Source organism: Klebsiella sp. D5A (assembly GCF_001620885.1).
GTDB classification, from domain to species: Bacteria; Pseudomonadota; Gammaproteobacteria; order Enterobacterales; family Enterobacteriaceae; genus Klebsiella; species Klebsiella variicola.
In genome coordinates this window covers 229,644-285,156 of sequence record NZ_LOAR01000005.1, presented here as the reverse complement: position 1 = coordinate 285,156, position 55,513 = coordinate 229,644, and the positions used below count along the sequence as shown (strand labels likewise).

Annotated in this window: 55 protein-coding genes, 1 pseudogene and 1 riboswitch (2 of these 57 only partly in view); of the genes and pseudogenes, 21 read left to right on the top strand and 35 right to left on the bottom strand. The window is 58.8% G+C overall.

Annotated elements, in window-relative coordinates:
- Positions 1-1,546 carry the 5' portion of a gamma-glutamyltransferase gene (ggt, locus tag AS136_RS09255; RefSeq protein WP_023323351.1) on the bottom strand. 197 nt of this gene lie to the left of the window's left edge, so 1,546 of the gene's 1,743 nt are visible here — the first part of the coding sequence; its start codon is at positions 1,544-1,546; its stop codon lies beyond the left edge, outside the window.
- Positions 1,547-1,669: 123 nt separating this feature from the next.
- On the opposite strand from ggt, the gene AS136_RS09250 reads away from it, so the two are divergent.
- The gene (locus AS136_RS09250) at positions 1,670-1,990 is read left to right on the top strand and encodes a DUF2756 family protein (protein ID WP_008806979.1); all 321 of its coding nucleotides are present in this window, start codon (positions 1,670-1,672) and stop codon (positions 1,988-1,990) included.
- Between the two features lie 21 nt (positions 1,991-2,011).
- Here the strand turns inward: AS136_RS09250 and ugpQ are convergent, their stop codons facing one another.
- The 12 genes from ugpQ to livK all read right to left on the bottom strand — a co-directional run bounded on the left by ugpQ (position 2,012) and on the right by livK (position 12,865).
- Entirely contained in the window at positions 2,012-2,752 is a 741-nt protein-coding gene (gene ugpQ, locus AS136_RS09245) for a glycerophosphodiester phosphodiesterase (protein WP_023323352.1), read from the bottom strand.
- Entirely contained in the window at positions 2,749-3,819 is a 1,071-nt protein-coding gene (locus tag AS136_RS09240; RefSeq protein WP_023323353.1) for a sn-glycerol-3-phosphate import ATP-binding protein UgpC, read from the bottom strand. Before AS136_RS09240 ends, ugpQ begins: the two co-directional genes overlap by 4 nt.
- 1 nt (position 3,820) lies before the next feature.
- The gene (gene ugpE / locus AS136_RS09235; RefSeq protein ID WP_008806976.1) at positions 3,821-4,666 is read right to left on the bottom strand and encodes a sn-glycerol-3-phosphate ABC transporter permease UgpE; all 846 of its coding nucleotides are present in this window, start codon (positions 4,664-4,666) and stop codon (positions 3,821-3,823) included.
- Positions 4,663-5,550, bottom strand: coding sequence for a sn-glycerol-3-phosphate ABC transporter permease UgpA (ugpA, locus tag AS136_RS09230; protein WP_012967120.1), 888 nt, complete (start codon positions 5,548-5,550; stop codon positions 4,663-4,665). Before ugpA ends, ugpE begins: the two co-directional genes overlap by 4 nt.
- A 106-nt stretch (positions 5,551-5,656) precedes the next feature.
- Positions 5,657-6,973 carry a sn-glycerol-3-phosphate ABC transporter substrate-binding protein UgpB gene (ugpB, locus tag AS136_RS09225; protein WP_022066271.1) on the bottom strand — a complete coding sequence of 439 codons (1,317 nt, stop codon included), beginning with the start codon at positions 6,971-6,973 and terminating at the stop codon, positions 5,657-5,659.
- Between the two features lie 291 nt (positions 6,974-7,264).
- On the bottom strand, positions 7,265-7,633 hold the full coding sequence (locus tag AS136_RS09220) for a type II toxin-antitoxin system death-on-curing family toxin (protein WP_008806973.1): 369 nt from the start codon (positions 7,631-7,633) through the stop codon (positions 7,265-7,267).
- Positions 7,630-7,851, bottom strand: a complete 222-nt coding sequence (locus tag AS136_RS09215) for a type II toxin-antitoxin system Phd/YefM family antitoxin (protein WP_004174006.1) — start codon at positions 7,849-7,851, stop codon at positions 7,630-7,632. Before AS136_RS09215 ends, AS136_RS09220 begins: the two co-directional genes overlap by 4 nt.
- A gap of 163 nt (positions 7,852-8,014) precedes the next feature.
- Entirely contained in the window at positions 8,015-8,728 is a 714-nt protein-coding gene (gene livF, locus AS136_RS09210; RefSeq protein WP_004145133.1) for a high-affinity branched-chain amino acid ABC transporter ATP-binding protein LivF, read from the bottom strand.
- Between the two features lies 1 nt (position 8,729).
- Positions 8,730-9,497, bottom strand: a complete 768-nt coding sequence (gene livG, locus AS136_RS09205) for a high-affinity branched-chain amino acid ABC transporter ATP-binding protein LivG (RefSeq protein WP_008806972.1) — start codon at positions 9,495-9,497, stop codon at positions 8,730-8,732.
- On the bottom strand, positions 9,494-10,771 hold the full coding sequence (gene livM, locus AS136_RS09200; protein WP_008806971.1) for a branched chain amino acid ABC transporter permease LivM: 1,278 nt from the start codon (positions 10,769-10,771) through the stop codon (positions 9,494-9,496). The genes livG and livM overlap by 4 nt, the downstream gene beginning before the upstream one ends.
- On the bottom strand, positions 10,768-11,694 hold the full coding sequence (gene livH / locus AS136_RS09195; protein WP_012540389.1) for a high-affinity branched-chain amino acid ABC transporter permease LivH: 927 nt from the start codon (positions 11,692-11,694) through the stop codon (positions 10,768-10,770). Before livH ends, livM begins: the two co-directional genes overlap by 4 nt.
- Positions 11,695-11,755: 61 nt before the next feature.
- Positions 11,756-12,865, bottom strand: a complete 1,110-nt coding sequence (livK, locus tag AS136_RS09190) for a high-affinity branched-chain amino acid ABC transporter substrate-binding protein LivK (RefSeq protein ID WP_023323354.1) — start codon at positions 12,863-12,865, stop codon at positions 11,756-11,758.
- Between the two features lie 423 nt (positions 12,866-13,288).
- On the opposite strand from livK, the gene panM reads away from it, so the two are divergent.
- A complete protein-coding gene (gene panM, locus AS136_RS09185) occupies positions 13,289-13,672 on the top strand; it encodes an aspartate 1-decarboxylase autocleavage activator PanM (protein ID WP_012540387.1) in 384 nt (127 codons plus the stop codon).
- Positions 13,673-14,322: 650 nt separating this feature from the next.
- Here the strand turns inward: panM and livJ are convergent.
- From livJ to AS136_RS09170, 3 genes are all read right to left on the bottom strand, one after another.
- The gene (gene livJ / locus AS136_RS09180) at positions 14,323-15,426 is read right to left on the bottom strand and encodes a branched chain amino acid ABC transporter substrate-binding protein LivJ (RefSeq protein WP_002920812.1); all 1,104 of its coding nucleotides are present in this window, start codon (positions 15,424-15,426) and stop codon (positions 14,323-14,325) included.
- 257 nt (positions 15,427-15,683) lie between these two features.
- Complete coding sequence (locus AS136_RS09175) at positions 15,684-16,928, bottom strand: aromatic amino acid transport family protein (protein ID WP_008806968.1); 1,245 nt, start codon at positions 16,926-16,928, stop codon at positions 15,684-15,686.
- 147 nt (positions 16,929-17,075) lie between these two features.
- Positions 17,076-18,341: a 4-aminobutyrate--2-oxoglutarate transaminase gene (locus AS136_RS09170; RefSeq protein ID WP_012540384.1), complete on the bottom strand. Its 1,266-nt coding sequence runs from the start codon at positions 18,339-18,341 to the stop codon at positions 17,076-17,078.
- A gap of 118 nt (positions 18,342-18,459) precedes the next feature.
- Here AS136_RS09170 and pdxR point away from each other — a divergent pair, with 118 nt between their 5' ends.
- Positions 18,460-19,983: a MocR-like pyridoxine biosynthesis transcription factor PdxR gene (gene pdxR / locus AS136_RS09165; protein ID WP_023323355.1), complete on the top strand. Its 1,524-nt coding sequence runs from the start codon at positions 18,460-18,462 to the stop codon at positions 19,981-19,983.
- A 52-nt stretch (positions 19,984-20,035) separates the two neighbouring features.
- On the opposite strand, the gene rpoH is transcribed toward pdxR, so the two are convergent.
- From rpoH to ftsY, 4 genes are all read right to left on the bottom strand, one after another.
- Entirely contained in the window at positions 20,036-20,890 is an 855-nt protein-coding gene (gene rpoH, locus AS136_RS09160; RefSeq protein WP_002920815.1) for an RNA polymerase sigma factor RpoH, read from the bottom strand.
- Positions 20,891-21,159: 269 nt separating this feature from the next.
- A complete protein-coding gene (gene ftsX, locus AS136_RS09155) occupies positions 21,160-22,215 on the bottom strand; it encodes a permease-like cell division protein FtsX (protein WP_008806965.1) in 1,056 nt (351 codons plus the stop codon).
- Positions 22,208-22,876, bottom strand: coding sequence for a cell division ATP-binding protein FtsE (gene ftsE / locus AS136_RS09150; RefSeq protein WP_008806964.1), 669 nt, complete (start codon positions 22,874-22,876; stop codon positions 22,208-22,210). Before ftsE ends, ftsX begins: the two co-directional genes overlap by 8 nt.
- 2 nt (positions 22,877-22,878) lie before the next feature.
- Positions 22,879-24,402 carry a signal recognition particle-docking protein FtsY gene (gene ftsY / locus AS136_RS09145; RefSeq protein WP_023323356.1) on the bottom strand — a complete coding sequence of 508 codons (1,524 nt, stop codon included), beginning with the start codon at positions 24,400-24,402 and terminating at the stop codon, positions 22,879-22,881.
- Between the two features lie 183 nt (positions 24,403-24,585).
- Between ftsY and rsmD the strand changes: the two genes are divergently transcribed.
- Positions 24,586-25,182, top strand: a complete 597-nt coding sequence (gene rsmD / locus AS136_RS09140; RefSeq protein WP_002920820.1) for a 16S rRNA (guanine(966)-N(2))-methyltransferase — start codon at positions 24,586-24,588, stop codon at positions 25,180-25,182.
- Complete coding sequence (locus AS136_RS09135) at positions 25,172-25,447, top strand: DUF1145 family protein (protein ID WP_002920822.1); 276 nt, start codon at positions 25,172-25,174, stop codon at positions 25,445-25,447. Before rsmD ends, AS136_RS09135 begins: the two co-directional genes overlap by 11 nt.
- Positions 25,448-25,460: 13 nt before the next feature.
- Here the strand turns inward: AS136_RS09135 and AS136_RS09130 are convergent, their stop codons facing one another.
- Complete coding sequence (locus tag AS136_RS09130; RefSeq protein ID WP_004173989.1) at positions 25,461-25,811, bottom strand: DUF2500 domain-containing protein; 351 nt, start codon at positions 25,809-25,811, stop codon at positions 25,461-25,463.
- A gap of 150 nt (positions 25,812-25,961) precedes the next feature.
- Between AS136_RS09130 and AS136_RS09125 the strand changes: the two genes are divergently transcribed.
- Positions 25,962-26,588, top strand: a complete 627-nt coding sequence (locus AS136_RS09125) for a lysoplasmalogenase (RefSeq protein WP_004173987.1) — start codon at positions 25,962-25,964, stop codon at positions 26,586-26,588.
- A 78-nt stretch (positions 26,589-26,666) separates the two neighbouring features.
- Positions 26,667-28,877 carry a Zn(II)/Cd(II)/Pb(II) translocating P-type ATPase ZntA gene (gene zntA, locus AS136_RS09120; protein WP_023323357.1) on the top strand — a complete coding sequence of 737 codons (2,211 nt, stop codon included), beginning with the start codon at positions 26,667-26,669 and terminating at the stop codon, positions 28,875-28,877.
- A 364-nt stretch (positions 28,878-29,241) separates the two neighbouring features.
- On the opposite strand, the gene tusA is transcribed toward zntA, so the two are convergent.
- Positions 29,242-29,487, bottom strand: coding sequence for a sulfurtransferase TusA (gene tusA / locus AS136_RS09115; protein ID WP_002920858.1), 246 nt, complete (start codon positions 29,485-29,487; stop codon positions 29,242-29,244).
- Positions 29,488-29,693: 206 nt separating this feature from the next.
- Between tusA and AS136_RS09110 the strand changes: the two genes are divergently transcribed.
- Complete coding sequence (locus AS136_RS09110) at positions 29,694-30,359, top strand: 7-cyano-7-deazaguanine/7-aminomethyl-7-deazaguanine transporter (protein ID WP_008806961.1); 666 nt, start codon at positions 29,694-29,696, stop codon at positions 30,357-30,359.
- Positions 30,360-30,432: 73 nt separating this feature from the next.
- Positions 30,433-30,990: a DcrB family lipoprotein gene (locus tag AS136_RS09105; RefSeq protein ID WP_012540380.1), complete on the top strand. Its 558-nt coding sequence runs from the start codon at positions 30,433-30,435 to the stop codon at positions 30,988-30,990.
- Here AS136_RS09105 and AS136_RS09100 read toward each other — a convergent pair whose 3' ends face one another.
- Complete coding sequence (locus AS136_RS09100) at positions 30,991-32,211, bottom strand: MFS transporter (protein ID WP_063266754.1); 1,221 nt, start codon at positions 32,209-32,211, stop codon at positions 30,991-30,993.
- Positions 32,212-32,344: 133 nt separating this feature from the next.
- On the opposite strand from AS136_RS09100, the gene AS136_RS09095 reads away from it, so the two are divergent.
- Positions 32,345-33,394 (top strand): AI-2E family transporter, encoded by a 1,050-nt coding sequence (locus tag AS136_RS09095; RefSeq protein ID WP_008806958.1) that lies wholly within the window; start codon positions 32,345-32,347, stop codon positions 33,392-33,394.
- On the opposite strand, the gene arnF is transcribed toward AS136_RS09095, so the two are convergent.
- From arnF to AS136_RS09055, 8 genes are all read right to left on the bottom strand, one after another.
- Positions 33,391-33,771 (bottom strand): 4-amino-4-deoxy-L-arabinose-phosphoundecaprenol flippase subunit ArnF, encoded by a 381-nt coding sequence (gene arnF / locus AS136_RS09090; protein ID WP_008806957.1) that lies wholly within the window; start codon positions 33,769-33,771, stop codon positions 33,391-33,393. The two genes, AS136_RS09095 and arnF, sit on opposite strands and share 4 nt — an antisense overlap.
- Entirely contained in the window at positions 33,771-34,109 is a 339-nt protein-coding gene (gene arnE / locus AS136_RS09085) for a 4-amino-4-deoxy-L-arabinose-phosphoundecaprenol flippase subunit ArnE (protein WP_008806956.1), read from the bottom strand. Before arnE ends, arnF begins: the two co-directional genes overlap by 1 nt.
- Positions 34,106-35,761, bottom strand: a complete 1,656-nt coding sequence (arnT, locus tag AS136_RS09080) for a lipid IV(A) 4-amino-4-deoxy-L-arabinosyltransferase (RefSeq protein WP_008806955.1) — start codon at positions 35,759-35,761, stop codon at positions 34,106-34,108. Before arnT ends, arnE begins: the two co-directional genes overlap by 4 nt.
- A complete protein-coding gene (gene arnD / locus AS136_RS09075; RefSeq protein WP_008806954.1) occupies positions 35,761-36,663 on the bottom strand; it encodes a 4-deoxy-4-formamido-L-arabinose-phosphoundecaprenol deformylase in 903 nt (300 codons plus the stop codon). Before arnD ends, arnT begins: the two co-directional genes overlap by 1 nt.
- Entirely contained in the window at positions 36,660-38,645 is a 1,986-nt protein-coding gene (arnA, locus tag AS136_RS09070) for a bifunctional UDP-4-amino-4-deoxy-L-arabinose formyltransferase/UDP-glucuronic acid oxidase ArnA (protein WP_008806953.1), read from the bottom strand. Before arnA ends, arnD begins: the two co-directional genes overlap by 4 nt.
- Positions 38,642-39,625 carry an undecaprenyl-phosphate 4-deoxy-4-formamido-L-arabinose transferase gene (gene arnC / locus AS136_RS09065; protein WP_008806952.1) on the bottom strand — a complete coding sequence of 328 codons (984 nt, stop codon included), beginning with the start codon at positions 39,623-39,625 and terminating at the stop codon, positions 38,642-38,644. The genes arnA and arnC overlap by 4 nt, the downstream gene beginning before the upstream one ends.
- Position 39,626: 1 nt before the next feature.
- The gene (gene arnB / locus AS136_RS09060) at positions 39,627-40,766 is read right to left on the bottom strand and encodes a UDP-4-amino-4-deoxy-L-arabinose aminotransferase (RefSeq protein ID WP_012540377.1); all 1,140 of its coding nucleotides are present in this window, start codon (positions 40,764-40,766) and stop codon (positions 39,627-39,629) included.
- A gap of 396 nt (positions 40,767-41,162) precedes the next feature.
- The gene (locus AS136_RS09055; RefSeq protein ID WP_012540376.1) at positions 41,163-41,669 is read right to left on the bottom strand and encodes a phenolic acid decarboxylase; all 507 of its coding nucleotides are present in this window, start codon (positions 41,667-41,669) and stop codon (positions 41,163-41,165) included.
- 97 nt (positions 41,670-41,766) lie between these two features.
- Between AS136_RS09055 and AS136_RS09050 the strand changes: the two genes are divergently transcribed.
- The 7 genes and pseudogenes from AS136_RS09050 to nikR all read left to right on the top strand — a co-directional run bounded on the left by AS136_RS09050 (position 41,767) and on the right by nikR (position 48,057).
- A complete protein-coding gene (locus AS136_RS09050) occupies positions 41,767-42,627 on the top strand; it encodes a LysR family transcriptional regulator (RefSeq protein ID WP_008806950.1) in 861 nt (286 codons plus the stop codon).
- Positions 42,628-42,766: 139 nt separating this feature from the next.
- The gene (nikA, locus tag AS136_RS09045; protein WP_023323358.1) at positions 42,767-44,335 is read left to right on the top strand and encodes a nickel ABC transporter substrate-binding protein; all 1,569 of its coding nucleotides are present in this window, start codon (positions 42,767-42,769) and stop codon (positions 44,333-44,335) included.
- Positions 44,335-45,279 carry a nickel ABC transporter permease subunit NikB gene (nikB, locus tag AS136_RS09040; RefSeq protein ID WP_023323359.1) on the top strand — a complete coding sequence of 315 codons (945 nt, stop codon included), beginning with the start codon at positions 44,335-44,337 and terminating at the stop codon, positions 45,277-45,279. Before nikA ends, nikB begins: the two co-directional genes overlap by 1 nt.
- A pseudogene (nikC, locus tag AS136_RS09035) lies at positions 45,276-46,116 on the top strand (nickel ABC transporter permease subunit NikC). The gene nikB and the pseudogene nikC overlap by 4 nt, the downstream one beginning before the upstream one ends.
- Entirely contained in the window at positions 46,116-46,880 is a 765-nt protein-coding gene (locus tag AS136_RS09030; protein ID WP_023323360.1) for a nickel import ATP-binding protein NikD, read from the top strand. The pseudogene nikC and the gene AS136_RS09030 overlap by 1 nt, the downstream one beginning before the upstream one ends.
- Positions 46,877-47,668: a nickel import ATP-binding protein NikE gene (gene nikE, locus AS136_RS09025; RefSeq protein ID WP_008806945.1), complete on the top strand. Its 792-nt coding sequence runs from the start codon at positions 46,877-46,879 to the stop codon at positions 47,666-47,668. The genes AS136_RS09030 and nikE overlap by 4 nt, the downstream gene beginning before the upstream one ends.
- Positions 47,656-48,057, top strand: coding sequence for a nickel-responsive transcriptional regulator NikR (gene nikR, locus AS136_RS09020; RefSeq protein WP_023323361.1), 402 nt, complete (start codon positions 47,656-47,658; stop codon positions 48,055-48,057). Before nikE ends, nikR begins: the two co-directional genes overlap by 13 nt.
- A 27-nt stretch (positions 48,058-48,084) precedes the next feature.
- Here the strand turns inward: nikR and AS136_RS09015 are convergent, their stop codons facing one another.
- Together AS136_RS09015 and AS136_RS09010 are read right to left on the bottom strand one after the other, a co-directional pair.
- Positions 48,085-48,444, bottom strand: a complete 360-nt coding sequence (locus AS136_RS09015) for a type II toxin-antitoxin system HicB family antitoxin (RefSeq protein ID WP_004181489.1) — start codon at positions 48,442-48,444, stop codon at positions 48,085-48,087.
- Entirely contained in the window at positions 48,441-48,716 is a 276-nt protein-coding gene (locus tag AS136_RS09010; RefSeq protein ID WP_063266753.1) for a type II toxin-antitoxin system HicA family toxin, read from the bottom strand. The genes AS136_RS09015 and AS136_RS09010 overlap by 4 nt, the downstream gene beginning before the upstream one ends.
- Positions 48,717-48,874: 158 nt before the next feature.
- Positions 48,875-49,056, top strand: a riboswitch (M-box (ykoK) riboswitch).
- Between the two features lie 56 nt (positions 49,057-49,112).
- On the opposite strand from AS136_RS09010, the gene AS136_RS09005 reads away from it, so the two are divergent.
- Positions 49,113-50,126: a magnesium transporter gene (locus AS136_RS09005; RefSeq protein WP_023323363.1), complete on the top strand. Its 1,014-nt coding sequence runs from the start codon at positions 49,113-49,115 to the stop codon at positions 50,124-50,126.
- A gap of 39 nt (positions 50,127-50,165) precedes the next feature.
- Here AS136_RS09005 and AS136_RS09000 read toward each other — a convergent pair whose 3' ends face one another.
- Entirely contained in the window at positions 50,166-51,359 is a 1,194-nt protein-coding gene (locus AS136_RS09000; protein WP_012967106.1) for a BaiN/RdsA family NAD(P)/FAD-dependent oxidoreductase, read from the bottom strand.
- A 229-nt stretch (positions 51,360-51,588) separates the two neighbouring features.
- Here AS136_RS09000 and pitA point away from each other — a divergent pair, with 229 nt between their 5' ends.
- On the top strand, positions 51,589-53,085 hold the full coding sequence (gene pitA / locus AS136_RS08995) for an inorganic phosphate transporter PitA (protein WP_008806938.1): 1,497 nt from the start codon (positions 51,589-51,591) through the stop codon (positions 53,083-53,085).
- Between the two features lie 59 nt (positions 53,086-53,144).
- On the opposite strand, the gene uspB is transcribed toward pitA, so the two are convergent.
- Positions 53,145-53,480, bottom strand: a complete 336-nt coding sequence (uspB, locus tag AS136_RS08990) for a universal stress protein UspB (RefSeq protein WP_002921203.1) — start codon at positions 53,478-53,480, stop codon at positions 53,145-53,147.
- Between the two features lie 382 nt (positions 53,481-53,862).
- Here uspB and uspA point away from each other — a divergent pair, with 382 nt between their 5' ends.
- Both uspA and dtpB read left to right on the top strand, forming a co-directional pair.
- The gene (uspA, locus tag AS136_RS08985; protein ID WP_004145166.1) at positions 53,863-54,300 is read left to right on the top strand and encodes a universal stress protein UspA; all 438 of its coding nucleotides are present in this window, start codon (positions 53,863-53,865) and stop codon (positions 54,298-54,300) included.
- Positions 54,301-54,556: 256 nt separating this feature from the next.
- A protein-coding gene (gene dtpB / locus AS136_RS08980; RefSeq protein WP_023323364.1) for a dipeptide/tripeptide permease DtpB crosses the window boundary here: on the top strand, positions 54,557-55,513 show its 5' portion. The gene runs 516 nt beyond the window's last position; the window shows 957 of its 1,473 coding nt (coding positions 1-957); its start codon is at positions 54,557-54,559; the stop codon falls past the right edge of the window.

The window sequence follows — 55,513 nt, the reverse complement described above, 5'->3', positions numbered from 1 at the left end:
GGTGGAAACGCGGCGCATTGGTGGCTTCCGCGACGTTCATCCCGAAATCGATGGTATTGACCACCATCTGCAGTACGGTGGTGATGATCCGACTGCCGCCCGGGCTGCCTGTCACCAGCCAGGTTTTGCCGTCTTTCACCACAATGGTCGGCGACATCGACGACAGCGGGCGTTTTTTCGGCTCCACCGCATTGGCGTCGCCGCCCACCAGACCATAGACGTTAGGCACGCCGGGCTTCGCCGAGAAATCATCCATCTGGTTATTGAGTAAAATACCGGAATCGCCGGCCACAATGCCGGTACCGAAGGTGGTATTCAGCGTATAGGTCACCGCCACCGCATTACCCTCTTTATCGACCACCGAGAAGTGGGTGGTCTGGTTACTTTCATACGGCGCCAGCTTGCCCGGGCGGATCTGACTGGAAGGTTTGGCCTTGTTGACATCAATCTCGGCGGCAATTGCTTTGGCGTAAGCTTTGCTGGTCAGCGCCTGCCACGGCACTTTGACGAAGTCAGGGTCGCCGAGATATTCAGAACGGTCGGCATAGGCGTGTTTCTCCGCCTCCGCCATCACCTGCATAGCATCGGCACTGCCAAAGCCATATTTCTGCATATCGAAGTTTTCGAGGATATTGAGGATCTGCACGATGTGGATCCCGCCGGAAGACGGCGGCGGCATGGAATAAACCTCATACCCGCGATATTCGCCGCTAACCGGCGTACGCTCCACGGCCTTATAGCTGGCAAGATCGGCTTTGGTGATTAGCCCGCCGTGCTTTTTCATCTCGTCAGCGATCTGGTCGGCGATGGCCCCTTTATAGAAGGCCTCCGGGCCGTGCTCGGCAATCAGCTCCAGGCTCTTACCGAGATTCTTTTGCACCAGCCGGTCGCCCTTTTTCAGCGGCTCGCCGTTCTTCCAGAAGATCGCTTTACTGTTTTCATGCTGCGGGATCACTTCGCTGCCATAGGTCTTCAGATCGTCCGCCAGCGCATCGTTAACGATAAAGCCCTCTTCTGCCAGCTTAATCGCCGGGCGGATCACTTTGTTCAGCGGCATGGTGCCGTATTTTTCCAGGGCGAGAGAGAAACCGGCGACGCTGCCTGGCGTGCCGGAGGCCAGATGCGAAGTCAGTGATTTTTTACTGTCCGGGTTGCCCTGGTCGTCAAGGAACATGTCGCGGGTGGCCTGTTCCGGCGCCATTTCGCGGAAATCGATCGCCGTGGTCTTGCCGTCTTTAGTCCGCAGCATCATAAAACCGCCGCCGCCGATATTCCCGGCCTGCGGATGCGTGACCGCCAGCGCGTAGCCAACCGCCACCGCCGCATCGACAGCGTTGCCGCCCTGGCGCAGAATATCCACGCCGACGCGGGTCGCCAGCGCGTCCACCGACGCCACCATCCCCTGCCGGGCGCGTACCGGGTGGAACACATCTTCCTCTACGCCATAAGAGACCGGCGGCGGTGGCGGATTGGCGGCGACGGTGAAACTACCGCCCGCCAGCAACGCAGCGATGACCACCTGGCGCCATATTGTTGTTTTTATCATTGTCTTACTCCTGAAAGGTAGGTTTCATTCCCCGCTTAAGCCTGGTTGATAACTCCTAAAAAATCATTGTTATGGCGGATTCGAGGTACACTTAAGTGATCCCACGCACGGGAGGAGAAAACCATGAAAGCGATTCTGTTTCTGGCGGCGCTGATGCCGCTTGGCGTATTAGCCCAGCCGATCAATATTAATAACAACCCTAACCAGCCGGGTTACGTGGTGCCCAGCCAGCAGCGCATGCAAAATGAGATGAAGGTGCAGCAACAGCAGCAGCAGAGCATGCTGAAGCAGGATCTGAACAATCAGACCCGCTCGCAGCAGCAGCATTTGCAAAACCAGTTGCAGACGAATCAGCAGCGCGCGGCCCAGGGCGGCAATCTCAATCCGCCGCAGCAGGTGCTACCGAACAACAACGGTGGAATGCTGCGGCAGACCAACCCGTAAGTCAGCCGCCGCAAATCCGTCTTAAGGGTGGAAATTCGGCCCGATGACGTCAATGGCATCGGTGCAGATGCAATCTATACCCCAGCGCAGCAGCTCGGCGGCGCGCTGGGGTTTATTGACCGTGTACACCAGAATATGCAGGCCGGCCTGTTTCAGGCTCGCCACCCGCGCCGCATCCAACAGCTTGTGATTGAGGTGAATCGACACGCAGCCCAGCCGGGTGGTCAATTCGCGCCAGTCATCGCGCCACTCATCCAGCAGCAGCCCGCGTGGCAGCTCGGGCGCGGCTTCCTGCGCCGCCTCCAGAGCATCGATTTCAAAAGAGGAGAGCAGCGGCGCGGTCATGCCTTGCCACAGATCGCGCGCAGCCAGGGCCACCACGTTGCCGGTCTGCGGCCCCAGCCCGGTGGTCGGCTTAATTTCGATATTCGCCATCATACCGTGACGGCGGCAGCGCTCCGCCACCTGAGAGAGCAACGGCAGCGGCTCGCCCTTAAATTCACGGCTGAACCAGCTGCCGGCATCGACCTTCAGCAGATCGTCCCACGCCAGCTCGCCCGCCACGCCCCAGCCGTTGCTGGTGCGTTCGAGATTATCGTCATGCAGCAGAAAGATCTGCCCGTCCTTCGACAGCTTGGCGTCAAATTCAATCATCGTGTGCCCGTAGCGGGCGCCGACGTCGATAGCCGCCAGGGTGTTCTCCGGCGCCAGTTTACCGCCGCCGCGATGGGCGACGATGCGGGGATAAGGCCAGTTACTCATGCGCGTTGTCCTGTTTCACCATCAAAGAGATGCAGATGTTCCAGGGGCAGATGCAGCCATAGCGTACTGCCGCCCGCCGGGCGCTGCTGATGCGGCAGTCTGACCACCAGCTTCTGCTCGCCCCAGCGCCCGTGGGCGAGGTTATCGGCACCTAAAATTTCCAGGGTATCCATCAGCAGCGGGATGCCGCCTTGCGCCTGCGAGCTTAAAATAAAGTGCTCCGGGCGGATACCGAGCGTCATTTTACGCCCGGCGTAGCGCCGATGCTCGTGATTCATCGGCAACGCCATGCCACCGGCCAGCTCGAAGCGACCGCCGTCATCGCTGATGCGCCCTTCCAGCAGGTTCATGGCCGGGCTGCCGATAAAGCTTGCCACAAAGCGGCTGGCGGGCTTCTCATACACTTCCACCGGGGTGCCGATCTGCTCGGCAACGCCTTTATTCATCACCATCACCCGCTGGGCCAGGGTCATCGCTTCGACCTGATCGTGGGTGACGTACAGCGAAGTCGTTTTCAGGCGGCGATGCAGCTGCTGCAGTTCCAGACGCATCTGCACGCGCAGCTTGGCGTCGAGATTTGACAACGGTTCGTCGAACAGGAATACCGCCGGGTCACGCACGATAGCGCGGCCCATCGCCACGCGCTGGCGCTGACCGCCGGAGAGCTCCCGCGGGCGACGCTTGAGCAGACCATCCAGCTCCAGAATACGCGCCGCCTCCTGCACCCGCTCGGCAATCAATCCCTTACCCATGCCGCGGATCTTCAGCCCCCACGCCATGTTCTCTTCCACGCTCATATGCGGATAAAGTGCATAGTTCTGGAACACCATCGCGATGCCGCGATCTTTCGGTTCCATCTCAGTCACCCGTTTGCGATCGATCCAGATATCGCCGCTGGTCACCCGCTCCAGTCCGGCAACCATCCGTAGCAGCGTTGATTTCCCGCAGCCCGACGGGCCGACCATGACGATAAATTCCCCGTCCGCCACGTCCAGCGTCAGCGGTTGAATCACCTGGGTTTTGCCATCCCAGCTTTTGCTTACTGCCTGTAGTTTTAAACCAGCCATTTTATTTCTCACTATCGACCAGGCCACGCACAAAGGCGCGCTGCATGGCTAAAACGATGACGACCGGCGGGATCAGGGTCAGCAGCATCGCCGCCATCACCTGATTCCACTGGGTAGTACCTTCGCCGGTGGCGATCATGCCTTTAATACCGGCGACGGCGGTGCCAAGATTCACATCCTGAATAATCAGCAGCGGCCACAGATATTGGTTCCAGCCGTAGATAAAGGTGATGACGAACAGCGCCGCGAGATTGGTTTTCGACAGCGGCAGCACGATGTCGCGAAAGAAGCGCATCGGCGAAGCGCCATCGATACGCGCCGCTTCAATCAGCTCGTCCGGCAGGGTCATAAAGAACTGGCGGAACAGGAAGGTGGCGGTGGCCGAAGCCATCAACGGCAGCGTTAACCCGGCGTAGCTGTCGAGCATGTTGAGGTTAGCGATGACCTCCACCGTCGGGAAAATCCGCACCTCAACGGGCAGCATCAGGGTGATAAAGATCATCCAGAAGAACAGGTTACGCAGCGGAAAGCGGAACCAGACGATGGCGAACGCCGAAAGCATCGACACCACGATTTTGCCGACCGTAATGGCGAACGCCATGATGAAACTGTTGAGCATCATCAGCCAGAACGGCGCGCTGTTGACGCCGACGCCGTTCACCCAGATGGTCTTCATGTTCTCCAGCAGATGGCCGCCGGGGATCAGGGTCATCGGCGTTTCAAACACCGATTGGTTATCCAGCGTCGCCGCCACGAAGGCGACGTAGAGCGGGAATAAAATGACGGCAATACCCAGAATGAGCATGGTGTGGCTGAAAATCGTCAGCCCGCGACGGTTCTCAATCATTGGTAACGCACCTTACTTTCAACGTAACGGAACTGCACCACCGTCAGAATAATGACGAGGAACATCAGCACCACCGACTGTGCGGCGGAAGCGGAAAGATCGAGTCCGGCAAAACCTTCGCGATAGATTTTGTAGATCAAGGTGGTGGTGGCCTGCACCGGGCCGCCGGCGGTGGCGGCATCGATCACCGGGAAGGTGTCGAAGAAGGCGTAAACCAGGTTGACCACCAGCAGGAAGAAGCTCACCGGCGCAATCAATGGCAGCGCCAGCTTAAAGAAGCGACGAATCGGCCCGGCGCCGTCGATGGCGGCGGCCTCAACCAGCGAACGCGGGATCGACTGCAGCGCGGCGAAGAAGAACAGGAAGTTATAGCTTATCTGCTTCCATACCGAGGCGAAGACCACCAGGAACATCGCCTGGCCGCTGTTTTGCGCGTGGTTCCAGTCGTAGCCCAGCTCGCCGAGGAAATGGGTGATCAGCCCGCGCCCGGGGTTAAAAAGGAAGATCCACAGCACCGCCGCGACGGCGGGGGCCACGGCGTACGGCAGCAGCATCAGCGTTTGATAAAAGCGGCTGCCTCGCACCACATAGTCGACCAGCGCGGCAAAAAACAGCGAAACGAGCAGGCCGCTGACAGTCACCAGGGTGCTGAATTTTATAGTGGTCCAGAACGAGTCCAGATAGTACGGGTCGTGGAACAGCGCAACGAAGTTATCCAGGCCGACAAACTGGCTGGAGAGACCAAACGGATCGACACTCTGCAGCGAGTACCACAGCGCTTCGCCCGCGGGCCAGATAAAGAAAATCAGCGTGATAATCAGCTGCGGCGCGACCAGCACATAGGGCAGCCAGCGCGAGCGGAATACCGGACGGGATGATGACATTGAGATTGGGTTCCTGAACAATGCCGGGAGGCGGCTACGCCTTACCCGGCCTACATAGGGCACATCGTAGGCCCGGTAAGCGCAGCGCCACCGGGCAAGTTACAGATTACGATTTGGTCGCTTGCTCGAAGCGACGCAGCAGCTGATTCCCACGCTGAACAGCGGAATCCAGCGCCTGTTGCGGGGTTTTCTTGCCGGTCCACACGCTCTCCAGCTCTTCATCGACGATGGTGCGGATTTGCGGCATGTTGCCCAGACGCAGGCCTTTGGTGAACGGCAACGGCGGCTTGTTCAGCATCTGGCGGGTGGCGATATCGGCGCCCGGGTTCTTATCATAGAAGCCCTGCTGGCGCGTCAGATCGTAGGCCGCAGTGGTGATCGGCAGATAGCCGGTTTTCTGGTGCCATTCGGCGGCGATTTCCGGTTTGGTCAGGAAGTCGAGGAACTTCGCCACGCCGGTGTAAGTCTCTTTGTCTTTACCCTGCATCACCCACAGGCTGGCCCCGCCGATGATGGCGTTCTGCGGCGCGCCTTTCACGTCGGCATCGTATGGCATCATGCCGACGCCGTAGTTGAATTTGGCATACTGACGAATATCGGCCAGCGAGCCGGATGACGCGGTAGTAATCCCGCAGTCGCCGTTATAGAACTTCTCGGTGGATTCGTCTTTACGCCCGAAGTAGCTGAAATCGCCCTTCTTGTTCATCTCTTCGAGCAGGGCGATATGCTTCACCTGCTCCGGCTTGTTGAACTCCAGTACCGCGTCGGTGCCGTCAAAACCGTTATTTTTCGTGGCCACCGGCAGGCCGTGCCAGGCGCTGAAGTTTTCAATCTGGATCCAGCCCTGCCAACCGCTGGCGTAGCCGCACTTCATTCCGGCCGCTTTCAGTTTGGCGGTGTAAGCCGCCAGATCCTGCCAGGTCTTCGGCGGCTGCTCCGGATCTAAGCCGGCTTTTTTGAAGGCGTCTTTGTTGTAGTACAGCACCGGCGTAGAGCTGTTAAACGGCTGGGAGAGCAGATGGCCGGTTTTCGAATCGGTGTAGTACCCGGATACCGTCGGCACAAACTGCGATTCATCAAACTTGATGCCCGCCTCGCTAAACACCTGGTACACCGGCTTAATGGCTTTTGACGCCATCATGGTGGCGGTGCCGACTTCATACACCTGCAGGATCGCCGGGGCGTTGCCGGTACGGAAAGCGGCGATACCAGCACTCAGGCTCTGTTCATAGTTGCCTTTGTATACCGGAACGATTTTGTAATCAGGATTGGCCGCGTTAAAGCGTTGCGCCAGAGAATCCACTTCTTTACCCAGCTCGCCTTCCATTGAGTGCCAGAATGGGATGGTGGTAACCGCCAGGGCCTGACCGGCAAAAGCCAGGCTCAGCGCCAGTCCTAAAGCTGTATGTCGTAACGATATCATCGGTTATCTCTCTTGTTGTGCCGGATGCGCGATTTCACGCGTTTTATGCTCGCGGGGTAACATGACATGTTCGAATTACAGAAAAATAACTTTTTTATTACAAAAAAAAGATAGTAACGGGTCAGAGAGATGACAAGCCGATGAAAGGACAGGGGAAGTAAAGTGGGAGCTGAGACACGGATAATAGTTGTGCGATCGGCTCCCGGGGTCGGCGCAAGCGCCTCGCCCGGGCTACAACGGCTTGGGTAGCCCCGCCAAGCGAAGCGCCGCCGGGTTGCAACGATTTAACCGTCATCCGCGCAAACGCGCGACAATCTGTTCCAGGGTAAGTTGCCCCGCTGCCGCCTCGACGGTCATGCCGACGAAGTCCGGATTCGCCGGCAATATAATTCCATTTCGCTTTAAAAAAAGCAGGGTAATAAACAGTGCCGTACGCTTATTTCCATCATTGAAAATATGGCCGCGAGAAATCACCAGCAGGTGCATCGCAGCGAGTCGCCACACGTCTGTCACACCTTCATATTCAATTTTGTTTAGCACCCTATACATTATCGCTTCGGCACGCCCCGGGTCGGGCATACCGGCAACGTCAGGCGTGACGCGGAGCAGCCTGTCGTGAAACTGTATTATCTCTTCCGCTGAGATAATCTGCAGCGTCATTTATCCGCAAGCTCCCTGATCTCATCACCATGAACCGCCATAATAGCCGCGAACTCATCATCCATTCTGGCCGCCTGGTAGCGTTCAAACTCTTCTGCACTAATGATGACCGCAGATTTATGCCCACGACGGGTAATGGTCACAGGTACACCTGTCACTGCGCTTTCCAGCACATCGGCCAGATTTTGTCGGGCTTCGCTATAGTTAACCGTTCTCATAAATACCTCCAAAGCTGTACTCTTTTATTGTACAACATACATGTACAAAAAAAGAGCCATCAGGCTCTTTTAAAGGTATTTGTGCGATCGGCTCCCGGGGTCGGCGCAAGCGCCTCGCCCGGGCTACAAACCGGCGAAGCGAATGACGCCGGGTTGCGATGAATTAACCGCCGAGATAGGCGCTGCGCACCGCCTCGTTGGCCAGCAGCGCGTCGCCGGTATCCTCCAGCACCACGTGACCGTTTTCCAGTACGTAGCCGCGATCGGCCAGCTTCAGCGCCTGGTTGGCGTTCTGCTCGACGAGGAAGATAGTCATCCCCTGCTCGCGCAGCTGCTCGATGGTGTCGAAAATCTGCTGAATGATAATCGGCGCCAGCCCTAATGAGGGCTCATCAAGCAGCAGCAGGCGCGGCTGGCTCATCAGAGCACGACCGATCGCCAGCATCTGCTGCTCGCCGCCGGACATAGTGCCGGCGCGCTGAATACGGCGTTCATGCAGACGCGGGAACAGCTCATACACCCATTTGATGCGGGTCTGGAACTGATCGCGGTCGGCAAAGAAACCGCCCATCGCCAGGTTCTCTTCCACCGTCATACGCGAAAAGACGCGCCGCCCTTCCGGGACGATCGCCACCGCTTCACGCATGATTTTCGCCGTCTGCCAGTCGGTAATATCCTTACCGTCAAAGACAATGCGCCCGCTGGAGGCGCGCGGATCGCCGCACAGCGTGCCAAGCAGGGTGGTTTTCCCCGCGCCGTTGGCGCCGATCAGCGTAACGATTTCACCCTGTTTGATATGCAGGCTGACGTTGTGCAGCGCCTGAATCTTGCCGTAGTGGGCGCTGACATTGTCAAAAGTTAACATCGCGTTTTCCATCTTATGCCTCACCAAGGTATGCGCGGATCACGTCCGGGTTATTACGAATCTCTTCCGGCGTCCCGTTGGCCAGCGGCGTCCCCTGGTTCACGACGTAGATGCGATCGGAAATGCCCATCACCAGCTTCATATCGTGTTCGATAAGCAGGATGGTGGTGTTGTGATGGTTACGCAGCTCGGCGATAAGCTCGTCCAGCTCTTTGGTCTCTTTCGGGTTCAGCCCCGCCGCCGGTTCATCGAGCATCAGAATTTCCGGCTGGGTCACCATGCAGCGGGCAATCTCCAGCCGGCGCTGGTCGCCGTAGGCCAGGTTGCTGGCCTGACGGTTGGCGTGCTCCAGCAGGCCGATACGCTCCAGCCAGGTGGCGGCCCGGTCCAGCGCTTCGCTCTGCGCGCGACGGAAGGCCGGCGTTTTCAGCAGGCCGGAGAAGAGCCCGGTTTTCAGCTGCTGATGCTGCGCCACCAGCAGGTTTTCAATCACCGTCATTTCGCGGAACAGACGCACGTGCTGGAAGGTCCGCACCACGCCCATCCGCGCAATCTGCTGACCCGGCAGCCCTTCCAGGTGCTGGTCGCGCAGCATAATGGTGCCGCCAGTGGGCTTGTAGAAACCGGTCAGGCAGTTAAAGACGGTGGTCTTCCCGGCGCCGTTGGGGCCGATCAGCGAGACAATCTCGCGCTCTCTGAGCTCCAGCGAAACATTGTTGACGGCCAACAGGCCGCCGAAACGCATCATCAGGCCGCTGACGGATAATAATGGCTGACTCATGCCTGCTCTCCTTTCGCCTGACCGTTTTTCAGCTTCAACTGCACGCGCGTCATTGGCAGCAGCCCCTGCGGGCGCCAGATCATCATCAGCACCATCAGGCCGCCGAGCATTAACATGCTGTATTCGTTGAAGTCACGCATCAGCTCGCGCGAGACCACCAGCAGAATAGCCGCGAGGATCACCGCGAACTGCGAGCCCATCCCGCCCAGCACCACGATCGCCAGCACGAAGGCCGACTCGGCGAAGGTGAAGGATTCCGGGCTGACGAAGCCCTGGCGCGCAGCGAACAGCGTCCCGGCGAAGCCAGCAAACGCGGCGCTGATGGTAAAGGCGGTCAGCTTGATGCGCGTCGGGCTCAGGCCCAGCGAACGACAGGCGATCTCATCTTCACGCAGCGCTTCCCACGCCCGCCCCAGCGGCATTCGCAGCAGGCGGTTGATGACGAACAGGCTGAGCACGACCAGCAGCAGCGCCACCAGGTAGAGGAAAATCACCCGATCGGAGGGATCGTATTTGACGCCGAAGAAATTGCTGAAGGTATCCCAGCCGCCTTCGCGGGCGGTACGGCTAAATTCAAGGCCGAAGAAAGTCGGTTTCGGGATCTGGCTGATGCCGTTCGGCCCGCCGGTGATCTCGGTATTGTTGAGCAGCAGAATACGCACAATTTCACCGAAGCCTAAGGTCACAATCGCCAGATAGTCGCCGCGCAGACGCAGCACCGGGAAGCCCAGCAGGAAGCCGGCCGCCGCGGAGACCAGGCCAGCCAGCGGCAGACAGGTCCAGAAGCCGAGACCGTAATAGTGGTTCAGCAGCGCGAAGGTATACGCGCCGATGGCGTAGAACCCGCCGTAGCCAAGCACCAGCAGGCCGGAAAGGCCGACCACCACGTTCAGCCCGAGGCCGAGGATGATATAGATCATCGTCAGGGTGGCGATATCCACCGTACCGCGCGACACCATAAACGGCCAGGCCACGGCGATCACCAGCAGGGCTATCAGGAACAGCTTCTGCTTCACCGTTGAGCCGTCAATCGCCGGCATAATAAACTTCGGCCCGGAGACGTTCTTAACCGCTTTCTGGAACAGCGGCCGCAGCAGCTGGAAGAAAAAGACCACCGCGGTGCCGATAAAGATCCACTGCCAGCGAATATCGGCGGCGGTATCGACCACCAGCTTGGTGCCGTCCAGCTCCAGCTGCACGCCCATAAAGACGCCCGCCAGAATGAAGAACATCACGGCAGACAGCAGCGCCATTGCAATTTGCATCGGTTTCATACTTTTTCCACCTCCGGGCGGCCCAGAATGCCGGTCGGCATCACTAACAGCACCAGAATCAGCAGCGCGAAGGAAACGACGTCCTTATATTCGGTGCTGAGATAGGCAGAAGAGAGCGCCTCGGCAATACCCAGGATCAGGCCGCCGATCATTGCGCCAGGAATACTGCCGATACCGCCGAGCACGGCGGCGGTGAAGGCCTTCATCCCGGCCATAAAGCCGATATAGGGGTTAATCACGCCGTAGAACTGGCCGAGCAGCACGCCCGCCACCGCCGCCATCGCTGCGCCGATGACAAAAGTCAGGGCGATGACGCGGTCGGTGTTAATCCCGAGCAAGCTGGCCATTTTCAGGTCTTCGGCACAGGCGCGGCAGGCGCGCCCCATCCGCGAGTAGCGAATAAACAGCGTCAGGGCCAGCATGGCGATAAAGGTCACCACCCAGATCACCAGTTGCATGGTGGTGATCGTCGCGGAGAAGCTGTCGCTGTGGCCGACGATCCACTGGCCGTTAAACAGGCTTGGCAGCGCCACGTCGCGCGACCCCTGGGTCAGGCTGACGTAGTTCTGCAGGAAGATAGACATCCCGATAGCGGAGATCAGCGCAATCAGACGCTTAGAGTTACGCACCGGCCGATAGGCAACGCGCTCGATACTCCAGCCGTAGGCGCTGGCAATCACAATGGCGCCCACGAATCCGGCGGCGACCAGCAGCCAGCTGGTGTCGATGCCCATCATCATCAGCGCGGCGATGATCATGAAGGAGACATAGCTGCCAATCATATAGACCTCGCCGTGGGCGAAGTTGATCATGCCGATAATGCCATACACCATGGTATAGCCGATGGCGATCAGCGCATAGGTACTGCCCAGCGTGACGCCGTTAAACATCTGCTGCAGAAAATAGAGAAACTGCTCGGACATAAGGTAACCTTTTTCAAACCGCCCGCGGATCGCGGGCGGAGGGATAACTCGTCTTCAGCGCTTATTTCGCCGCGCTCGAAGAGCCGTCGGCGTGCCACTGGAAGACACCAAACTCAAATCCCTTCAGATCGCCTTTTTCATCCCAGGTCAGCGGCCCAATCACGGTTTTCGCCCCGTGCGCTTTCAAATCTTTGATTAAATCCAGCGGCTGCTGGCTGCCGGTTCTGTCCATCGCCTGCGCCAGCGACTGAACGGCGGCATAGGTGATCCAGACGTACGGCCCGCTCGGATCTTTCTTCTCCGCTTTCAGCGCGTTGACAATGGCGCTATTGGCAGGGTCCTGATCGTAGCGTTTTGGCATTGTCACCAGCATACCTTCCGCCGCGGCGCCCGCGATATTGGACAGCGAGGCGTTGCCGACCCCTTCCGGCCCCATAAACACGGTTTTCAGCCCGACGGAGCGCGCCTGGCGCAGCATCTGGCCCATTTCCGGGTAGTAGCCGCCGTAGTAGACGAAGTCAATGTTCTCTTTCTTCAGGCGCGCCAGCAGGGCGGAGAAATCTTTTTCCCCCGCGGTGATGCCGTCGAAGAAGACGATATTGGCCCCGGCTTTCTTCAGGTTGTCCTGCACCGAACGCGCCAGCCCTTCGCCGTACTGCTGCTTGTCATGAATGATGGCGATACGCTGCGGTTTCACTTTCTCGACGATATATTTCGCCGCGGTCGGCCCCTGCGAGGAGTCGAGGCCGGCGGTACGCATGATGTACTGGTATCCGCGTCGGGTCAGCTCCGGGTTGGTTGCCCCGGGGGAGATCATCAGGATGCCTTCATCCTCATAGATGTCGGAAGCCGGCTGGGTGGAAGAGGAGCACAGGTGGCCGATAACGTACTGAATGCCGTCGTTGACGATTTTGTTGGCCACCGCGACCGCTTGCTTCGGATCGCAGGCGTCGTCATATTCGACGGCCACCAGCTTGTCACCCTTAATACCGCCGCTGGCGTTGATGTCTTTAATCGCCTGACGCGCGCCATTGAACTCCATGTCGCCCCACTGGGCCACCGGACCCGACATCGCGCCGACCACGGCGACCTTAATATCCTTGGCCATCGCCGCGTGCGACATCGCTAATGCGACAATGCCCGCGACGATGGTTTTCGCGTTCCTTTTCATGCTGCAGAACCCCGTTCGTGATGTGGTGTAAATGTTTTGTATTTTTATGGTTAAAAAGCATTCTGTGCTTTTATTAAACAACGCCATTTTTACCATTGAGTTTAATGGTTTAGCGCAGCTTTTCACTAAAAAACAGATTAAAATCTCTATTTTTCAGTCGATTAAGCAAAGATAATATTCTGTATTTTGGTGAAGATAAACAAAAAAAAGTCCATCCTGCAGCATAAAATAACGATACATAAGGCGGAATAAAACGCTGCACATTAGGTTAAAATTCTGCTTATTTTTCGATCCATGACGGATTGCGCTACCCTGACTACATCCGGAAAACGAATCCCCTGATGTATGCGCAAAAAACAGCGCTCCGCCAGACAGCAATTTTGGGTACACTGGCGCCTCTGTTTTGCACTGGATTTGCCGCCCATGAAACTGACCATTATCCGTTTACAGCACTTCAGCGATCAGGATCGCATCGACCTGGGGAAAATCTGGCCGTCGCAGGATCTGTCGACCCTAACCCTGGACGAGAATCATCGTCTCTACGCCGCCCGCTTTAACGAACGCCTGCTGGGCGCCGTGCGCGTCACCCTGCGCGGCGTCGAAGCCGAGCTCAGCGATCTGTGCGTGCGTGAAGTGACCCGCCGCCGCGGCGTCGGGCAATACTTAGTGGAAGAGACGTTGCGTGATAACCCGGCCATCAATAGCTGGCGCGTCGCCGACCAAGGGGTGGAGGACCGCGGCGTGATGGCCGCATTTATGCAGGCGCTCGGCTTTAGCGCCCAGCAGACCGGTTGGGAAAAGCATTAAGCCGTAGCCCCAATATGCGGAGCATGACCAAGGAAGAACCCGGCGGCGCTTCGCTTAGCCGGGCTACCTGGAAATTGTAGCCCCGGTAAGCGCAGCGCAACCGGGGTCAGACAACGCATCTGCGGCGTGAAAGGCCCCCCCCATTTAACCCAGCATTTCGCGTTGCAAAAAGGCGTCAAGACCCGAAATCCCCGGGAGCTTACATCAGTAAGTGACCGGGGTTGAGGGCCGCAGACAACGCATCGGCAGCGGGAAAGGCGCCCCCACCCATTTAACCCAGCATTTCGCGTTGCAAAAAGGCGTCAAGACCCGAAATCCCCGGGAGCTTACATCAGTAAGTGACCGGGGTTGAGGGCCGCAGACAACGCATCGGCAGCGGGAAAGGCGCCCCCACCCATTTAACCCAGCATTTCGCGTTGCAAAAAGGCGTCAAGACCCGAAATCCCCGGGAGCTTACATCAGTAAGTGACCGGGGTTGAGGGCCGCAGACAACGCATCGGCAGCGGGAAAGGCGCCCCCACCCATTTAACCCAGCATTTCGCGTTGCAAAAAGGCGTCAAGACCCGAAATCCCCGGGAGCTTACATCAGTAAGTGACCGGGGTTGAGGGCCGCAGACAACGCATTTGCAGCGTGAAAGGCGCCGGTTAAATTATTTGGCGTCGGTCGCCGTACCGTTAGCATGCCAGGTAAAGACCCCGAACTCGAAGCCTTTCAGGTCGCCTTTCTGATCCCACGACAGCGGGCCCATCACGGTGTCTACCGTCGCGCCTTTCAGGTATTTAGCGATTTCCGCCGGATCGTCAGACTGATTCAGGCCCGCCTGCAGCGACTGCAGCGCCGCGTAGGTGGTCCACACGAAGGCGCCGCTCGGATCCTGTTTCTTCGCCTTGATCGCATCCACGATCGGTTTGTTCGCCGGCACCTGGTCGTAGTTCTTCGGCTTGGTCACCAGCAGGCCTTCCGCCGACTCGCCGGCGATGTTAGACAGGGAGACGTTCGCTACGCCTTCCGGGCCCATAAACTGGGTTTTCAGACCGGCAGCACGGGCCTGACGCAGGATCTGGCCCATTTCCGGGTGGTAGCCACCGTAGTAAACGAAATCGATATTCTCTTTCTTCAGGCGCGCCACCAGGGTGGAGAAATCTTTCTCACCGGCGGTGATGCCGTCGAAGAAGACCACGTTCGCCCCGCCTTTTTTCAGGCCATCCTGCACCGCACGGGCCAAACCTTCACCGTACTGCTGTTTATCATGTACCACAGCGATACGCTGCGGCTTCACTTTGTCGAGAATGTATTTCGCTGCGGTGGGTCCCTGATCGGAGTCCAGGCCGGTGGTGCGCAGGATCAGCTTATAGCCGCGCGCGGTCAGCTCCGGAGCAGTCGCTGCCGGCGTGATCATCAGAATGCCTTCGTCTTCATAGATGTCAGACGCCGGCTGAGTGGAAGAGGAGCACAGATGGCCAATAACGTACTTGATGCCGTCGTTGACCACTTTGTTGGCGACCGCTACCGCCTGTTTCGGGTCGCAAGCGTCATCATATTTGACGATCTGCAGCTTATTGCCCTTGATGCCGCCCTTAGCGTTGATATCCGCTACCGCCTGCTCGGCACCGGTAAACTCCTGGTCGCCGTACTGAGCCACCGGGCCGGACATCGCCCCGACGACCGCGATTTTGATGTCTTCCGCCAGCGCCGCGCTGCTCATAACTAAGGCAATACATCCTGCCAGTAACGCTTTACCCTTCATATTCATCCTGAGGCTCCCCATTATTATGGTTTTTGCATTTGTTGTGATGTTGTTTGTTAGCGCATTATTTTGTTTATATCGATAGGAAAAGCATATGATAGCTAATCCACCGGGGGCTGCTCGCGCTTTTGCAGCACACTATGCTAAACATACCGTCATTCTGAGGAATTTGAAACGACTAAATTGCGGGCTATGTAACAGATAAGTGACAAATAAAAAAACCGCGCCAGCATGAACCGGACGCGGTGCAAAACAGGCCCTGATTACCAGCCAGCGGGCAGGTAGCCTACCGCGGACGCTATCGCGTAGACGGCGCTGCAAAGATACAACAACACAATGAAGCATTGGATAAGCGGATGGGTCATCCAGGCCGGACAGGTCCAGCCTGGGGTCAGGTCGCCACGCTGGCGGGCGCCCTTCAGCATCAGGATCGGCATAATTGATAAAATGACGCCGCTGAACACTCCGGCAAAATAGAGCGCGTTGACGAAAGAAACCATGCCGCTATAGGCCAGCACGAACGGCGGGATCGCCACCACCAACAGCACCATCAGGCGCCGGGCGGGCTGTTCGTCATTCCCCAGGCGGAACTGATCGAAGATATTGGTCAGAAAGCTGCCGCCCAGCCCCCAGTAAGAGGTCAGCATGGCGCACAGCGCAAACAGGTTGGCCGAGAAGAACGCCCATTCGCCAAGCGCCCGGCCCCAGGAGATGGTGGCCACATCCGAGATATTGTCCAGGCCATTAAGCGAGATAACCGATAGCGGCACCAGCGCCAGCAGGGCAAAGGTCAAAGCCATACCGACCATAATGGCCCTGGGCAATTTTTCCGGTTTGTCGGCGAAGCCCCGCGCCATCTCCGGCACGATATACTGTGCCGAGAAGCAGAATGCCACGACATTGAAGACCGGAACCATATACAGCCAGTTGCCGTCGAGCAGATAGCCCACGCGGGTGGTCTCTTTCAACAGCGTGGCAATCACCAGCACCGAGATCATCACCACCATACCGATGCTGATAAATTTCTCGCCGCGGCCAATCGCCTTCAGGCCCAGGTAGAGCACCCCTGCCGCCGGGACGAAAAACAGCACGCTGCCCAGCGCCGGCGAGATGCCAAACAACGAGTGCAGCAGCTTGCCGCTGCCGGTCATATAAGCCGTCAATGCGCCGACGCTGTTGACGCAAACGGAGAGGAACATCATCAGCGCGCCAAAGCCGCCGACGTAGCGCTTCGATAAACCGCTGAGCTGCAGATGTTTACGGGTGCGGAGCGTGGATTCCGCGACATAGAGCATAGTCACCGTCGTCAGGCTGCCCACCAGCACCAGCCAGAACAGCAGCGGTAAGAAGCCCGCTTTGCTCGACGCATAGGCGATAGAGAGGACACCCGCACCGATATTGGTACCGACAATCATCGATACCCCTTCGATGAAGCTCAGAGATTTTGTAGGGACAGCCGTACGTTCCCGGCCGGTGAGGACGGGAGAAAAGGTGGAGTTTTCAGACATAATACTTTCCGTTTTACTCCGGCGGTTTTTACCGCCGGAAAAAAGGTGATATCAGGGTGATAAACCACTCACGCTGAGCATGAACAGCTGGCTGCGGCGTCCTGTTTCTGTTCGGCTTCCCTGCCGCCGCAGCCCGCCGGGGAGACGTTAGCTCTTCAGGATGCGCGCCAGAATATCCAGCGCTTTCGAGAACTGGGCGTCGGGGATAGTCAACGGATACAGGAAGCGGATCACGTTGCCGTAGACGCCACAGCTCAGCAGCAGCAGGCCGTTTTCCTGCGCTTTCTGTTGCACAAGGCGGGTGAACTCCGGCGACGGCTCGCCTGTTTGCGGATCGTTAAACTCCACCGCCACCATCGACCCCCGGCCACGGACATCCACGATCGCCGGGCAGGTGGCGCGCGCCTGGTTGAGCACCTCCTGCAGATGGCTACCCAACTGCTCAGCGCGCTGGCACAGCTGTTCTTCGGCAATGACATCCAGCACCGCGTGCGCCGCGGCCACCGCCAGCGGGTTACCGGCATAGGTTCCGCCCAGCCCGCCTGGGGCTGGCGCATCCATCACCTCGGCGCGACCGACAACGCCCGACAGCGGGAAACCGCCGGCGAGGCTTTTCGCCATCGTCATCAGATCCGGTTTCACCTCATAGTGCTGCATAGCGAACAGCTTGCCGGTGCGGGCGAAACCGGTCTGCACTTCATCAGCGATCAGCAGAATACCGTGGGTATCGCACAGATCGCGCAGCGCCTGCATAAAATCGGCCGGCGCGACGTTAAAGCCGCCTTCCCCCTGGATCGGCTCGAGGATGATGGCCGCTACCTGGTCCGGCGCAATATCCGCTTTGAAAATGCGCTCCAGGCTTTTCAGCGCATCCGCGGTGGTCACGCCGTGCGCCTCATTGGGATAAACGCCGTGATACACCGATCCCGGGAACGGCCCGAAGCCGATTTTGTAGGGCGCGACCTTACCGGTGAGGGCCATGGTCATAAAGGTACGGCCGTGGAAGCCGCCGCCGAAAGTAATCAGCCCCGGGCGGCCGGTGTAAGCGCGGGCAATTTTCACTGCGTTCTCAACCGCTTCCGCGCCGGTGGTGAAGAAAGCCGTTTTTGCCGGCCCGTCAATTGGCGCCAGATCGTTGATACGCTCCGCCAGCGAAACATAACTTTCGTACGGCACAATCTGATAGGCGGTGTGGGTGAACGCCTGCAGCTGATCGGCGACCGCGGCGACCACTTTCGGATGACGGTGACCGGTATTTAACACGGCGATCCCGGCGGCGAAATCGATCACCTCATTGCCTTCGATATCCCACAGCGTGGCGTTTTCCGCCTTCTCGACAAAGTAGTTACACATTACGCCTACGCCGCGCGGCGTCGCCTGCTGGCGACGTTGATTCAGTTCTGAGCTTTTCACCTGCGAATCTCCTGTCGTGTATGTCACGTTATCGCAACAAATTAGAAACGATGTCGTTTATTTACACAGTAGTTGGCCCTATAATCGAGTACCAATTTAGAATATCTGAGGGATCCAATTGCGTTCGCTGGTAGGTGACCTGGTGCTGGTCCGTCTGCAGGAAGAGCGGGATCCTCTTCTGCACAAACGCTTATATAACGCGCTGCGCCGCGCGATCCTCGATGGTTCGCTGGCGCCGCAAAGCCGCCTGCCGCCGTCGCGCGATCTGGCGGGTGAACTCGGCGTATCAAGAAACACCATATTAACAACTTATGAACAATTACTGGCGGAAGGATATGTGGTTTCCCGCCGGGGAAGTGGAACATTCGTTGCCCAAACCGCCCCTGAGAGCTCATTGACGGCTAAAGGTCAGCAAGAAAACAGCAGTATCGCGGCACCAACGGTGCATCTTTCACGCCGAGGCCAACATCTGCTCGGCCAGGTCAGCGCCAGCCCGCGCCAGTGGGGGGCGTTTATACCCGGCGTGCCGGACGTTAACGCCTTTCCCCATCCGCTGTTCAGTAAGATCCAGGCCCGTATCAGCCGTCGGCCCAAACCGGAGCGGCTCAGCTATAGCTGCAACGGTGGCACCCCGGAACTGCAGCAGGCGCTGGTGGATTATCTGCGCGTGTCGCGCGGCGTCCACTGTCAGGCAGATCAAATTCTTATCACCGAGGGGATCCACCAGGCGATCGATCTCGTCACCCGCATGCTGTGTGATAACGGCGATCTGGCGTGGGTGGAGGAGCCTTCCTATTGGGGGATCCGCCACGTGCTGGCGATGAACGACGTTCGGGTGGAACCCCTGACCGTCGATGCCAACGGCCTGTGCCCGCCGGAAACGGTTGACGACGCGCCGAGGCTCATCTTCGTTACGCCTTCCCACCAGTACCCGCTGGGCGCGGTGATGAGCCTTGAGCGCCGCCAGCGACTGCTGGCGCTCGCCCGTCAGCAGGGGAGCTGGATCGTCGAAGATGATTATGACAGTGAGTTTCGCTTTTCCGGCCAGCCGATCCCCGCCCTGCAGGGTCTGGTCCCCGATGCCCCGGTGGTCTATATCGGCACCTTCAGCAAAACGCTCTATCCCGGCCTGCGCCTGGGCTACGTGGTGATCCCCCGTCCGCTGGTCAGCGATCTGAAGCACGCCCATGCCGAGCTTTACCGCGGCGGCCATTCGCTGATCCAGATGGCGCTGGCGGAGTTTATTACCGCCGGCCACTATTCGGCCCATATCCGCCGTATGCGGTTGCTCTACAGCCGTCGCCGCGCCTTTTTAACTGAGCTTATCCAGCGGCACTGTATGCCGTACGCCCTGTCTGACTTCAGCGATAATGCCGGGCTGCATTTGATCCTCAATTTGCCCGCAGAGGCTGACGATGTGGCGATTGCCAAAGAGGCTAATGCGCGCCACATTCTGGTGCGGCCGCTGTCGCGCTACTACCTGACGGCGGCGCGGAAGAAAGGATTACTGATGGGATTCGCCAGCCAGCCCGAAGAGCAGATGGCGCCGGCGTTCAGCGTCTTACTCGGCTGCCTGCAGACGCACTGCCCGCAGATGCTCCTGCCCCGGGAGGACGCAGAAAAACAAAACGCCCCAACCTGAGGCGGGGCGTTATCGGGGAGCCTGATATCAGGTATCAGGCAGGCGTGGCGTATCAGGCTTCGATAGCGGCACGCAGTTTTTTCATGGCGTTCTTTTCCAGCTGACGCACACGCTCTGCGGAGACGCCGTAGCGGTCGGCCAGTTCCTGCAGCGTGGACTTGTTGTCTTCGTCCAGCCAGCGGGCGCGGATGATGTCCTGGCTACGCTCGTCCAGGCCCTGCATCGCGTCAGTCAGCTTATTCGCCGCCTGCTCTTCCCAGTTGTCGTCTTCGATGCCGTCGGCAAAGTTAGACGTTTTGTCCTGCAGATAAAGGACCGGCGCCATCGGCTGGCTGTCGGACTCATCGTCGGAAGACATGTCGAAGGTCATGTCCTGGGCCGCCATACGGGATTCCATCTCGCGGACGTCTTTGCTCGACACGCCCAGCTCACGGGCCACCATTTCCACTTCATCCTGGTTGAACCAACCCAGACGCTGTTTGGTTTTACGCAGGTTAAAGAACAGCTTACGCTGTGCTTTGGTGGTAGCGACCTTCACAATACGCCAGTTACGCAGCACGTATTCGTGAATTTCAGCTTTAATCCAGTGCACGGCGAAGGAGACCAGGCGCACACCCACTTCCGGGTTGAAGCGACGCACGGCTTTCATCAGGCCGATATTGCCTTCCTGGATCAGATCCGCCTGCGGCAGGCCATAGCCCGAGTAGTTACGAGCAATGTGAACAACAAAGCGCAGGTGAGACAGAATCAGCTTTTTCGCTGCTTCCAGATCGCCCTGGTAATGCAGCTTTTCAGCAAGCTCCCGCTCTTCATCAGCCGACAGCATCGGCCAAGTGTTAGCGGCCCGGATGTACGATTCCAGGTTACCAACGGGGGCTAAAGCTAAAGTTTGCATTTCTTTGGTCATTCAAATCCTCTCAATTGATATCTTCTGACGCGTTCTTGTCCCCATCAGGCAACAAGCATGCCAGCATTCATGAGCAACGAGAATATCACTCACATTAGTATCAGACAGTGATTTTATCCACAAGTTCCATGCAACGGTGTGAATAAATTACGCACAAAATGTGACACCACGATGAACAAGTGAGGGCAGGAAAAGGAGAACAAGCTTGCGGTATCTTTCCCTGCGAACAGGAACTCATTGCAGCAGGGAAAGATTATATCACGCTTTTTTTAATCGGGAGTAAAGTGACGTAAATGTTGCACTGTCGCCAGCCAGGCGGCGACCCACCCGATCATCGAGCAGACAATCAGCATCAACAGGCACTCGTCGAAGCCCAGGCCGCTCAGCTCAAACTGGGTGCCGAACACTTTCGCCACTTCGGTCACCGCCGACGAGAGGCGCATCACCAGAATCTCCGACAGGATCAGCGATAAAAACGCGCCGGAGAAGCCCAGCATCGCCCCGCCGTAGAGGAACGGACGCAGGATAAAGCCGTCGGTGGCGCCGATCAGCTTCTGCACGTTAATGGTATCGCGGCGGGCAAAGATGCTCAGGCGCACGCTGTTGCCGATCACCAGGAACACCGCCGCCACCATCAGCACGCCGATCATCGCCGACACGCGGCCTACCAGCCCGGTAAGCGAGGAGAGACGGGCAAACCAGCTGTCGTCCATCCGCACCTCATCCACCCCCTGGATCCGCGATACCCGCTCGCGCAGGGTATTGAGCGCTTCCGTGCTCTGGAAATCCAGCTTCGGCACCACGATGGCGACCGCCGGCAGCGGGTTCTCTTCCAGCATATCCAGTGCGCCGCCAAAGCCTGACCAGTTACGGAATTCACCCAGCGCCTCGTCACGGGACAAATAGTTTACCTTGTCAACGCCCTGCTCCGCCTGCAGCTGGCCCACCACCCGCGCCGCGGCGTCGTCATCCAGCGTTTTTTCCAGATAAACGGTGATCTGCGGCGATGGATAGTACTGTGACGCCGCGCTGCTGACGTTTTTGTAGACCATGTAGCAGACGCTTGGCAGGGTCAACGAAATGGCGATGACCATCACCGTCAGGAAAGTCGCCAGCGGCGTGCTTTTTAGATCCTGCAACGCGCCGTGCCAGGCATAGCGCACCTGTTCGTTGAACACGTTACTCTTACGCGAGGCCGGGTTAGGCGCCGCTTTCGGCCGTTTTGGCGCATTGCGCCCGCCGCCGCTGCCACCCGCCGCGTTGCGCAGGCGATCGAACTTACTGCCGAACTGGCGAATCTGGTTCATTGCGTCGCGCTTATTCACCCCGAATGCCTCCATGCAGATGGCCGTCGCTGAGCGACAGCACGCGGTACGGACGACTGGAGATAAGCCCCAGATCGTGCGTCGCCATCAGTACCGTCACCCCAACGCGGTTAAACTCTTCAAACAGACGTAAAATCCCCTCCGAGAGCGCCTCGTCGAGGTTACCGGTCGGTTCATCCGCCAGCAGCACCGCCGGCTTGTTGACCACCGCGCGGGCTATACCGACGCGCTGCTGCTCACCGCCGGAGAGCTGAATCGGAAAGTTCTTCGCTTTGTCCAGCAGGCCGACCTTGTCCAGCGCCGCCGAGACGCGGCGACGAATGTCATCGCCGCTGGCGCCGGCGATAATCAGCGGGATCGCCACGTTGTCATACACGGTACGATCCATCAGCAAATGGTGGTCCTGGAAAATCATGCCGATCTGGCGGCGCAGGAACGGCACCTCACGGCTCTTCAGGCGGCTGATTTCATGACCGCTGAAGAAAATTTTCCCGGCGCTGGGCCGTTCGATACCACAGATAAGCTTCAGCAGGGTACTCTTCCCTGCGCCGGAATGGCCGGTCAGAAACGCCATCTCGCCCGGCTGCAGGTGGAAGGTCACCCCCTGCAGCGCTTGTCTCCCACCGAGATAGGCTTTGCTGACTTGTTCAAAGCGAATCATTCTTAATCCTCTCGGGCAAAAAGTGCCTCAATAAAGTCGCCCGCATTAAACGGACGCAGATCCTCAATACGCTCGCCGACGCCAATATAGCGAATCGGAATGCCGAACTGATCGGCCACCGAGAAGATCACGCCGCCTTTGGCGGTGCCGTCCAGCTTGGTCAGGGTGATCCCGGTCAATCCTACCGCCTCATGGAACAGTTTGGCCTGGCTAATGGCATTCTGCCCGGTGCTGGCGTCAATAGTTAACATCACCTCATGCGGCGCGTCGACGTCCAGTTTTTTCATCACCCGGACAATCTTCTTCAGCTCTTCCATCAGGTGCGATTTATTCTGCAGACGCCCGGCGGTGTCGGCAATCAGTACGTCAACATGGCGCGCCTTCGCCGCCTGAATGGCGTCGAAAATCACCGAGGCGGAGTCCGCGCCAGTATGCTGGGCGATCACCGGGATATTGTTACGCTGACCCCAGACCTGCAGCTGTTCCACCGCCGCCGCGCGGAAGGTATCCCCCGCCGCCAGCATCACCGATTTACCCTGCTGCTCAAACTGACGCGCCAGCTTGCCGATGGTGGTGGTTTTCCCCACCCCGTTTACGCCGACCATCAAAATAACAAATGGCGTTTTGCCTTCAACGTTCAGCGGCTCATCCACTTTGGCGAGAATCTCGCCCATCTCTTCTTTCAGCAGGCCGTACAGCGCTTCCGCATCGCGCAGTTGCTTACGGCTGGCGCCTTCCGTCAGGTTGGTAATGATCTTGCGAGTGGTTTCCACCCCGACGTCGGCGATCAGCAGTTGCTCTTCCAGCTCTTCAAACAGATCATCGTCGATCTTCTTGCCGCGGAACAGGCTGATAAATCCGGAACCGAGATTTTCTTTTGTTTTCAGCAGGCTACGCTTGAGGCGGGCGAAAAAGCCTTCTTTCGTCGGTTTTTCCTGCTCCTGGGCCAGCGCTTCCACCGGCGCCTCGTCCTCGGGCTCCGGCACCACGACCGCCGCCTCTTCTGCCGCCTCGGCCGCCAGCGCCAGTGCTTCCAGCTCTTCATCGCTTAACGGGGCGTCCTCTCCAGGGACATCCGTCTCCTGCGGCTCGGCGATAACGTCTGCCACAGGCTGCTCTGCTACGGCTTCCGCCACCACCGGTTCGGCGATCACCTCTTCCGCCAGAGGCTCAACCACCGCAGGCTGTTCAGGCGGTTCGCTGACCGCGGGCTCCGGTTCAACAACAGGCGCGTCTTCGACCAGAGCAGGCGTTTCCACCCCCTCTTCTTCCTGCACGCTGGCAGGCTCCGCGAGGTGCGCTTTTTCGCTTTCGACCACCGTCTCGGTCACTTCGACGACATCTTCGGCAAACGCCTCCGGGTCTGCTTTCGGCGCGCTCGGCTCAGCAGGGGTTTCCGCTACCGGCGTCTCATCGGCAACCGCTTGTTGTTCTTCTACTTTTTGTTCAGTCTCGGTTTCCTGTGCCTGTTCTTTCTGTCCAAAGCCCAGCCAGGAAAAGAAGCCACGTTTTTTCTCTTTTGCCATTTGCGACCACACTCCTCGCTGTTTTATTCATGGCGCAGCTTCATCAGAAGCTGAAAAAATGATGAAATTAGTCGGATAGTCTATCACTTAACTTAACTCGCAGCACCGCCCCCGGATTAAGGTTTCGTCAACCGCCGTCGATCGCTAGAATAGCAGGCCGGAAGTTGAGACTTGAGCAGAGAGATGAAAAAACCAAACCACGCGGGCAGCGGCCAGATCCGCATTATTGGTGGGCAATGGCGCGGCCGTAAATTACCGGTGCCGGAGAGCCCGGGCCTGCGGCCGACCACCGACCGGGTTCGCGAAACCCTTTTTAACTGGCTGGCGCCGTCCATCGTTGACGCGCACTGCCTCGACTGCTTTGCCGGCAGCGGCGCGCTGGGGCTGGAGGCGCTGTCCCGCTATGCGGCCAGCACCACGCTACTGGAGATGGAGCGCGGCGTAGCCCAGCAGTTGCAAAAAAATCTCGCCACCCTAAAAGCGGATCGCGGCAAGGTGATCACCACCAACACCCTCAGCTTCCTGAGCCAGCCGGGGACACCGCACCAGATCGTGTTCGTCGACCCGCCGTTCCGTCAGGGGCTGCTGGAGGAGACGCTACGTCTGCTGGAGACACAAGGCTGGCTGGCCGATGAGGCCCTGGTGTATGTCGAAAGCGAAGTCGAAAACGGTTTACCGCCGGTGCCAGCTAACTGGCAGCTGTATCGTGAAAAAGTGGCCGGACAGGTCGCCTACCGTCTTTACCAACGTGAGGCCCAAGGAGAGCACCATGCTGATTAATTTAGGCCGCCTGCTGATGCTGTGCGTCTGGGCCTTTCTGTTATTGAACCTGTTTCAGCCCTTCCCGAAGCCGCTGAATATCTTCGTCAACGTCGCGCTGATTTTCATGATCCTGATGCACGGGCTGCAGTTGACGCTGCTCAAGGCGACGCAGCCGAAAGAGGCGCCGCCGCTGAGCCGCTTTGAGCAAATCCGCATTTTTATCTTCGGCGTGTTTGAGCTCGTCGCCTGGCAGAAAAAACTGAAGGCGACGCTGAAAAAGTAGTCCTGAAAAGGGCTCAGGGATCGGGCGTAAACGCCACGAACGCTGTGCCCTTATAACTCAACATCCCGCGATCGCCCACGCTTAGCGCATGATATTGCGGCGCGTCGAGGCGAAACACCACCTCCAGCCCACCGTTTTCGGGGCGAAAGCTCGCTTCATAGCGCATCTCACTGCCTGCGGGCGTCACCGTCTGCTGCCGCGAGCGCCGATCGTTAATCACTTTTTCCCGTTTATTGCTGACGATAACCCGCTTTTGTAGCAACGGCGCGGCGTCATTCGCCTGTTTCTCACGCCGCTGCTGGACATAGCGAAACGAAGCCGCCACCACAATCACCGCGACGACCAGAACAAAAAAGAGGGGCATTTTACTCATCAAGGTTACCCATAAAAAATATCAGGAATCAGCATACTGCGTCGGGAATAACATTGTCATCTGCTACGCCAAACCACTACACTGAGTTGTAGCATCACGCATCCGTAACTTTCTTTATGATAACAGATACAGGGACTTACTATGCTTTGGTCATTTATTGCTGTCTGTTTCTCCGCATGGCTTTATGTCGATGCATCCTATCGTGGGCCGGCCTGGCGACGTTGGGTATTTAAACCTGTCACCCTGATTCTGTTGCTGTTACTGGCCTGGCAGGCGCCGATGTTCAATGCCATCAGCTATCTGGTGCTGGCCGGCCTGTGCGCCTCGCTGCTCGGCGACGCCCTGACCCTGCTGCCGCGCCAGCGGGTGATGTACGCGGTGGGCGCTTTCTTCCTGTCACATCTGCTGTATACCATCTGGTTCGCCAGCCAGCTGACGCTGTCGTTCTTCTGGCCGCTGCCGCTGGTGCTGCTGGTATTCGGCGCCCTGCTGATGGCGGTGATCTGGAGTCGGCTGGAAGAGATGAAAATGCCGGTGCTGACCTTTATTGGAATGACGCTGGTGATGGTCTGGCTGGCCGGTGAGCTGTGGTTTGCCCGCCCCACCAACACCGCGCTGTCCGGTTTCGCTGGCGCGGCCCTGCTGCTGCTGAGCAATGCCGTGTGGCTGGTGAGCCACTATCGTCGCCGCTTCCGCGCCGATAACGCCATTGCCGCCGCGTTCTACTTTGCCGGCCACTTCCTGATCGTGCGCGCGCTATACCTGTAATTTAGTCCTTGACTCTGGAGTCGACTCCAGAGTGTATCCTACGGCTAATGAGAAAATTATCATTTCCCGGAGGGTGCCATGTCGACTCCAGACGCGCAGGATAAAAAAGTCCCACAATTCTCGTCATTCACCATGCGGCCAGCGACCGCGCCGGCGGAGAGCTGCTGTACAGATCACGCCTGCGCCACAGAATCCGCCCCTGCCGCCGAAGCGCTCGACGACGCCCGCTATAGCTGGCAGGTTGATGGCATGGACTGCGCCGCCTGCGCCCGCAAGGTGGAAACCGCGGTTCGCCAGGTACCCGGCGTCAGTCAGGTCCAGGTGCTGTTCGCCACAGAAAAGCTGCTGGTTAACGCCGAGGGCGATATCCGCGCTCAGGTTGAGAACGCGGTCCGCCAGGCGGGCTATACGCTGCGCGATGCCGATGCTCCCGCAGCAGAGAAAACCCGAGGGTCGCTGCTGCGCGACAATCTGCCGTTACTGACGCTGGTTATCATGATGGCCCTGAGCTGGGGGCTGGAGCAGGCCAACCACCCCGCCGGTCAGTTGGCCTTTATTGCCACCACCCTGGTTGGCCTGTGGCCGGTTGCTCGCCAGGCGCTGCGCCTGATCAAAAGCGGGAGCTGGTTTGCCATTGAAACGCTGATGAGCGTCGCCGCCATCGGGGCGCTGTTTATCGGCGCCACTGCGGAAGCGGCGATGGTCCTGCTGCTGTTCCTGATCGGCGAGCGTCTCGAAGGCTGGGCCGCCAGCCGCGCACGGCAGGGGGTGAGCGCGCTGATGGCGCTGAAGCCCGACACCGCCATCCGTCTGCGCAACGGTGTGCGGGAAACCGTCGCCCAGCGCGACCTGCGTCCCGGAGATGTGATTGAAGTGGCCGCCGGCGGGCGTCTGCCGGCGGATGGCCAGCTGCTGTCGCCGTTTGCCAGCTTTGATGAAAGCGCCCTGACCGGCGAGTCGGTGCCGGTGGAGCGTCAGGCCGGGGAACGAGTCGCGACGGGCGCCACCAGCGTCGATCGCCTGGTGCAGCTTACCGTGATATCCGAACCGGGCGACAGCGCCATCGACCGCATCCTGAAGCTGATTGAAGAGGCAGAGGAACGTCGGGCGCCAATCGAGCGTTTTATCGATCGCTTCAGTCGGATCTACACCCCGGCCATTATGGTCGTAGCTTTGTTGGTCGCCATTGTCCCACCGCTGTTCTTCGCCAGTGCCTGGCTGCCGTGGATTTATAAAGGGCTGACGCTGCTGCTGATCGGCTGTCCGTGCGCGCTGGTCATCTCCACGCCGGCGGCCATCACCTCCGGCCTGGCGGTCGCCGCCCGCCGCGGGGCGCTAATCAAAGGCGGCGCGGCGCTGGAACAGCTGGGCCAGGTGCGGCAGGTGGCGTTCGATAAAACCGGCACTCTGACCGTCGGCCAGCCGCAGGTGACTTTGGTGATCGCCACGGCTGAGGTTGACGACAACGCGCTGCTGGCGCTGGCGGCGGCAGTGGAGCAAGGCTCCAGCCACCCGCTGGCGCAGGCCATCGTCCGTGAAGCACAGCGGCGTCAGCTGAGTATTCCGCTTGCCAGCGGCCAGCTGGCTCTGGCGGGCTCTGGTATCGAAGCCGAGGTGAACGGCAGCCGCATCTTGATCTGCGCCGCCAGCAAAGCCGCCCCGGCAGAGCATGAGGCGCAGATCCAGCAGCTGGAGAGCGCCGGGCAAACGGTAGTGCTGGTGATGCGCGGCGAGACGCTGCTCGGTATTCTGGCGCTGCGCGACACCCTGCGCGACGACGCGCGTCAGGCGGTGGATGCTCTGCATCAGTTGGGGGTTCAGGGGGTGATCCTTACCGGCGATAACCCGCGCGCCGCGGCAGCCATCGCCAGCGAACTGGGGCTGGAATTCCGCGCCGGTCTGCTGCCAGCGGACAAAGTGAAAGCCGTCATGGCGCTGAATGCCGATGCGCCGCTGGCGATGGTCGGGGACGGCATCAACGACGCCCCGGCGATGAAAGCGGCCACCATCGGCATCGCCATGGGCAGCGGCACCGATGTGGCGCTGGAGACGGCCGACGCCGCGCTGACCCATAACCGTCTGACCGGCCTGGCGCAGATGATTTCCCTGGCGCGCGCCACCCATGCCAATATTCGCCAGAACATCGCGATTGCCTTAGGGCTGAAGGGGATTTTCCTCGTCACCACCCTGCTCGGCCTGACCGGCCTGTGGCTGGCGGTGCTGGCGGATACCGGCGCCACTGTGCTGGTAACGGCTAACGCGCTGCGGTTATTGCGTAAGAAGTTGTAGCATAGATACCGGCTTCCCTGCTCGCGCTGCGCTTAGCAGGGCTACGGTTCCAGACCGTCGGGTAGCCCGGATAAGGCGCTACGCGCCGCCATCCGGGGTATTCCCTGCTCGCGCTACGCTTAGCATGGCTACGGTTCCAGACCGTCGGGTAGCCCGGATAAGGCGCTACGCGCCGCCATCCGGGATATTCCCTGCTCGCGCTGCGCTTAGCAGGGCTACGATTCCGGACCGTCGGGTAGCCCGGATAAGGCGCTACGCGCCGCCATCCGGAGTATTCCCTGCTCGCGCTGCGCTTAGCAGGGCTACGGTTCCAGACCGTCGGGTAGCCCGGATAAGGCGCTACGCGCCGCCATCCGGGAAAAGCTCAGTGGCTTTTGCGGATCAGATAGCGGTACGGCAGGGCTTCGGTTTCCTGGGCCACCAGCTCATGCTCCATAAAGCGGCAGAATCCCGGGATATCGCGGGTGGTGGCCGGATCGTCAGCAATAATCAGCAGCGTCTCGCCGACCGGCATCGTCCGCACGGTTTTACGCACCATCATGACCGGCTCCGGGCAACGGAGCCCCAGGGCATCCAGGGTATGGTCAGGAGTGGAGAAAAGTTCGCTCATTTTAGTCTCACGTTAACAAAACGGCCCTAGTTTACCCCCAGTTCGCCAGTACGCAAGCCAGGTTAACGTTTGCGCGAAAAACAACCATTGCATTACGCCGACAACGCAGTATCATGCAGCCGTTTTTTATTGGGTTCCCTCACCCCAACGTTCCGCTGCCGATTGCTCATTCACCTGAAGCATGACGGGCATAAAAAGGTCACAATATGAATCCGTTTACTACCGTACAGCGCAAAAAAGCGCTCGTCTGGCTTTCGCTATTTCATCTGCTGGTCATCACCTCCAGCAACTATCTGGTTCAGCTGCCGATCTCCATTTTTGGTTTCCATACCACCTGGGGCGCGTTTAGTTTTCCGTTTATCTTTCTCGCCACCGATCTGACGGTACGCATTTTTGGCGCACCGCTGGCGCGACGCATCATTTTCGCGGTGATGGTCCCGGCGCTGGTTATCTCTTACGGCATCTCCGCGCTGTTCTATATGGGCGAGTGGCAGGGCTTTGCCGCGCTGGGCACCTTTAATCTCTTCGTCGCGCGCATCGCCATCGCCAGCTTTATGGCCTATGCGCTGGGGCAGATCCTCGACGTCCACGTCTTCAACCGCCTGCGGCAGAGTCGCCACTGGTGGCTGGCCCCCACCGCTTCGACGCTGTTCGGCAACATCAGCGATACCGTCGCGTTTTTCTTTATCGCTTTCTGGCGCAGCCCGGACCCGTTTATGGCCGCCCACTGGGGGGAAATCGCCCTCGTCGACTACAGCTTTAAAGTGCTTATCAGCATTATTTTCTTCCTGCCGATGTACGGCGTGCTGTTAAATATGCTGTTGAAAAGACTGGCGGATAAATCTGATTTGTCGGCATTACAGCCGAGTTAAAGGTACTCGCGGGCCGATGTGTTAAGATAGCCGGATGAGCCATTAGTGGCCGTTTATCGAAAGGAAGATGTCAATGCGCAATTTGGTTAAATATGTCGGTATTGGCCTGCTGGTAATGGGGCTTGCCGCCTGCGATAACAGCGATTCAAAAGCGCCAACCGTTGGCGCAGCAGCGGAGAGCAATGCCAGCGGCCAGGCAATCAGCCTGCTGGATGGCAAACTGAGCTTCACCCTGCCTGCGGGCATGGCCGACCAGAGCGGCAAACTGGGTACCCAGGCGAACAACATGCACGTCTACTCTGACGCTACCGGCCAGAAAGCGGTCATCGTCATCGTCGGCGACAGCACCAATGAAGATCTGGCGGTACTGGCGAAACGACTGGAAGATCAGCAGCGTAGCCGCGACCCGCAGCTGCAGGTGGTGAGCAACAAATCGCTGGAGATGAAAGGCCATACCCTGCAGCAGCTGGACAGCATCATCTCTGCCAAGGGGCAGACCGCCTGGTCTTCAGTGATCCTCGGCAAAGTGGATGACAAACTGCTGACCCTGCAGGTGACCCTGCCGGCGGACAACCAGCAGCAGGCGCAGACCGAAGCAGAAAGCATCATCAACACCCTCACCATCCAGTAATTACTGGCCTGGTGCGATGGCCTCCGGTTCGCTAACCGGGGGCCGTTTTTTTAGCCGCCAGCCCAACAGCAGCGCCGCCATCACCAGCCCAGCCGCGGCGAGATAAATCATCGAGATCCCGGTCCACGCCATCAACAATCCGGCCAGCGGCCCGGTGACCCCCAACGACAAATCCATAAACACGGTATAGGTCGCCAGCGCCGACCCCTGATTGTGCTGCGGCACCGCTTTGACCGCCACCACCCCCAGCGCCGGGAAGACCAGCGAGAACCCCGCCCCGGTAAGGAAGGTGCCGATTTTCGCCAGCAACGGCGTATCGGCAAAGCCGACCAGCAGTAGTCCGATAATCTCCACGCTAAAGCAGAGCATCGCCACGTTCAGTCCACCGAGGCGATTAATGCCGTTAGGAAACAGCAGCCGCGTGCCAACGAACGCGCAGCTGAATAACGTCAGAGCGAAAGCCGCGCCGTCCCAGCCTTTGGCGTCATAAAACAGCGTGATAAAGGTGGCGATCACCCCGAAGCCGGCGGAGGCCAGCGCCAGCGCCATACCGTAGGGCCAGACCCGGCCAAGCACCGCGCGAAACGACATCGCTTTACCTTTGGTAGCCTTCACCGCCGCGCGGGGCAGCGCACAGAGGATCGCCACCAGCGCCACCGCCATAATGACTACCGCCAGGCCGCTGAGGCCAATGTGTGAATAGCACAGCACGCCGAGCGGCGCGCCCATCGCCATCGCCCCGTAGGTCACAATCCCGTTCCACGAGATCACCCGCCCGATATGCAGCGAACCGACCACGCCGACGCCCCACAGCGTCGAGCCTGTGCCGGCGAAGCTCTGGCCGATACCAAGGATCACCCGTCCGAGGCATAACAGCAGCAGGCTAACCAGAGGCCAGCCGCTGCTCCAGGCCGCCAACAGATAGCTCAAACCGCTCAAAAAACAGCCGCAGAGACCGAAGACGACAATCTTTTTAGGCCCCAGCAGGTCGGCATAGCGCCCGGCATGCGGGCGGCTGAGCAGCGTGGCGAAATATTGCAGACTAATCACCAGCCCGTCCCAGAAAGCGCTAAAGCCCATGACATCATGCACATAGCCGGGCAGCACCGCCAGCGGCAGGCCGATGGTGAGATAGCTGGCAAAGTTAAAGATAACGACAGAGACAATCCGCAGATTGAGGCGCAGTCCATTGAGCGCCGGCTCGGCGACGGGTTCGGGCATCAGGTTCCACCAGATTTCGACAATCAGCTTTCACTATTACCACGCTGTCGGCGGAAAAGCAGCCCTCCTTTCGGAATATTGGCAGTCGGCGAACCGCTACACTTATCTGGCGCGACTCATAAAAGGAATACCTATGTCCTCTCCGCAGGCTGATAAAGCCGGGCTCCATATTTTACTTAAGCTGGCAGCGTTAGTGATTATCCTCGCCGGGATCCACGCCGCCGCCGATATTCTGGTGCAGCTGCTGCTGGCGCTGTTTTTCGCTATTGTTCTCAACCCGCTGGTCACCTGGTTCATTCGCCGCGGGGTGCGGCGTCCGTTCGCCATTACCCTGGTGGTGACGGCGATGTTGGTGATGCTCACCGCGCTGCTTGGCGTACTGGCGGCGTCGCTCAATGACTTTGTCGCCATGCTCCCCGATTTCAACCGCGCCCTGACGCGCAAGATCCTCCAACTCCAGGAGTATCTCCCCTTCCTTAATCTGCATATCAATCCGGAGCGCATGCTGCGGCGCATGGATTCAGAACGGCTGATGACCTGGGCCACGACGCTAATGACCCAGCTTTCCGGGGCGATGGCCAGCATCGTGCTGCTGGTGATGACGGTGATCTTTATGCTGTTTGAGGTTCGCCACCTGCCCTACAAACTGCGTTTTGCCCTCAATAACCCGCGCCTGCATATCGCCGGCTTGCACCGGGCGCTGAAAGGCGTCACCCATTATCTGGCGCTGAAGACGCTGATTAGCCTGTGGACCGGGCTGATTGTCTGGCTGGGGCTGCTGGCGATGGGGGTACAGTTTGCCCTGATGTGGGGGGTGCTGGCGTTTCTGCTGAACTATGTGCCGAACATTGGCTCCGCTATCTCCGCTATCCCTCCGATGCTGCAGGCGCTGCTGTTTAGCGGCATTTATGAGTGCCTGTTGGTCGGGGCGCTGTTTCTGGTGGTGCATATGGTGCTGGGCAACATGGTGGAGCCGCGCATGATGGGCCATCGGCTGGGAATGTCGACCCTGGTGGTGTTCCTGTCGTTGCTGGTCTGGGGCTGGCTGCTGGGGCCGGTGGGGATGCTGCTCTCGGTACCGTTAACCAGCGTCTGTAAAATCTGGATGGAGACCACCGTCGGAGGCAGCAAGCTGGCGATCCTGCTCGGCCCGGGCCGTCCCAAAAGCCGGCTCCCCGGCTAGCGGCGTTTGACCGGCCAGAAGATGGTCAACACGCCGGCGACGATGATCGTCACGCCTAGCAGCGATTGCCAGTAGAACGGCTCATGCCAGCCGGGCAGCCAGATGGCGGCAGCCCACACGAGGATATAGCTCAGGCTCAGCAGGGCATACGCTTTCGACAGCGGCAGGCGATGCAGGGCAAAGTACCAGCAGACCATCGACAGCAGGTAGCCCAGCAGGCCGAAAAACAGGCCGAAGGTCCCGGGCTGGAAATGCAGCAGATGCTGGAGAAATGCCACAATATCGGTCAGCGGCGGCAAGGCCACCATGGCGCTGCGCAGCAGCAACTGCGCGGCGCTGACGAGGCCGACGCTGAATAATGCCCAGAGAAAGCCCATCAGACGCTGGTCCCCAGAATGACAATGCCCACGACGATCAACCCGACGCCAAGCCAGTGACGGCGAGCGACCGGCTCATGCCAGATGCCCCAGCCCGCGAGGGTAACCCAGACGAAATTCAGGCTCAGCATCGGATAGGCGATGCTGACCGGAATAGACTGCAGCACGCTCAGCCACAGCAGCATGCCGCAGCCCAGGCATAACAGCGCCATCCCCAGCCAGAAGAGTATATGGCGACTCCGCCGTCCGCGACGGGACGGGCGGGTCGCCTGTTTCTGGCAGAGTTGCCCGGCGCAGCTCAGCAGGCTGGCGAACACCAGACAGATCCAGACGCTCATTGCGGCAGATACTGAAGGAAGACCACCCGACCCAGCTCGTAGGCGTTATCTGGCTTCGGTAACGGTAAGTCAACCATACTCTCTCCTTTATCCATCAACAGCACCAGCGAGACCGGCCCCTGCTGACGGTGCGTGGCCAGCCAGTCGGCAAAACCGGCCTGGCTGACAAAGCTTCCCTGAGCATCCGGCCAGTCGAGACCGTACTTCAGCTCTCCCTGTTTGTCGAACATAATAATATCGCTGCGCTTCAGCTCCCAGGCCAGGCCGCCGGCGATCCCAACGTTGTTGGTCAGGACGTAACGGCTGGGCTGCAGGGATTCACTGACGATATCCACGAGGAACTGCGGCTGTTTGCTGTCGATAACCCGGTCCGGGATGGCGAAGCCCACCAGCAGCGCCAGGCCGAGCGGACAGAGCGCGGCGAGGCTCCAGCGGCGGCCAGGGTTTTTCATCGCCAGCCAGCCCATCAGCGCCCAGACGGCGAAGGCGATCGCCGCCAGCAGACATTTATACAGCTCAATCTTGGTCCACACCGGCTTGTGCATCACGCCCCAGGGTGAGACCACCAGCACGGCGATCAGCCCCAGCAGGCCAACGCCCAGGTTGATCATCCCGTTGATGCGCAGCGCTTTCGCGCCGGTCTTTGCGGCCTCCAGCGCGTAGCGGGCCATCAGAATCGACAGCGGCGCAAAGCACGGCAGGATATAGGTCGGCAGTTTGCCTTTGGCGATACTGAAGAACAGGAACGGCATCGCCACCCAACCCAGCAGATACAGCGCGCCGCGAGCCTCATCGCGCTCAAGCCAGCCGCGCTTCAGCGCCCCCGGCAGCAGGGCCAGCCACGGCAGGCTGCCGGCGATCAGGAACGGAATGTAGTACCAGAACGGCGCTTTGTGCTGGGCATCTTTTTCGGCAAAACGCTGAATATGCTCGACCCAGAAGAAGTAGCGCCAGAAGTCCGGCTCGCGCTGGGCGATAGCCAGCCCCCAGGGCAGCACCACCAGCGTACAGACGATCACCGCCAGCCAGCCGTAGGTCAGCACTTCACGCCAGCGTTTACGGGCGATCACCCACGGCAGCACGCCCACCACCGGCACCGCCAGCGCCAGGAAGCCCTTGGTCATCACCCCCATACCGCAGGCGACGCCCAGCAGCGCGTAGCCCAGTATTTTGCCGCTGCGGCTCTGCGCCTGCGCCGCGCCCCAGAAGCTGCACATCGCCAGCGCCAGCCACAGGGTGATCATCGGGTCCAGTACCGCATAGGTGCCAATCGCATACACCAGCATCGCGGTAAGGAAAATCACCGGCGACAGGACAGCCACCTTTTTGTCGCGAAAGACGCGCCACGCCAGCCAGGCCACCAGCAGGGCAGTCATGGTGATAGCGAAGACCGACCCAAAGCGTACGCCGAAGTTATTATGGCCAAACAGCCACTGACCGATACTGTTGATCCAGTAACCGGCAATCGGCTTTTCGAAGTAGCGCAATCCGAGAAAATGCGGCACCACCCAGTCACCGGTAGCCAGCATTTCACGGCTGATCTCCGCATAGCGGGTTTCATCGGGTTGCCAGAGCAAACGAAAATTAAGCGGCAGCAGGTAATACAGCGCAAACAGCGCAATCAGAGAGACGCCATAGCGAATGCTTTTCATCAAACACCCGAAGTCAGTAATTGTTCACGTCCGAGCCAGCCTTCCCGGCCAGCCAGTTCACCCCGAACCACTTTGCCAGACGGCAGCTCGCTAAAGTCAGCGGGCAGCAGCTGGCTCAGTGGGCAAAACTGAATTTCCTCTTCCGCCGCCATGGTCAGCAGTTCATTGAACTGATCGGCGTAAGCAATACCTTCCACTTCGGCGTGAATGGTATAGACCGGCACGCCCGGGTCGCGATGGATGCAGTCGAGCAGGTAGCGGTTAAAGCCGGCGATATCGACCGCCGTGCCCACCGCCTCATCCCAGGTCGGCAGCGTGACCGGGATCTGCACCGTACCAAACGTGCCGCTACCGAGCTGGGGCAGGAACGGCCGCGTGCCGCGACAGTCGCTGTTGTAGAGAAAATCGAAGGATTCTTTGGCTTTGACCACCCGCTGATCGGCGCGCCAGCCGGCGACAGCCGAACAGGTGACCGGCCGGCCGATGATGCGTTCCAGTTCGAGCAGGCCGCGCTCAACCTCCAGCGCCAGCCGTTCCTGCGGCCAGACGCCGCTCCACGCCTGCCAGCTGTAGTGATCCCAGGCGTGCAGCCCGACTTCATGAGACTCGGCGGCCGCGCGGATCACCGCTTCGTTCCCCGCGCCGATGCGGCGTCCCGGCCACGCGGTGCCAGCCAGCAGAATATCCCAGCCGTACAGCGAAGCCGCTCTGGAACGCAGCATCTTCCACAGAAACTTCGGTTTTACCAGGCGCCACAGATGGCGCCCCATATTGTCCGGCCCGACGCTGAAGAAGAAGCTTGCCTGGATCCCGTGCTGGCCCAGCAGGTCCAGCAGCCGCGGAACGCCGTCCCGCGTTCCGCGAAAGGTATCGACATCTATGCGTAAGCCGACCTGTTTCATGGATTTTTATCGTCCACCAGTTCAACTGTACGCAGGAAGAAGTCCAGCGTGTGTTCGACCGTTTCTTCCATCTCCACCTTCGGTTCCCAGTTCAGGCAGCGTTTGGCGTTGCGAATGCTCGGCTTACGATGCTCAACGTCCTGGTAGCCCTTCCCGTAGTAATCGCTGCTTTCCACTTCACGGAAGCCGGCAAACGGCGGGAAGCGATCGCGCAGCGGATGGCGTTCGAAGCAGGCGAGCAGCATTTCGGCCAGCTCTTTGATGCTCGCTTCGTTTTCCGGGTTGCCGATGTTGATGATCTGCCCGTCGCAGCGGCCGTCTTTGTTCTCGATGATGCGGAACAGCGCTTCGATACCGTCGCTGATATCGGTGAAGCAGCGCTTCTGCTTGCCGCCCTCGATGAGCTTGATCGGCGACCCTTCCACCAGGTTGAGGATCAGCTGGGTGATGGCGCGGGAACTACCGATACGCGCGGCGTTGAGGTTATCCAGGCGCGGTCCCATCCAGTTGAACGGACGGAACAGGGTGAACTTAAGATCGTACTTATCGCCGTAGGCCCAAATCACGCGGTCCAGCAGCTGTTTAGAAACCGAGTAGATCCAACGCTGTTTGTTGATCGGCCCGACCACCAGATTGGAGGTATCTTCGTCGAAGTTTTTGTCGGTGCACATGCCGTACACTTCAGAGGTCGACGGGAAGATGATGCGCTTATTGTATTTCACGCAATCGCGGATGATCTTCAGGTTCTCTTCGAAATCCAGCTCGAACACGCGCAGCGGGTTGCGGGTGTATTCGATAGGGGTGGCGATGGCCACCAGCGGCAACACCACGTCGCATTTCTTAATGTGATACTCGATCCACTCGGAGTGAATGCTGATATCGCCTTCCACGAAGTGGAAACGCGGGCTCTCAAGGAAACGGCTGATGGCGTCGGAGCCGATATCCAGGCCGTAAATTTCATAGTTGTCGTCCTGCAGCAGGCGCTCGGTCAAATGGTTACCGATAAAGCCATTGACGCCAAGGATCAGCACGCGGGTGCGACGCTTAATCGCCACCACCGGTTTGCTGCTGATCACCGCCCCGGACACCAGGCCTAGCGCCTGCGCCAGCTGAGCGCCTTGCATGTACACACCGCGTTCGGTCTGGCCGGTGACAATTTCCAGCGCCCCGTCCTGGCACGCCACGATCAGCGGCGCAACGGAGATAACGGTGCCCGGTTTGGCTGCCGGCAGATCGTGGCGGACGCGGGATTTCCAGACGATAAACTTGTTCGCGCCAGCGTAGCCGAAGGCGCCCGGCCACGGATCCGAGACGGCACGCACCAGATTGTGCAGGGTCTGCGCCGGCTGCTCCCAGTCGAGGCGGCCATCCTCCGGGGTACGACGCCCCACGTAGGTCGCCTGGCTGTGATCCTGCGGGCGCTCTGCGGTTTTTCCTTCAAGGATCGCCGGCAGCGCCTGGCCCAGCAGCTCAGTGGCGGCGGCGCACAGCTTACGATGCAGCGTCAGGGCCGCGTCATCCGGGCCAATCGCCACGGTTTGCTGGGCGACGATATCGCCGGCATCCGCGCGGTTCACCATGCGGTGCAGGGTGACGCCGGTTTCGCTTTCGCCATTGACCAGCACCCAGTTCAGCGGCGCACGGCCACGATATTTCGGCAGCAGCGAACCGTGCAGGTTGAACGCCCCTTTCGGCGCCAGATTGAGGATCTCATCGCCCAGCAGGTTGCGGTAGTAGAAGGAGAACAGCACGTCCGGCTTCATCTCGCGGATACGCTCAATCCACAGCGGATGGTTCACGTCTTCCGGCGCCCACACTGGAATGCCCTGCTCGGCGGCAAGGCGCGCCACGGAGCCAAAGAAATGGTTTTCGCCAGGGTTATCCGGGTGGGTGAAAATAGCAGCGATATCATACCCGGCGTCCAGCAGGGACTGGATACCGGTGCAGCCCATATCGTGATAAGCGAAGACTACGGCTTTCATGAACGATCTTCCTCTTTAGATGCCGTTTCCGGCTGGCGAACAACACGTTGAATAAAGTAGCGGGGACGAGCGCGAACGTCGTTATAGATGCGTCCGATATACTCGCCGAGCAGGCCCATACCGATAAACTGGGCGCCGATGAACATAAACAGCACGGCGAAGAGCATGAACACCCCTTCTGCCGCCCACTGCGGCCCAAAGGCCAGGCGCAGCACCACCAGCAGCAGGCCGAAGGCGAAGCCCAGCAGGGCAATCACGCTGCCGAAAATGCTGAGCAGACGCAGCGGCGTGGTGGTCAGACAGGTCACCAGGTCGTACATCAGGTTGATCAGGCGCATGAAGCTGTATTTGGAGTCGCCGAATTCGCGCTCGGCATGCATCACCGGGATCTCGACCGCGCGACGGGCGAAGGTATTCGCCAGGATCGGGATAAAGGTGCTGCGCTCGTGGCAGTTGAGCATCGCGTCGATAATATGGCGGCGGTAAGCGCGCAGCATGCAGCCGTAGTCGCCCATCGCTTTGCCGGTGGTGCGCTGGATCAGGCGGTTGATCATCTTCGAGGCGCTTTTGCGGAAGATGCTGTCCTGACGGTTCTGGCGGACGGTGCCCACCACGTCGTAGCCTTCATCAGCCTTCTCTACTAACCGCGGAATTTCCTCCGGTGGGTTTTGCAGATCGGCATCAAGGGTAATAATCAGATCGCCCGTCACATGGCTAAAGCCGGCCATGATCGCCGAGTGCTGGCCGTAGTTACGGTTTAACAGCACGGCGACGACGTGACTGCCTTCCGCCTCGGCGGCTTCGGTCAGCATGCGCGCAGAATCGTCGCTGCTGCCATCGTCGATCAGCAGAATTTCATATTGCCGCCCCAGCGTGGCGCAGGCGGTATCCGTACGACGAAGCAGTTCCGGCAGACTATCCTGTTCGTTATAAACCGGGATAACCACCGAGACCTTCTTCACGGGAGGGTAAGTAAGCATATCAACGTCCTGACAGCTGGCGCAGTGCGGAAATGACGCGAGTGACATCGTCATCGGTCATGTCCGGGAACAACGGGAGAGAACAGATGCGGGCGCTGTTCCATTCGGTATTTGGCAGGGAAACCTCAGGGAAGCGCTCGCGGTAATATTTTTGCGTATGAGCCGCACGGAAATGCAGACCCGTGCCGATACCCATCGCCTTCAGCTTTTCCATCAGCGCGTCGCGGCTGATGCCGCATGCGGCCTCATCGACGCGGATGATAAACAAGTGCCAGGCGTGCTGGTGATCCCATGCCGGGACGGTCAGCGGTTTAAACGGCGTGTCCGCCAGCTCGCGCAGGTAGCGCTGGGCAATCTCCGTCCGGCGCTGATTGGCGTGGCTCAGTTTTTCCAGCTGGACCAGCGCCAGAGCGGCGTTGATATCGGCAAGGTTGTACTTGAAGCCCGGGGTGATCACCTCCGCCTGCGGCGCGCGGCCGTGGGTCTGACGATCATAGGCGTCCACGCCCAGACCATGGAATTTCAGACTGCGGATACGGGAGGCCAGCTCGTCGTCGTCGGTGACAATCAGCCCGCCTTCGGCGCAGGTCATGTTCTTGATCGCGTGGAACGAGAAAATGGCGGTCCCCTGCCAGCCAATGTGGCGGCCTTTATAATGGGTACCCGCCGCATGGGCGGCATCTTCAATCACCGGAATGCCGTGGCGCTCGCCCACCGCGCGAATGGCGTCGATGTCGGCTGGCGCGCCCGCGTAGTGCACGGGAATTATCGCTTTGGTACGCGAAGTGATCGCCGCTTCCACCGCGTCAGGGGTAATCATCAGATTGTCGTTATCGACATCGATCATCACCGGCGTAGCGCCCAGCAGGCAGATCATATTGAGAGTGGAGACCCAGGTCTGGGACGGCGTAATGACTTCATCGCCGGGGCCAATACCCAGCGCCATCAGGGTCACATGCATCCCGCCGGTCGCTGAACTGACGGCAATCGCGTGGCGGTTGCCGGTCAGCTGGCAGAATGCCGCTTCGAGTGCCTGATTCTTCGGTCCGGTGGTGATCCAGCCCGACGCTAAAACTTCACGCAGCGCAGCCAGCTCTGCGTCGCCCATCGACGGGCGCGAAAACGGCAAAAAATCGCTCATCATCATCCTGTTCTGTAGTTGACCCACGCACAAATCAGGGTCGTTAGAATAAAATATCCTGCGCCTGCGGACTTAAACGAAATTAAAATGAAGTGAGTTCAGCGCGGCATTCCATTTCAGGGTATTTCGACCACTATTAATGTAGTCGACCTTGCTTAGGATAATATTAAGAAATTAATATTTTCTCAGAATAAGTAATAACTCATTACTAAACAGTATGATAGGAATTTTTTATGGCAGGGGTATGACAGGAAAGCGTTCCTGTTAAGCGGCAAGAAACAGGAACGCAATAGCAAAAAGTAAACGGGAATTAAACCAATACACAATACTTTAATTAGCGATCGTCACGCTTAATGACAAAATGTTAGCGCAGATCACAAAGTTATTTCTGCTGAATTACAAGTTTGCAGGAAAATCCGCAGGTAATTCGCTCGCCGGGCAATTAATGACCTCGTCATTATCGGCGCCACAGTCGCGAATGAAGGTGATAGTGGCGAACTCGTCAATCACTTCCGTTGGATAGGCCGGGCCGGCATCACGGTACGAATTCATCAGCGGAATATGGTCGTTCTGGAAGCAGACGGTTTTTTCCGGGTTATTCATGATCCAGCGCGGGAAGAAAATGGTGCCGTGGAACAGTTTGTCGCCCAGGTTGACGATCAGGCTGACGTCGGTGCCGGTCGGTTCGGTCCAGGAGATTTTGTAGATACTTTCCCCCACCCGCACGATGTACGCTTCCTGATCTTTCACCCAGCGATTGCCGACGATGCCGCTGTGAATACGGTAGTCGAGGGTGTGGCCATTTTTGACGTAAATCTCGTAGTTCCAGCCGTTGTCGTAGGTATAGACCAGATGTTTACCGATAAAGCCGCTGAGGTCATGTTTGTCGAAAGTGCTCATCATTTATTCTCCTCTGTTTTGTTGAGGACAGCATACGTCTTTAAAAAATGAATGAATAACGCTATGTTTGGATTAAATACATCCAAATTTTAGATTGATTATGCACAAGACAACCCTGGAGCAATGGGCGTTACTCGAAAAGGTAGTGGAATTGGGGAGCTTTGCCAGAGCGGCGGAGGAGACCAACCGCAGTCAGTCTTCGGTGAGCTATAACCTCGCGCTGCTGCAGGAGCGCTTAGGCGTGGCGCTGCTGGCGCCGTCCGGCCGGCGGGCGGTGCTGACCCCGGCCGGCGAACTGCTGCTAAATCAGGTCAAACCGCTGCTGCAGGCCTTCGCCTACGTCGAGACCCACGCCGCCACCTTACGCAACGGGGCGCGTACCCGCCTGGATCTGGTGGTCGACAGCATTTTCCCTCGTCAGCGACTATTCGCCATTCTGCGCCAGTTTCAGCAGCGCTATCCGCAGACCCAGGTCAGACTCACCGAAGTGCTGGAAAACGTTGATGACGAGAGCGCGGCGCGGACGGAAGCTGATGTGATGGTGCTGACCCGCCGCCAGGATATTACCGGCCGCGGAGAGTGGCTGATGAATATTGATTTTATCGCCGTCGCCCACCGCGACCACCCTCTCGCCACGCTCGACGGGCCGCTGGAGGACAGCACGCTGGCGCCGTGGCCGCTGGTGCGCATTGCCGATCAGACCGGCGATGGTCAGGCGACGCGTGACGCCTGGACCTTCTCCACCATTGACGCCGCCATTGATGCGGTGATGTATCAGGTCGGGTTCGGCTGGCTGCCGGAAGAGCGCATTCGCCCCCATCTCGACCAGGGCGTGCTGAAGCGGCTGCCCCTCAGCCACGGCGCGCGCCGCGCGACGCCGCTGCACCTGATCGTTAAGCGGGACCTGGCGCCGATCGACGAGCAGGTAGCCACGCTGCTGGGCTTATTCCGGGCGCCCTGAGAAGCGCAGGCGGTGTTTACCGCCCGCGTATAATGATACGATTTTCTTATACTTTCCGGCGCAATATTGATCCAGGTTACTCCCAAAGTATGATGAATCACTAAAATCGTCATACTTTCCTGTCGCTGAGATCGCCGTCTTGTCTATTATCCGCCTCACCCTGCTGGCGCTGGTTGCCTGCGTCCCTTTACTGGCTCAGGCCGCGCCGCACCAGCTCACCACCGCCTGGCCGGTTAACGTCGGCCCGCTGAATCCCCATCTCTATACACCCAACCAGATGTTTGCCCAAAGCATGGTCTATGAACCGCTGGTGAAGTATCAGGCTGACGGTAGCGTACAGCCCTGGCTGGCGACCCGCTGGCGTCACGCCGCCGATGGTAAAACCTGGTGGTTCACCCTGCGCGACGATGTGACCTTCTCCAATGGCGAACCGTTTAACGCCCAGGCCGCGGCGGCCAATTTCCAGGCGGTGCTGGCCAACCGCCAACGCCATGCCTGGCTTGAGCTCGCCAACCAGATCACCGACGTGCGGGCGCTCAGCGCCACTGAGTTGCAGATCACTCTGAAAAGCGCCTACGCGCCCTTACTCCAAGAGCTGGCCCTGCCCCGCCCGTTCCGCTTCATCGCGCCCTCGCAGTTTATCGATGGCGGCACCGCCAGGGGCATTAAAGCCCCGATCGGCACCGGTCCGTGGCGACTGGCGAGCTCGCAGCTCAATCAGCGCGATGTGCTGGTACGCAATGAGCGCTACTGGGGTCGCAAACCGGCACTGCAGCAAATCACCATCAAGGTGATCCCCGACGCTACCAGCCGGGCGGTGGCGTTCGAAACCGGGGAAATCGATATGCTCTACGGTGACGAAGGGCTGCTGCCGCTGGACACCTTCGAACGCTTTCGCCATCACCCCGGCTACGTGGCGCGCCTGTCCGCCCCGGTGGAAACGGTGATGCTGGCGCTGAACGCCAGCCAGGGCCCGACCCGCGAGCAGGCGGTTCGTGAGGCGCTCAACTACGCCGTCGATAAACAGACCCTTGTCGATAGCGTGTTGTATGGCACCCAGCAGGTTGCCGACACCCTGTTTGCCCCCTCGGTCCCCTACGCGCCGCAGGATCTGACGCCGCGCCGTTACGATCCGGCAAAAGCCCGCGCCCTGCTGGAGCAGGCTGGCTGGCAGCAGCCAGAGGGCCAGCCCTGGCGACAAAAAGCCGGGCAACCGCTGGCGATTGAGCTGGCGTTTATCGGCACCGACGCGCTGGCTAAATCAATGGCCGAAATTATTCAGGCCAATCTGCGGCAGGTCGGCGTCCAGGTCACCCTGGTGGGTGAGGAGGAGAGCAGCATTTACGCCCGCCAGCGCGAAGGCCGCTTCGGTATGATCTTCAATCGCACCTGGGGCGCGCCCTACGATCCGCATGCCTTTTTAAGCTCGATGCGCGTCCCGTCGCATGCGGATTACCAGGCCCAGCGAGGCCTGCCGGACAAGGCGCTGATTGATAAAGAGATTAGCGAAGTACTGACCACGGGGGACGAGGCGCTGCGGAGAAAACGGTACCACGATGTGCTGACCCGCCTGCATCAGGACGCGGTGTATCTGCCCATCAGCTATGTCTCGCTGATGTCGGTTGCGCACCAGGAGGTCGGGGAGATCCCGTTCGCCCCGGTGACCACCGAGATCCCTTTCGATCAGATTAACCCGGTAACGCCATAATGCTACGCTATATTTTACGCCGCCTGCTGCTGCTGATCCCGCTGCTGCTCGCCGCCTCCGCCATCATCTTTCTGCTGCTGCGGCTCGGCACCGGCGACCCGGCGCTGGATTATTTACGCCTGTCGAACCTGCCGCCCACTGAAGAGATGGTTGCCTCGACCCGCGAGCTGCTGGGGCTCAACCAGCCGCTCACTATGCAATATCTGCACTGGCTGTGGCGGGCGCTGCACCTGGATTTCGGTCTCTCCTATGCCACCCAGCGTCCGGTCCTGGATGACCTGCTGCACTTCCTGCCTGCCACCCTGCTGCTCACCGGCGCGGCGCTGGCGCTGATCCTCGTCACCTCGCTGCCGCTGGGCATCTGGGCGGCGCGCCATCGCGATCGCCTGCCGGACTATGTGGTACGGCTGATTGCCTTTCTTGGCGTCTCAATGCCGAACTTCTGGCTGGCCTTTCTGCTGGTGATGCTCTTTTCCGTGCATCTGCAGTGGCTCCCGGCGATGGGGTATGGCGACTGGCAGCACCTGATTTTGCCCGCCGTCTCCATCGCCTTTATGTCGCTAGCGATCAACGCCCGCCTGCTGCGCGCCAGCATGCTGGACGCCGCCAGCCAGCGTCACGTGATATGGGCGCGGCTACGCGGATTGAGCGCGCGCCAGGTGGAGCGCCGACATATCCTGCGCAATGCCACCCTGCCGGTGGTGACCGCCCTGGGCATGCACATTGGCGAGCTGATCGGCGGCACCATGATTATCGAAAATATCTTTGCCTGGCCCGGGGTCGGCCGCTACGCGGTTTCCGCCATTTTCAATCGCGATTACCCGGTGATCCAGTGCTTTACCCTGATGATGGTGACGGTGTTCGTGCTGGCTAATCTGGCGGTGGATGTGCTTAACGCGGCGCTCGACCCGCGCCTGCGCCGCCACGAGGAGGTGAGCGCATGAGATGGCTACAAAGCTTTCGCTGGCCGGTAAAACTGGCCATGCTGGTTATCGCGCTGTTGGCAGTCATCGCCATCGGCAGCGGCTGGTGGCTGCCCTGGGATCCAGCGGCGATTGACCTTCAGCAGCGGCTGCTACCGCCGGGCGCAGCACACTGGCTCGGCACCGATCATCTCGGCCGGGATATTTTCTCACGCCTGCTGGCCGCCACCCGTGTTTCGCTGGGGGCGGTGATGGCTTGTCTGCTGCTGGTGCTGCTGATCGGTCTGGCGGTCGGCGGCAGCGCCGGGCTGCTGGGCGGCCGCGCCGACCGCGGCCTGATGCGCCTCGCCGAACTGTTTATGACCTTTCCGACCTCGATCCTGTCGTTCTTTATGGTGGGGGTGCTGGGTACCGGGTTGACCAACGTGATCCTCGCCATTGCGCTGTCGCACTGGGCCTGGTATGCCAGAATGGTGCGTAACCTGGTGGTTTCCCTGCGCCAGCGCGAATTTATCCTCGCCGCCCGACTGAGCGGCGCCANGCCCCAGCCAGTGGCGGCTGTTCAGCGACCATCTGGCCGGGGCGGTGATCCCCTCGCTGCTGGTGCTCGCCTCGCTGGATATCGGCCATATGATGCTTCACGTGGCCGGCATGTCGTTCCTCGGTCTCGGCGTCAGCGCGCCGACGGCGGAATGGGGGGTAATGATCAACGACGCCCGACAGTATATCTGGACCCAGCCACTGCAAATGGTCTGGCCGGGGCTGGCGCTGTTCATCAGCGTGATGGCTTTTAACCTGCTGGGCGACGCGCTGCGCGATCGTCTCGATCCCCACCTGATCGCGGAGCATAGCCACTGATGCCGCAGAAGATCCAACTGGAACAGATCTCGCTTGCCGCTGACCGACCGCTGGTCAGCGACGTTTCCTTCACCCTGCGCCGCGGGCAGGTGCTGGCGCTGCTCGGCAGCAGTGGCTGCGGAAAATCGCTGACCTGCGCCGCCGCGCTGGGCATGTTGCCGCCTGGCGTCAGGCAAACCGCCGGCCGGGTGCTGCTCGACGGCATTCCGGTGCACGGCGAACAAATGCGCGGCACGACCATCGCCACCATCATGCAAAACCCACGCAGCGCCTTTAATCCACTGCAGACCATGGCCGCGCACGCCCGGGAAACCTGCCGGGCAGCGGGTCGTGAAACAAATGACGCCGTGCTGCTGGCTGCGATGGAGGAAGTGGGTCTGGACAATCCACGGGCGCTGCTGAAGCGCTACCCCTTTGAGATGAGCGGCGGCATGCTGCAGCGGATGATGGTCGCTCTCGCCCTGCTCAGCCGCGCGCCCTTTATCATCGCCGACGAGCCGACGACCGATCTCGATGCCATCGCCCAGGCGTGCATTCTCGATCTGCTGGCGGATATCGTCGCCAGGCGCGGTCTGGGGCTGCTGCTGGTGACGCATGATATGGGCGTCGTGGCGCGGCTGGCGCATCACGTGACGGTCATGGAGAACGGTCGCCTCGTTGAACACTGCGATGTGAATACGCTATTTAGCGCCCCGCGGCACCCGCTCAGCCAGCGCCTGCTGGCCGCGCATCTGGCGCTGTACGGCCTGGAGAAAACACCATGAATTTACTCAGCGTCACCGGAGTGAGTCACGATTATCCTCACCACGGCAGGGTCCTGCATGCGATCCATCTCGCCATCGCCCCCGGCGAAACGGTGGCCCTGCTCGGACGCAGCGGCTGTGGGAAAAGCACCCTGGCGCGGATGCTGGTGGGTCTGGAAACGCCGCAGCACGGTGATATTGCCTGGCGCGGCACGCCGCTGACTGCCCTCAAGGGCGAGGCCATCGGCGCCTTCCGCCGTGATATTCAGCTGGTATTTCAGGATGCCTTCAGCGCGGTGAATCCGCGCAAAACGGTGCGCGAGATCGTCAGCGAGCCGCTACGCCATCTGTTACGCTTGTCGCGTGAGGCGCGTTCGCGGCGGGTGGAAGAGATGCTGCTGGCCGTCGACCTCGCGCCGTCGCTGCTCGATAAGCGCCCGGCGCAGCTCAGCGGCGGGCAGCTGCAGCGCGTCTGCCTGGCACGCGCCCTGGCGGTGCGGCCGCAGCTGTTGATCCTGGATGAAGCGGTTTCAAATCTCGATCTGCTGCTGCAGGCGGAGATTATCGCCCTGCTGAAGCGCCTGCAGGCGCAGTTTGACACCGCCTGCCTGTTTATCACCCACGACCTGCGGCTGGTGGAGCGCTTTTGCCAGCGAGTGCTGGTGATGGAGCACGGGCGCATCGTCGAAACCGCGACGGTCAGCTTACCGCTGCGCCTGCACTCCCCTGCAGGTCAGGCGCTGCAGCGCGCGGTGCTGCCACCTTTTCCTGCCACTCTGCTAAACGAGGCCATGCCATGCAGCGCGTAACCCTGACCCTTGATGATGATCTGCTGGCCGCCCTCGATGCGCTCAGCGCCCGCCGTGGCTACCACAATCGCTCGGAGGCGGTACGCGATATTCTGCGCGACGCCCTCAACCAGGATCCTGCGTCGCCGGAATCACGGCGCGGGTATGCCGTCCTGTCGTACGTGTATGAACATGAGAAACGCGAACTGGCGAGCCGGCTGGTGGCCACCCAGCATCATCATCACGATCTCTCCGTCGCCACGCTGCATGTGCATATCAGTCATGACGACTGCCTGGAGATTGCGGTGCTGAAAGGTGACATGGCCGAGGTACAGCATTTTGCCGATGAGGTGATTGCCCAGCGCGGCGTGCGCCATGGGCATTTGCAGTGTTTAGCGGATGAAAATTAAAACGATGGCGAGCTGCTGCATACTGTTTTAAGCCTGTTTGAGACGTTCATTGAGCGTCTCAAGGATCCAGGTATTTACGGAAACCTGCTCCTCCGCAGCGGCGGAGCTAAGACGCTCGCCAAATGACTCAGGATAGCGCAGCGTGAAGGTTTTCATCTTTTCCGGGTGAGCATAAGGCTCAATCCCCGCTTCATGACAATCTGCGAGATACTCCTGTAATGATATCTCGCCCTCCTGTTGTAACCCTTGAATACTATCGGAAACAAAATCGCAATATCCTGATAATCCAAGGAACTTACCGCGGAATGCATTGAGCTCAGGCACGTAATTGATAACGGCAGGCTGGCCGGCAATCTCCATTGAGTTTGGCGTTTTAGGTTTGATCATGGTTTTACCCCTATAGTGATTAACCAATCGCGCACGCTCTCCACGGCGCCTTTGTCAGTATCCGGCGAAGGATGAGGCCTGTGAAAGCTGGCAATGCTGTGGTTCAACAAAAATTTACAGCGCGAGCCGCGTCCTTCTTTAATCTCCCCGCCTAACGCTTTAATTAGCGATTCAATGTCGGCCCATTTAATGCCCTGTGGCACAGGGATTTTAAACAGTCGCTCCAGCGTGTGGCGCTGTTTATTACGTAAAGATAAAACCTGCTGCTCCATCGCCCTGCCCCATGACTTCATCCATTGAAGTCAAGCTAATGATAGCACAAGATGAAGTCAAGCCAAATTCTGATGAAGTTTGTTTATCAACAGTTGATAAACCACATAAACTATACGCTTTGTGAATTATCCCGCTTCGCCAATAATGGCGCCTCATTTAACGATCTCGTTATGGCGAGGCTCCTGCATAAATACAAGTTACCGCCCTGTTGGTATCGAGAGAGACCACTCAGGGAAATACAGGCTTCCATCGAATCAAGGTGTTGCCAAGGTAACTTCTGGCGGTCATGACCGTTCAGATACGTTATGCAGTGCTAAAACCAGGACGTAGGGATCTGCCTGCGCTAACCCTGTCTTGTTCGCCCCTATGAGTGATTTTTTATAGGGATTTTAATCATGTCTTCCATTCAACTCTGCGCCGCCCATCAGGCGACCTCTGGCTTCGACGGCGATGCGATCGCCCAGTACATGCGTACCGATTTTATTACGCTGCAGGAACATCTCAGCGTCCATGAGGCGCGCGAACACTTTATCTCCCAGCTGGACAGCGATGATATTCCCGGCCAGGTGTTTGTCGTCGCCGGCAGGAAACTGCGCGGCAGCCTGTCGGTCAAAAAGCTCCTGCAGGAAGGGGATGTCGGGCAGTCTATCCGCTACCTGATGGACAGCTGCCTGTTTCGCGTCAAACCTGACGACGAGCGCCCGCAGGTGATTGCCGAACTCACCGAGCGCGGCCTCGATCTGGTACCGGTTGTCGATAAAGGCGAGCTGGTCGGCTGCCTGATGGAAAAGGAGATCGCCCATCTGCTGGAGGATGACGTCACCGAAGACGCCCAGCTGCAGGGGGCGACGCTACCGCTGGAAAAACCGTACCTCGAGATCAGCCCGTTGACGCTGTGGAAGAAGCGCTCGGTGTGGCTGCTGCTGCTGTTCGTGGCCGAAGCCTATACCAGCAGCGTGCTGCAGCATTTCGAAGAGGCGCTGGAATCGGCCATCGCCCTCGCCTTCTTTATTCCGCTGCTCATCGGCACCGGCGGCAATAGCGGAACGCAGATCACCTCGACGCTGGTGCGCTCGATGGCGCTGGGGGAAGTGCGGCTGCGCGATATGGGGCGGGTGATCCGCAAAGAGGTGTCGACCTCGTTTCTGATTGCCCTGACCCTGGGTCTGGCGGGCTGCCTGCGCGCCTGGATGATGGGGATTGGCATGGAAATCACGCTGATCGTCAGCCTGACGCTGGTATGTATTACCCTGTGGAGCGCGATTGTCTCGTCGATCATTCCGATGGTGCTTAAGCGGATCGGCATCGACCCAGCGGTGGTTTCCGCGCCGTTTATCGCTACGCTGATTGATGGCACCGGGCTGATTATCTATTTCAAAATCGCCCAGTATTTTCTTGGGTTGAACTGATCAAGTAAGCCCGGGTGCCACAGTACCCGGGCCCTTGGATTACCCTTCCACCAGCGCCTGCGCGCAGGCCCAGGCGCTTGACCACGCCCACTGGAAGTTATAGCCGCCGAGCCAGCCGGTGACGTCCATCACTTCGCCGATAAAGTAGAGACCCGACGCCTTACGCGCCTCCATGGTACGTGACGAAAGTTCGTTAGTATCCACGCCGCCGAGGGTCACCTCCGCCGTCCGGTAGCCTTCGGTGCCGTTCGGCTGCACGCGCCAGGCGGTCAGTGTCTCCACCAGCGTCTGCTGATCGCGAACGTTCAGTTGCTTCAGTGTTACATCAGGTATCTGTCCCAGCTGCTGCAGACACTCCACCAGCCGCTTCGGCAGCTGCATCGCCAGGGTATTTTTCAGGCTCTGGTTGGGATGCGCGCTGCGCTGCTCGTTAAGGAAGTCCTCAAGATTGCAGTCCGGCAACAAGTTAACAGTGACGAACTCGCCGGGCTGCCAGTAGCTGGATATCTGCAGCACCGCCGGCCCGGAAAGGCCACGATGGGTAAACAGCAGATTTTCGCGGAACAGGGTGCCGTTCTCGGCGGTAATGGTAGAAGGCACCGAAACGCCGGAGAGCACCTGAAGCTGCTCGAGCAGCGGCTTATGCAGGGTAAACGGCACCAGCCCGGCGCGGGTCGGCAGTACCTTCAGGCCGAACTGCTCGGCCACCTTGTAGCCAAACGGCGAGGCGCCGAGCCCCGGCATCGACAGACCGCCGGAGGCAATCACCAGCTTTTTGGTCATCAGCGTTTCGCCGTTCACCTGTAGCCGGTAGCCTTGTTCATCTCGCTCGACGCTGAGGATTTCGCTGCGCAGGCGGATCTGCACGTCGCCCTTTTCGCATTCCGCGAGCAGCAGATTGACGATCTGCTCCGCCGAATCATCACAAAACAGCTGGCCGAGCGTCTTCTCATGCCAGGCGATGCCATATTTGCCGACCAGCTCGATAAAGTCCCACTGGGTGTAACGCGCCAGGGCAGATTTGCAAAAATGCGGGTTTTGGCTCAAATAGGCCGCCGGCTCAACATACATGTTGGTAAAGTTGCAGCGGCCGCCGCCGGACATCAGAATTTTTCGTCCCGGCTTTTTGCCGTTATCGAGCAGCAGGACGCGGCAGCCGAGCTGGCCCGCCTGCGCTGCGCAAAACATTCCTGCCGCTCCGGCGCCAACGACAATGGCATCAAACCTTTCCACACCGCGTTCCTCGTTCCCCAATTGTCGGGTTTTGTAAATATTTCACTCTGGTCACACCAGCGGGAAAAATCCCGCATTAGATACATCATTGAAAGATATAGGATTACTCCCAACAGGGTAAAACCTAAACAGGAAGAAAATCAAAAAAAGTCTATATTTCACTTTGCCCGCGCCGCTAAAGTCACTGATAATGCGCCGCGTTCATGTCCTCAAAATGGCGTAACGTCCTATGCTACATTTATTTGCCGGTCTGGATTTACATACCGGACTATTATTATTGCTTGCTTTAGCTTTTGTACTGTTTTACGAAGCGATTAACGGTTTCCATGATACCGCAAACGCGGTGGCTACGGTTATCTACACTCGCGCAATGCGGTCGCAGCTTGCTGTGGCGATGGCGGCGCTCTTCAACTTCTTCGGCGTTCTGCTGGGCGGTCTCAGCGTAGCCTATGCCATTGTGCATATGCTGCCCACCGATCTGCTGCTTAACATGGGTTCCGCACATGGCCTCGCCATGGTGTTCTCTATGCTGCTGGCGGCGATCATCTGGAACCTCGGCACCTGGTATTTCGGCCTCCCGGCCTCCAGTTCTCACACCCTGATTGGCGCCATCATCGGTATTGGTTTAACCAATGCGCTGATGACCGGTACTTCAGTGGTTGATGCGCTGAATATCCCGAAAGTCATCGGCATTTTTGCTTCGCTTATCATCTCGCCGATCGTCGGTCTGGTGATTGCGGGCGGCCTGATTTTCATTCTCCGTCGCTACTGGAGCGGTACCAAAAAACGCGCGCGTATCCACCTGACCCCCGCAGAGCGTGAAAAGAAAGACGGTAAGAAAAAACCGCCGTTCTGGACCCGTATCGCCCTGATCCTGTCCGCTATCGGCGTGTCGTTCTCCCACGGCGCCAACGATGGGCAGAAAGGCATTGGTCTGGTGATGCTGGTGCTGATTGGCGTCGCCCCGGCGGGCTTCGTGGTGAATATGAACGCCTCCGGTTACGAAATCACTCGTACCCGCGATGCGGTCAACAACGTGGAAACCTTCTTCCAGCAGCGCCCTGACCTGCTGAAGAAAGCCACCGGTGTTGACCAGTTGGTTCCATCTCCGGATACCAATACCGCGGCCAACGGTGAGTTTCATTGCCATCCAGCAAATACCATCAACGCGCTTGACCGCGTGAAGACTATGCTGACCGGCGTTGAAACCTACGATTCACTGTCACCGGATCAGCGCGGTCAGCTGCGTCGCATTATGCTCTGCATCTCCGACACCACTGATAAAGTGGCGAAGCTGCCGGACGTCAGCGCTGACGACCAGCGTCTGCTGAAGAAACTGAAAACCGATATGCTGAGCACCATCGAGTACGCGCCAATCTGGATTATTATGGCGGTCGCGCTGGCGTTAGGTATCGGCACCATGATCGGCTGGCGCCGCGTGGCGACCACCATCGGCGAGAAGATTGGTAAGAAGGGCATGACCTACGCTCAGGGGATGTCGGCACAGATGACCGCGGCGGTTTCTATCGGCCTGGCGAGCTACACCGGAATGCCGGTTTCCACCACCCACGTGCTCTCCTCCTCGGTAGCGGGGACAATGCTGGTGGATGGCGGTGGTCTGCAGAAAAAGACCGTGACCAGCATCCTGATGGCCTGGGTGTTGACCCTTCCGGCAGCGATTATCCTTTCAGGCGTCCTTTACTGGCTCTCCCTGAAACTGATTTAAACGTCATTCGATCAAAACGGGTCAGCTTGCTGGCCCGTTTTTTTATCCCGAAGATGTCGTTAGTGCCAGATCATCAGCGCAATCAGGCTCACCACCACCAGACCGCACAGCGCGCTGGTCAGGATAAACTGACGACGGACACGTTCGCAGCGACGAATAAATTCATCATCGTGATGGTCACGGTAACGCTGGGCGTAGATATACCACACCAGCCGCATCTGTTTGCTGGGCTGCCCATGCGAGGTAAAAAAGCCGCCGCCATCAACATACTGATAGAGCAAGGGATCGCAACCACGTAGCACCACCAATAATGCACGCAACGATGAGAAGTAGCGTGCCATATTCACCACACAAACGACACACAGGGCCCAAAACAGCGCAATAGTGCTGATCATACCTCCTCCCCGGCGACCCGCCCACGGAGAAATCCTCCGCGGCTACCGCTCCCCAAATAACCCACGACGATACCGTAAAGAGTGCGATTCCGATCACATTTATTTTTCCGACCGGCTCATTAAATAGTGTAGGAGATCCATTAATTTTTTTACCACAAGGTTATTCGTTATCAATACGTAAGACGGATAAATTTGTTTAACTTTTAGGTGAACCCAGTGCATTGACGGAGTGCGGGGGGCGCTATAAGGTAGGAAATATCTTCTACAATGAAGTCCTTAAAGGCTACCCTCCCGCGAATGTAGCACGCAGGACGCGGGCGAAACGGCAGCGCCAGCTGTCAGGTCCAATGGTCATCGACAAACTTATGGAAGGAGTAACACTATGGCTTACAAACATATTCTTATTGCAGTAGACCTGTCCCCGGAGAGTAAAGTACTGGTTGAAAAAGCCGTTTCTATGGCCCGCCCGTATAACGCAAAAGTGTCCCTGATCCACGTGGATGTGAATTACTCCGACCTCTACACCGGGCTGATTGACGTTAACCTCGGCGACATGCAAAAACGCATCTCCGAAGAGACCCATCACGCGCTGACCGAGCTCTCCACCAACGCGGGCTACCCGATCACCGAGACCCTGAGCGGCAGCGGCGACCTCGGCCAGGTGCTGGTCGATGCGATTAAAAAATATGATATGGATCTGGTGGTCTGCGGCCACCATCAGGACTTCTGGAGCAAGCTGATGTCTTCTGCCCGCCAGCTGATCAACACCGTCCATGTCGACATGCTGATCGTCCCGCTGCGCGACGAAGAAGACGAATAACCTTCCCGTGTTATCCGCGTAAGACGCCCGCCGATGCGGGCGTCTTTATTTTCGCTTTCCCCTCACCGCATGGCAGAGATTAAAGCCATAAAATCGCCATTCAATTAGTGTGATCAACCAGTTATTCGCCAAAACATCTATATAATAATCTATTCATTAAGCCAATAACCGCAGCATGGCGAGTTATCAGACATTTTCGGCGCGTTCTGGCATACGCGTTCATACTTTTTGGGAAAGTAAAACAAGGCGAAGGAATATGAATACTACTGCACCTACGGGCTTGCTGCAGCAACCTCGTCCGTTCTTCATGATCTTCTTTGTGGAGCTCTGGGAACGTTTTGGCTATTACGGCGTTCAGGGGATCCTGGCGGTCTTCTTTGTTAAACAGCTGGGCTTCTCTCAGGAACAGGCCTTTATCACCTTCGGCGCCTTCGCGGCGCTGGTTTACGGGCTGATCTCCATCGGCGGCTACGTGGGCGACCATCTGCTGGGGACCAAACGCACGCTGGTGCTTGGCGCCATTGTGCTGGCGATCGGCTACTTTATGACCGGGATGTCGCTGCTGAAACCGCAGCTGATCTTTATCGCTCTCGGCACCATCGCCGTCGGCAACGGTTTGTTTAAAGCCAACCCGGCGAGCCTGTTGTCAAAATGCTATCCGCCTAAAGACGCCCGTCTCGACGGGGCGTTTACCCTGTTTTATATGTCGATAAACATCGGTTCACTGCTGTCGCTCTCGCTGGCGCCGGTGATCGCCGAAAAGTTTGGCTATGCCGTGACCTATAACCTGTGCGGCGCGGGGCTGATTATCGCGCTGCTGGTCTACTTCGCCTGCCGCGGGATGGTGAAAGATATTGGCTCCGAGCCGGATCATCGCCCCCTCAGCCTGCGCAATCTGGCGCTGGTGCTGGCCGGGACGGTGGTAATGATTTTTCTCTGCGCCTGGCTGATGCATAACGTGATGGTCGCCAACCTGGTGCTGATTGTCCTGTCGATCGTGGTCATTGCGTTCTTTTTCCGCGAAGCGTTTCGCCTCGATAAAACCGGACGCAACAAAATGTTCGTCGCCTTTATCCTGATGATCGAGGCGGTGTTGTTCTACATTCTGTATGCCCAGATGCCGACCTCGCTGAACTTCTTCGCCATCAACAACGTCCATCATGAGATCCTGGGCTTTACCATCAATCCGGTCAGCTTCCAGGCGCTCAATCCC

What these genes read in the sequence shown, in the direction of transcription:
- AS136_RS09135 (WP_002920822.1), top strand. Translation starts at nt 25,172, where the DNA reads ATGCTGATTAATTTAGGCCGCCTGCTGATGCTGTGCGTCTGGGCCTTT.
- livM (WP_008806971.1), bottom strand. Translation starts at nt 10,771, where the DNA reads ATGAAACCGATGCAAATTGCAATGGCGCTGCTGTCTGCCGTGATGTTC.
- AS136_RS09095 (WP_008806958.1), top strand. Translation starts at nt 32,345, where the DNA reads ATGTCCTCTCCGCAGGCTGATAAAGCCGGGCTCCATATTTTACTTAAG.
- pitA (WP_008806938.1), top strand. Translation starts at nt 51,589, where the DNA reads ATGCTACATTTATTTGCCGGTCTGGATTTACATACCGGACTATTATTA.
- AS136_RS09175 (WP_008806968.1), bottom strand. Translation starts at nt 16,928, where the DNA reads ATGTCTGAAAACTCCACCTTTTCTCCCGTCCTCACCGGCCGGGAACGT.
- AS136_RS09110 (WP_008806961.1), top strand. Translation starts at nt 29,694, where the DNA reads ATGAATCCGTTTACTACCGTACAGCGCAAAAAAGCGCTCGTCTGGCTT.
- AS136_RS09055 (WP_012540376.1), bottom strand. Translation starts at nt 41,669, where the DNA reads ATGATGAGCACTTTCGACAAACATGACCTCAGCGGCTTTATCGGTAAA.
- AS136_RS09125 (WP_004173987.1), top strand. Translation starts at nt 25,962, where the DNA reads ATGCTTTGGTCATTTATTGCTGTCTGTTTCTCCGCATGGCTTTATGTC.
- livF (WP_004145133.1), bottom strand. Translation starts at nt 8,728, where the DNA reads ATGGAAAACGCGATGTTAACTTTTGACAATGTCAGCGCCCACTACGGC.
- zntA (WP_023323357.1), top strand. Translation starts at nt 26,667, where the DNA reads ATGTCGACTCCAGACGCGCAGGATAAAAAAGTCCCACAATTCTCGTCA.
- nikR (WP_023323361.1), top strand. Translation starts at nt 47,656, where the DNA reads ATGCAGCGCGTAACCCTGACCCTTGATGATGATCTGCTGGCCGCCCTC.
- rpoH (WP_002920815.1), bottom strand. Translation starts at nt 20,890, where the DNA reads ATGACCAAAGAAATGCAAACTTTAGCTTTAGCCCCCGTTGGTAACCTG.
- livK (WP_023323354.1), bottom strand. Translation starts at nt 12,865, where the DNA reads ATGAAAAGGAACGCGAAAACCATCGTCGCGGGCATTGTCGCATTAGCG.
- AS136_RS09010 (WP_063266753.1), bottom strand. Translation starts at nt 48,716, where the DNA reads ATGGAGCAGCAGGTTTTATCTTTACGTAATAAACAGCGCCACACGCTG.
- AS136_RS09250 (WP_008806979.1), top strand. Translation starts at nt 1,670, where the DNA reads ATGAAAGCGATTCTGTTTCTGGCGGCGCTGATGCCGCTTGGCGTATTA.
- ftsE (WP_008806964.1), bottom strand. Translation starts at nt 22,876, where the DNA reads ATGATTCGCTTTGAACAAGTCAGCAAAGCCTATCTCGGTGGGAGACAA.
- livH (WP_012540389.1), bottom strand. Translation starts at nt 11,694, where the DNA reads ATGTCCGAGCAGTTTCTCTATTTTCTGCAGCAGATGTTTAACGGCGTC.
- uspA (WP_004145166.1), top strand. Translation starts at nt 53,863, where the DNA reads ATGGCTTACAAACATATTCTTATTGCAGTAGACCTGTCCCCGGAGAGT.
- ugpA (WP_012967120.1), bottom strand. Translation starts at nt 5,550, where the DNA reads ATGTCATCATCCCGTCCGGTATTCCGCTCGCGCTGGCTGCCCTATGTG.
- ugpQ (WP_023323352.1), bottom strand. Translation starts at nt 2,752, where the DNA reads ATGAGTAACTGGCCTTATCCCCGCATCGTCGCCCATCGCGGCGGCGGT.
- arnT (WP_008806955.1), bottom strand. Translation starts at nt 35,761, where the DNA reads ATGAAAAGCATTCGCTATGGCGTCTCTCTGATTGCGCTGTTTGCGCTG.
- AS136_RS09015 (WP_004181489.1), bottom strand. Translation starts at nt 48,444, where the DNA reads ATGATCAAACCTAAAACGCCAAACTCAATGGAGATTGCCGGCCAGCCT.
- AS136_RS09105 (WP_012540380.1), top strand. Translation starts at nt 30,433, where the DNA reads ATGCGCAATTTGGTTAAATATGTCGGTATTGGCCTGCTGGTAATGGGG.
- AS136_RS09215 (WP_004174006.1), bottom strand. Translation starts at nt 7,851, where the DNA reads ATGAGAACGGTTAACTATAGCGAAGCCCGACAAAATCTGGCCGATGTG.
- nikE (WP_008806945.1), top strand. Translation starts at nt 46,877, where the DNA reads ATGAATTTACTCAGCGTCACCGGAGTGAGTCACGATTATCCTCACCAC.
- AS136_RS09130 (WP_004173989.1), bottom strand. Translation starts at nt 25,811, where the DNA reads ATGCCCCTCTTTTTTGTTCTGGTCGTCGCGGTGATTGTGGTGGCGGCT.
- uspB (WP_002921203.1), bottom strand. Translation starts at nt 53,480, where the DNA reads ATGATCAGCACTATTGCGCTGTTTTGGGCCCTGTGTGTCGTTTGTGTG.
- AS136_RS09005 (WP_023323363.1), top strand. Translation starts at nt 49,113, where the DNA reads ATGTCTTCCATTCAACTCTGCGCCGCCCATCAGGCGACCTCTGGCTTC.
- arnD (WP_008806954.1), bottom strand. Translation starts at nt 36,663, where the DNA reads ATGAAACAGGTCGGCTTACGCATAGATGTCGATACCTTTCGCGGAACG.
- arnE (WP_008806956.1), bottom strand. Translation starts at nt 34,109, where the DNA reads ATGAGCGTCTGGATCTGTCTGGTGTTCGCCAGCCTGCTGAGCTGCGCC.
- livJ (WP_002920812.1), bottom strand. Translation starts at nt 15,426, where the DNA reads ATGAATATGAAGGGTAAAGCGTTACTGGCAGGATGTATTGCCTTAGTT.
- ftsY (WP_023323356.1), bottom strand. Translation starts at nt 24,402, where the DNA reads ATGGCAAAAGAGAAAAAACGTGGCTTCTTTTCCTGGCTGGGCTTTGGA.
- ugpB (WP_022066271.1), bottom strand. Translation starts at nt 6,973, where the DNA reads ATGATATCGTTACGACATACAGCTTTAGGACTGGCGCTGAGCCTGGCT.
- AS136_RS09220 (WP_008806973.1), bottom strand. Translation starts at nt 7,633, where the DNA reads ATGACGCTGCAGATTATCTCAGCGGAAGAGATAATACAGTTTCACGAC.
- arnB (WP_012540377.1), bottom strand. Translation starts at nt 40,766, where the DNA reads ATGAGCGATTTTTTGCCGTTTTCGCGCCCGTCGATGGGCGACGCAGAG.
- arnA (WP_008806953.1), bottom strand. Translation starts at nt 38,645, where the DNA reads ATGAAAGCCGTAGTCTTCGCTTATCACGATATGGGCTGCACCGGTATC.
- arnC (WP_008806952.1), bottom strand. Translation starts at nt 39,625, where the DNA reads ATGCTTACTTACCCTCCCGTGAAGAAGGTCTCGGTGGTTATCCCGGTT.
- nikB (WP_023323359.1), top strand. Translation starts at nt 44,335, where the DNA reads ATGCTACGCTATATTTTACGCCGCCTGCTGCTGCTGATCCCGCTGCTG.
- panM (WP_012540387.1), top strand. Translation starts at nt 13,289, where the DNA reads ATGAAACTGACCATTATCCGTTTACAGCACTTCAGCGATCAGGATCGC.
- rsmD (WP_002920820.1), top strand. Translation starts at nt 24,586, where the DNA reads ATGAAAAAACCAAACCACGCGGGCAGCGGCCAGATCCGCATTATTGGT.
- arnF (WP_008806957.1), bottom strand. Translation starts at nt 33,771, where the DNA reads ATGGGCTTTCTCTGGGCATTATTCAGCGTCGGCCTCGTCAGCGCCGCG.
- ugpE (WP_008806976.1), bottom strand. Translation starts at nt 4,666, where the DNA reads ATGATTGAGAACCGTCGCGGGCTGACGATTTTCAGCCACACCATGCTC.
- livG (WP_008806972.1), bottom strand. Translation starts at nt 9,497, where the DNA reads ATGAGTCAGCCATTATTATCCGTCAGCGGCCTGATGATGCGTTTCGGC.
- AS136_RS09030 (WP_023323360.1), top strand. Translation starts at nt 46,116, where the DNA reads ATGCCGCAGAAGATCCAACTGGAACAGATCTCGCTTGCCGCTGACCGA.
- AS136_RS09240 (WP_023323353.1), bottom strand. Translation starts at nt 3,819, where the DNA reads ATGGCTGGTTTAAAACTACAGGCAGTAAGCAAAAGCTGGGATGGCAAA.
- AS136_RS09050 (WP_008806950.1), top strand. Translation starts at nt 41,767, where the DNA reads ATGCACAAGACAACCCTGGAGCAATGGGCGTTACTCGAAAAGGTAGTG.
- AS136_RS09100 (WP_063266754.1), bottom strand. Translation starts at nt 32,211, where the DNA reads ATGCCCGAACCCGTCGCCGAGCCGGCGCTCAATGGACTGCGCCTCAAT.
- tusA (WP_002920858.1), bottom strand. Translation starts at nt 29,487, where the DNA reads ATGAGCGAACTTTTCTCCACTCCTGACCATACCCTGGATGCCCTGGGG.